We start from the raw sequence: 50,539 nt of genomic DNA on the forward strand, positions 1-50,539 counted from the left end.
TATCCCCGTTGGCATTCGTCTCGGTACACGACGCGACAAAGGTATGATCGCCGCCTTGAGACTTCGGATGTCCACACTTGCGAACGCCTTCCGAGGAATCACCGCCCTTGTTGGTGTTAGCATTGGAATCCCCATTCGGGAACTTGTGCGTATGTCCTTTACACGTCCAATACCCGGACGTTCTCTCACACGACTCGCCTTTTGAATTCGTCTCGGTACACGACGCGACAAAGGTATGATCACCGCCTTGAGACTTCGGATGCCCACACTTGCGAACACCTTCCGAGGAATCACCGGCGGGGGTGTCGGTCTCCTTTGGCGGAGACTTCGGAGACGCATCCGAGGCGGTATGTGCCTCATGCGCCGTTTTCGCCGCCGCATTACATGTATAATACGAGTGACCCGCCGCACACGTCTTGGGATGCGACACCGTCGAACCGCAACCCGTCCACGCATTCGCTGGACACAAGACCTTTCTAAAACCTTTCGGTGTGTTCGGATACTGATGACGATGCTTGGATGCTTGGCAGACGTAGTAAGACCCCGGATCACACGCATTGCCATGCACATCTAACGGACAGTCAATACGCCGATGATCGTGTCTCGAACTCGACCCCTTCTCTATCGTGTGAACACCACACGCCGCTAACACCATCTCCTTAGAAGCACCCGTCTGCTTCGGCGTCTTCCCATCATTCTTGTCAGTATTGCTCTCGGATGTCGAAGACGCGTCGGCTTGCGCCTGCTTGGGATCGCTCGGGTATTGATGAACATGCGAGGGATCGGCACACAGGATCATCCGCCCCCCACTGACCGTGCAGGTCTCCCCCTTGTCATTGCGAGGACAGCGCGCCAGACCATGCTCCGACCCCTCAGCGCAGAAATAAAACTGTTCGCTACAAAACTCACAAGACACCCGCAGATGAATCCCTTCTGAACCCACAGCATGACCACATGGCAACGGCGTCGGATTTGAAGCAGAGGAGTCCTTTTCAACGGTGTTTGAGGTGTCTGCCCTTGTTTTGATGTGAGCCGACGCGTTATTGCAGTCCGCACTCGTTTGTCCATTGCAGGAGTAGTACCAGCCGACGCAGTTGCCTGTCCAGAAATTGAAGATGTGCCGAGAGGTGGATTCATCGCATTCTTTCCGATGGGACTCATCCTCCGGGACCCCGTCCCGAGTTGTTTCAAAGAGCGTCCCGCAGCCACCCCGACAGGGCTTTTGATGGACATATGACCCAGGACAGAGATTCGCATAATCTGGCGGGCAGGAATAGTAGGAATACTGCGACGACCCGTTATGCGGAGGCTCTTGACAAAAGATCTTGTGTGAGGTCGTCGCTAATACTTGCGTCTCAAACGGCGTCGAACACGGACCCGCACACAAATACAAATTATTGACAGGCACGGTATCCGGTATGGGATCGGCTTGCACCTGCTCTTCTGGAGACACCTGCTCATTATACGCATCAACAGCATCTTCATAGGTGCCTTGTGCCAACACCAGATCCGCCCAAATCTCATTCGTCGTCCCGCGTTGGGTCTCGATGTTGGTTAACTGCTCTTGCATCGCAGAGGTTAGCAGATTCGACTTCGTGATTGCCTCGACGATCTTCGTGAACTCGACGATCAGCTCCGCAGGACTCGTTGCGGGGGTCAGAGAAACCTCAATAGCGACAAGATTCGCATGCAGCGTCACAAAACTCTCTATCTGCTCATTCAGATGCTCACTGGCTTCATCATGGTCTTCCTTTTTTTCGTTACCAATTTCTTTGCGTCATCCTTCGCCGTCTCAAGTTCCTGGAAGGTTTGGGCATCTGCGATAGAGACTGCAGATAAAAGCAGACCGATCAGCAACACCGATAGAATGCGGCGGGGTATTCTGTTGTTTCTCATCGGTTACTATCCTCCTCTCTGGAAATACGGAGGGCTTCTGAGACACTATACCCTTCATCATGCACCAACTCCCAAACGCGTTTATGGTTGACTTTGACACCTTTAAAATCAAAGTACCGCTGATGCATCGCGTTTATTTCCTTACGTTGTTCAGGGGTAAAGAGACCGACCCAGGGATCCGCAGCGTTGTGAATATTCTCCATGATTGCCGCAGCGATCCGTAACTCACGGGTATGAGACCACCCTTCTTTTGGATCGTAGTGTTCCACGTAGAAGTTAAAGTGATCCATGAACACTTTTTTCGTGGCTTCAAAGTCCCATAAGTTTACCGGCACATTTTCAAACGGGGGTGGGTTCTGCGTCTGGTCTGGGTACTTCTCACGCAACGCCTGATACGCGTCCGAAAAGTCCGGGGTAGGAGGCGGGGAGACCTGCTGCGGATCGGTCTCCCCCGGCAGTGGCGATGGCTCGGAAACTTCCACAGGCGTGTGTGCCTCATGAGGTTCTGCATGCCAGACATCCCCGTGCCAATGTCCGCTCTGAGCAGTCTCGCCGGGCGGGGGCGGTTTCGGGGCGTTCACACGCTCTTGGGTGCGTTGGAAGTCAAGGGTGGCTTGGCGTTTGACGGTGTTCAAATACAATAGACCACTGGCGGCGAAAACCACTGCCAGCACGAGTGCCATGAAAACACGATTCTTGGATAACAGTCGATTAAACATGCGTTTATCTCCTTTTTGGGTTCCGTTGAAGGACGTTGCGAATGTGCAGCCTCAAAACAACTTCAGCAGTAGCCATCCAGCAAGAATGCCGAATCCGAAAAACAGAACAACTACCGCGTAAAACCCCCAGCTCTTTTTTGTATCATCGGGTAGTGATGTCGGATCATCGGGTAACATCGGATCTTCTAACATCGGATCATCAGGTAACATCAGGGTCTCCTTTTCAGTTTATCTCCTTACGGTGTTGAGAAAAATATCGGTGGCAAGGTGTAAGATAACCGTCTCGCCCTCTTTTTCGAGTCTGACAGATTTCGGTTGAACCTCAATGAGCATTAAACCGCCCATCGAATCACCGAGAAACACCTTTCGGTATTCGTCCGTCGCGGTGTCTTGTATCCATGCGGTTGCGGCGACAGGCTCCGCAGGATACACCTGCGTGGCGAGGAGTTTCAAGTGCGCACCTCTGTTCTGCTTCGGGTTCAAGTCCGTGCCGAGAGGGGCGAATAGGTTATTACGGATGATGATTTGGTAAAACTCGCTGTCAAGCGTCTCTGAAAATGCATCACGCTCAACAAAGATACGGCTTTCGAGAGATACTGGTGCTGCCGTGCTTTGTGGCGCGGGAAAACGTTTTCTGGCTTGGGGTTGTGCCTGTAAACAATAGAGACCGAAAAAACAACAGAGGACTAACATAACATACACCCTAAACCGCCAACTTTTGAAACACATAAATGGACTCCTTAGCTGTTAGCCGCGTCCTGACAGAACATCGGTGGACACGCGGGTGAGGGTTCAGGAGCACAGAAGACAGAGGTCCCTGAACAGGACGGACTCGGTATGTGCGTTCGCAACGTGCTGTATCCGAGTGTCAGCACAACGCAGAACAGGAGGAGTGCCAGTCTCCAGTATTTCGTAGCGTCTCGCATGGGGTATGACTCCTTATAGCAAGTGTAATGACGATACCCCGAGACGTAGCGCAGTATACCACGTTTCGGGGATATCGTCAAAAGGTAAAAGTTGCATGCCGGAAAAACGAAGAACCAATTTTTAAAGCGATTCAGAGACGGTTAGGTTTTACGCCAGAATGCTTGACACAAATCTCTGGAAACTGGTAATATAGTTTGTAGTTAAAAGCAGGACAAGGCACAACCTAACAGGTTATACTACAAAGTGGCGTTTAGGTTATACTATGAAAACACAACAACCGAATGTCCTCATTATTACAACCGATCAGCAGCGGACAGATAGCCTCAGCTGCTATGGATCAACGTTCACGGATACACCGCATCTGGACAGGTTCGCATCCGAGGGGGTCTGTTTTGAACGCGCCTATTGTGCGAATCCGGTGTGTACACCTGCCCGCGCCTCACTCTTTTCAGGACGGTATGTGAGTCGTCACGGTGCGTGGAACGTCGGTATGAATGTCCCTGAAGACGAACCGATGCTGTCGCACCGACTCGCTGAAGTCGGGTATCGCACGCATTATATCGGCAAAGCACACTTCCAACCCTTCGGTGCATCGGCTGCACAATCTATCGAAACGTTCCGCGATACGACGCGCTATCCGGCGTTCCAAGGGCCTTACTACGGGTTTGAAACGGTGGAACTGGCACTCGGACATGCGACGTATGGCGTTGCAGGGCATTACGGCGAATGGGTTCGGTCACAAGTTCCCGAAGAGACCTTTGACAGTTATAGCAAAGCGACACGTTTGAGTGAAACAGGCTTTGGTGGCGAGGCGTACGATTGGGATATACCCCTGAAATACCACAATAGCGTCTGGACGGCCGATCGAACAATAGATTTTCTGTCGAATCAGGATACATCTCAACCCTTCTTGTTGGCAGTCGGTTTTCAAGATCCGCATCACCCGCATTGTGTTCCGACCGAGTTTGAAGATCGCGTTGATCCCGTACAGGTCCCGCTGCCTGACTTCGTTGCGGGGGAGTTAGTGGACAAACCGCCGCATTTCTTGGAAGCACGTTGCGGAGAACTCGAACAATCGGAAATTCGTGGAACGTTTGCTATTGCGGGACAGGGAGGCGGTGCGGATTATCGCAAAGTCTCTGAAGACGACGCACGGCTCGGCAGGGCATATTATTACAATATGGTGAAAATTATTGATCAGCAGATGGGACGTATTCTGGAGTGTCTGGATACGTGTGGATTGGCAGAAAATACATTGGTGGTTTTCACAACCGACCACGGCGAACTTCTTGGGGATCATGGTCTCTGGATGAAAGGACCGTTCCATTACGAGCAGCTTATCCGTGTGCCAACATTGCTGCGATTTCCGCAAGCAATACCCGCCCGACAACGCGCACAGGCACTTTTCAGCCACGTTGATATTGTGCCGACAGTCCTCTCTGCAGTCGGCTTGTCGATCCCATCGGATACCGATGGTGTGGACGCTATGCCGATGCTTACGGGAGAAGCGGAATCTGTCCGCGATTCGGTGTTGGTTGAGTGTGTGGATGATCCACGTGGCTTGCGTCTCAAAACGATCGTGACGGATACTCGGAAACTGACGTGGTATTGTGGGCATCCTTACGGTGAGTTATACGATTTGGAAAGCGATCCGGGTGAGCGGGTCAATCAGTGGGATAACGTCGCATACACTGTTGACAAGATGTCTCTGATGAGCCGTATTCTTGAGACGATGGAGCCTTTAGAGAGAAGGGTTGATCGGTTGTCGTATGCGTGAAACTGAGTGACACTGTTTTAAACTTGCTTTTTAAGGAGAAATTGGGTATCATTTAGGTAGGTGAAATTGATTGTATCCCGTCTCGCTTCGACGCTATCACATTTCACACTAAGGAAGTGAGACAAAACATTGGGGGCATCTGCATGGAGCCTACGCTATCCATTGTGATTCCGATTTTCAACGAAGTTGCGAGCCTAAAGGAATTACTGCAACAAGTCGCCGCTGTTGAAGTCGGTATGAAAAAAGAATTGATTCTTGTCGACGACTTTTCAACAGATGGTACACGGACGATTTTAAAGGAAATTGAAGCCGTTCGGGAAGATCCGGACGAGTTACGCAAATACATCACAACACCCCAGATACCTCTACAAGTAAACGCCTCTCCTAATAGCGAGTCTCTTGCGTCTGAGAATTTCCCCGAAAACACATCTGAAATCTCTGCGAGTGTCTTCTATCACGATGTGAATAAGGGCAAAGGGGCAACACTCCGGACTGGATTCCAACACGTCACGGGTGAGGTTACGCTTATCCAAGATGCCGACTTGGAATATGACCCGAACGACTATCCCAAATTACTGCGCCCTATTCTGGACGGTGAAGCCGATGTCGTGTACGGTTCACGGTTCATGGGGGGTAGACAAAAAGGGTTACTCCGAAGTTATCTCGCAAATCAATTTCTCACAACCCTCGCAAACATGGTCAACGGCACGAAACTTACCGATATGGAGACCTGTTATAAGGTGATTCGGACGGCGATTCTCAAGGAGATTTCGCTTAGTTCGGATCGGTTCGGTTTTGAACCTGAAATTACGGCGAAACTCGCGAAACGGAAATGCAGAATCCTTGAGGTGCCTATTGCCTACCGCGGCAGAGACTATCACGAGGGGAAAACGATTGGTTGGAAGGACGGTGTTGCCGCTATCTTCCATATCTTCCGCTTCCGCTTCTTTCCATAGAGAACGAAACATACATCTGAAAAAATATGCAAAGCTTGCAGGATTTGCTTAAAGAGGTAGATGCTATTCTGGATTCGGCAGGGACGCTAGAACCGACAGATGCTATTGCAACGCTTCCTGCATCTCCAACAGATCGGCTCCTGGCGGGACTGCAGACGCATTTCGGCTATACATCTTTCCGTAAAGGGCAACGCGAGATTATTAAAGCGATTTTGGATGGCGAGAATGTGTTCGCTGTGTTTCCGACGGGACACGGCAAGTCGTTGTGTTATCAACTCCCTGCCCTGATACTTGACGGTATAACCGTTGTGATTTCGCCACTCATCTCATTGATGAAAGACCAAGTTGATGGGTTGCGTGAACAAGGTATCGAGGCGGTTTCGCTAATAAACAGCGCGCTGACGTGGGAAGAATACCAGAGCGAGCTGTCGCGTCTGCAGCGCAACGAAATTAAACTGCTCTACATCTCACCGGAGCGTCTCCGAAGTCGGCGATTTTTAGACATTCTCAATGCGTTCCCTATCTCCTTGTTCGTCATTGACGAAGCGCACTGTATTTCGCAGTGGGGACGCGATTTCCGCCCTGCGTACCTGTCGCTGCGCGATACCATTGATGTCCTCCAGCCGCGTGTCATCGCACTTTTCACAGCAACAGCCCCACCGGAGATCCAAGGGGATATTCTCAGTGTCCTCAATATACCCACGCCTCGTATCCTTACGCAAGGGATTGATCGTCCCAATTTGAAGTTGTGTGTTCAACCCAATGAAGATGCGGCTGAAAAGTACCAACATCTCGAAAAATTTCTGACCAACCAGAACGGGCATTCACTGACAGCGAGTCTTGGAAACCTGCGCACTTCCCCGAAAAAAGGGATTATCTATGCTGGACGGCGACGAGAGACTGAAGAAATCGCCGATTTTCTCCAAAGACGCGGGTTCCGAGCGGATTTCTACCATGCCGGACTCGAGCCGCAGGAACGGAGTCATGTGCAAGAGGCGTTTTTTGACGATAGCGAAAACGGATTAGACATTGTTGTCGCTACGAACGCCTTCGGTATGGGGATTGATAAGCCCGATATCCGATACATTATACACTGGACCCTCACTGGCACGCTTGAAGAATACTGTCAAGAGGTTGGTAGGGCAGGCAGAGATGGAAAGGATTCGTTTTGTGTGTTGTTTTTCTGCCATGATGACCGCGGGTTGCATGAGTGGTTTATCAAAGAGAACGCACCCGATAAACCCTTCTTGATTAAGCTCTTAAGAATTATTGAAAGTTTCAGGGGCATCGATAGATACCGTGCTATTGCTAACGAGGAACTGGAATGGATGAGTGGTGCTAAAGCCACAAAGATCCTCGTCTCACTCAGTTATCTCGAAAAACTGGGATTCTTGAAGCGGTGGTATAACGTTCCGTCTCAGCTCTCTGTGAGGTTCCATACATCTTGGATTGAAGGGATGGAACCGGCAGATACCGAGCTACGGTATCTATTCCGCGTCTTGAGGGAAAGCAGGTCCAGAACCATTTTAGAAATATCTGAAGCAGCTGAACTCAGTCCGAAGGCGGTCATGGAACAACTCGCTGAATTGCAAAGCGACGGTTATATTCAATACTGGGGACAGGAGGATTTGCTACTCATTGAGCTCCTCCAAGATAGCGAACTCCTCGGCACACTGACAGATGAGCAGATTGAAGTCGGAGATTATGTCCGTAGAAAACAGAGCCAGATTGATCAGGTCATCGTTTATGCGTTAGAGGCGACTTGTCGAACGCGTGTGATTCGGAACTACTTTGGTGAGGATGTTGCGGAAGATTATCGGTGCGGAACGTGTGATTTGTGTGAGAATAGCGAACCGCGAACCGCGAACCGCGAATAGCGGACAGCCGTTAAGGAAGGTTGCTGAGTGCTTCTGTATAGACCTGTTGGAGCGGGACATTGTTTTCTTCCGCGAGTCGTTTACAATCCTCGTATTCGGGGACGGTCTTAATCAAAGTACCGTTGAGATACCCGCATTTCGCTTGAACCGACCCCCACTGCGTTTCGACTCTTATAAATTCACGCCGTAGTTTAATCCGATCAGCAGAAGAGAATCTGACGCCAAAAGTCGTGGTTTCTGTGAGGAGAAGTTCAACGAGTTTGTCGCGCCGTGCGGTTGGACAGAGGACAGTAATCTGTGTTGCGGGTCTGCCCTTCTTCATGAAGGTGGGTGTGAGAAAGACATCAAGGGCACCGTTTGCAAAGAGTTGTGTCGTGACATAACCTGTAATTTCGGGGGACATATCATCTACATTGGTTTCGATGATGTCAACGCTATCGGTTTCGGTGGGGTGGTGTGTCGTTTGTGATTCGCTGTCGGACGTTTTTTCGCCGAGGCAGAGGCGAAGGAGATTTGGACGTTGTTCAAGGTCGCGCGTCCCAGCACCGTATCCGACGCGGTCCAACCGCATCTGTGGCATGACACCGAATTCCTGCGAGAGTGTTGTGATAAGGGCTGCACCCGTCGGCGTAACCAATTCCTTCGGAATATCGGTTTGTTGTATCGGGATGCCTTGTAAGAGTTCCATTGTGCCCGGGACAGGGACAGGCATGAGACCGTGTGCGCATCGGACGAAACCTCTGCCGAGAGATAACGGCGATGCGTAAACGGCATCTACTTCGAGATGTGCTAAACCGATAACTGACCCAACGATATCCACAATTGAATCGATCCCACTGACTTCGTGGAGGTGAACGTTTGCTTTAGTGGTATTGTGAACCTTTGCCTCCGCTTCAGCGAGCCTATCAAAGACACGTTTTGCTGTGTCTCGGACCTCCGCATCTAAATCGCTGTCGTCCAGCAATTTGAAGATATCAGAGAGGTGGCGGCTCGGTCCATGGTCGTGGTGGTGATGGTGTCCATGGGTGTGTTCATGTGCGTGAGGCGTATGGGTATGGTCAGCGTGTGCCGGGTGCACTTGGACGATTGCTCGAGTGCCGGTGATACCGTGTTTCACAGCTTTTTCAAAGTGCAAGCTGAACTCAGCGTCAAGTTTAAGGGTTGCCAGTGCGGTTGTGAGTGCGTCGGGCGGCACCCCGGCATCAACAAGGGCACCAAGTGTCATGTCGCCGCTAATGCCGGAGAAGCAGTCAAAATAGGCGATTTTCACGTGGGTACCCCCTTCCACTATTTTTAGGCATCCTGAAGCAACTGTTGCAGCAAAGTTTTGGAGTCGTGGCGTTTGAGTTTTCCAATCGCTTCGGCTTCTATCTGTCGGACGCGTTCCCTACTGATTCGGAGTTTGTTTCCGATGTCTGCGAGTGTGTACTCCGTGCCGTCCATTAAACCGTATCGCAGAATAATCACTTGCGTCTCACGTGGATTTAGTTTCCGATTCAGGACTTCAGTGATGACCTCCACTTTGGCGTAGTCGAGTAGGTAGTTTTCCGGTGTAATCTGTGACTGATCCGGAATGAGTTCAGAGAAGGACCCATCAGGAGAGTCTTCGTTAATCGGTGCGTCAAGCGGAACGGGATCTCTGGTGGCGTTGAAGATTTCCAAGACCTTTTTCTCTGTAAGTTCAACGGCGTTAGCGATTTCCCGTGTGGTCGGTTCCCGCCCGAGTTCTGCTGTGAGATCGGATTGCGCCTGCTTGATGGCACGACGTGCTTCACCGATATAGCAAGGGACCCGAATCATTTGTCCCTGTTGGTCAAGTGCACGTTTGATGGACTGCATAATCCACCAAGTTGCGTAGGTGCTAAACCGGAAGCGGAGCGTGTGGTCGAATTTATCGACCGCTCGCATCAATCCGAGACTCCCTTCCTGCATCAAGTCGAGGAAGGTTAGAGATGTTTTGCTAAAGTGGTGTTGTTTGGCGATGCTCGCAACGAGTCGGAGGTTTGCTTCTACAATTTTGAGTTTCGTGCCGTGTGTGACCTGATCCGCTGCTTCCAATTGGCTCAACAACCACTCGACCTGTCCAAATTCACGCTGTACATCCTCAAGAATGAACAGAAGGGTGCGTGGGTTCCAAGCCGCTGTGCGCTCTGGTGCCATAGGAGCAGGCAGTGTCTCTAAGAGCGTTGTAATCTCGTGGCAGATAACATCCAATTCTTGAAACATCTCTGTCTCTTGTTCAGTGTCGATCGGAATTGCGTCCATAAAACGGAGGTCCCGCGCCAAGGGTGCTTCTGCGGACAGTGGCGTTTTGCTTTGTTCTGATGATTCTACTGTCTCTCCGTTAAAAGTGCGAATGCTGTTGCGAATCGTTTTACGAGCGTACGTTCGGAATTTGGAACCGCGTTTTGTGTTGCTGTTATCAATAGCTTTCAAGAGTCCAAGGCTGCCTACCTGTATCAATTCGGGCGGCGATGTCGCGTCAACATATTTTTTAAGGAGATGTAGGTTGCCTTCAAAGATTTTCCATCGTATCTGCTTGAGCAAGTTCGCTTTCGCTTCTAATTTTTCCAATAAGACCCCGAATGCTTGAATTTCGGCGCGGAGCTGGTCTATGATTAATCCGTGTTCTGGTTGTGCGGGTTCAAGTTTGTGTTTACCATCGGAGGCGAGGTTCTCCGTAGCGTCCAATGACGCGAGTATCCACTCTGGAAATTGGTTTAGCACAGTGGTGAACATGTGCAGACCCTCTTGGTATTTTTCAAAGAGGGCGGTCTCTTGTTTAGGATTAAGCAGAGGGGTCTTGGCTATCTTTTGTAGATAGGCAAAGGTTTCGTCCCTTGGTGATTCTGGGCTTTCGTCCTTCTCTTCTTCGTCCTCAAAGAATTCTGCTTCGACCGGGTATACCGGGTAATAGTTTTTCATGGTCTCACCTCGCTGTGGTCTCGACTTGGTGATCGAGGTATTTGGTCAATATAGTGGAAATTATCAAAAAAAGTTTAACTTTTTGTTCTGTATATGCTATGCTATTAAGCATAACCTATTCGTGTATTTTCATTAATAGAAATATTGGCTTGCAAGCAGCCCTAAAATGCCCTATAACGATTGGAGGCGGTTAATGGCTCAACTTACGCAAAATGAGATAGTTAAAAGATGTCAAGCCGGTGAATCACTTTCTGGCGAAAATCTTGCAAACCTTGACTTAACGAACCAACCGCTCGCGGGTATTGATTTGTCGGAAGCGAATCTGAGCGGTGCCGATCTACAAAACGCGGATTTAACAGATGCGAATTTAAACGATGCCAACCTCACGGGTGCGAATCTTTCTGGGGCAACTTTACAACGTACCTATCTTGTCGGTTCTGATTTAACGGATGCCAGTTTTGAGGAAGCTAACCTACGGGGTGCATTCCTTAGCGGCAGCCTGTTGTGTGGCACGAACTTCCGACGTGCGGATTTGCGGCGTGCTACCCTCGGTTGTCCAAGATGCGAAATGCCGGGACCCTTCGGTTCGCTCACCAGTTTTGAGAACGCTAATCTCGGAGAGGCGATTTTCGGTGAAATCAAGTTGAAAGGCATTATTTTGCTCGGTGCTAATTTCAAAGATGCCTATCTCTATGAGGTGGACCTCTCCGAAGCCGTTTATCGCGAAACCGATCTTGAAGGGGCTATCACGAAAAAAGGTAGAAATTAGTTTTTTACTGAGAGACGCTGAATCGGATTCCGCGCGTTTTTCTAATATATGTGACGTTGACAGAGGGTAAGAGGTTTATCTAAATTTCATTTTTTTTGTTTGGGATTAAATCTACTGAAACTGCATATCGCAGAGTTTTCGATACAGTCCACCCTTTGTTAATAATGTTTCATGTGTCCCCGTTTCCAGAATCTCGCCATCCTTAATAACGAGAATTTTATCGGATCGGACAACGGTTGAGAGCCGATGCGCGATGATGAAGCTCGTTCTACCCTCCATCAGGTTTGCTAAGGACTCCTGAATGAGTGCCTCCGACTGTGTGTCCAAAGAAGAGGTCGCCTCATCTAAGACGAGGATGGGTGCGTCTTTCAGGATCGCACGTGCGATAGATAAACGCTGCTGTTCACCACCGGAAAGTTTCATACCCGCCTCCCCTGTTAGGGTTGCGTAACCTTCTGGAGTTCTTGTGATAAAATCGTGTGCATTTGCGCGCTTCGCTGCTGCAATAATCGCTTCATCCGTAGCACCCGGACATCCGTAGCCGATATTTTCCAAGATAGTGCCATCGAAGAGGAAGGTATCCTGTGGAACGAGTGCGATATTTTGTCGCAACGCTGCCAGATTTACTTCATTAATTGGGATACCGTCAATCAGAATCCTTCCAGAGTTCGCCTCATAGAAACGTAAGAGAAGATTGAGAAGCGTTGTTTTTCCACTGCCGCTGGGTCCGACAAGCGCGACAACTTCCCCGGGTTTCGCCTCGAAGGTTACATTTTTAATGACGGATCTCGCTGTTGAAGGCTGCATATACGAGAAGGAGACATTCTCGAATGTAACGGCACCGCGGACGTTTGGCAGTTTGATACCGTTCTCCATTTTTTTCGTAGCAGGGCTCTGTGTAGCACTTCTGTCCTGCGTCTCGGGTCCGAAGTCGAGGAGATAAAAAATCCGTTCTGCAGAGGCGAGGCACTGCTGTAAAGCAGCGTTGACGCTGCCAATCGTCTTTATTGGCTTAAACATGAGACCTACCATAGCGATGTATCCGATGAACCATCCGATAGAGAGTTGTCCGATAATTACCTGCCAGCAGCCCAACCCGAAAACAGTAGCGATGCCGACTGCGCTTAACCATTCAATAATGGGTGGGAGGAGAGCTGCGAAGCGGGCGCGCCGCATCGCTGAACGGTATTGGCTTTGGGTGATAGACTGAAAACGTTCGGTTTCTGCTTGTTCCGCGGTGAAGCTTTTAATAATCTTAATGCCGAAGAGAGTTTCTTTGAGCTGCGAATAGATGTCTGCACTCTGTTGCTGTATCTCTGTACTGGCAGTTCGGATTCTTGCGCCGATAGCAGCGATGAGATAGGCGAGAAGTGGAAGGACGAGCAAGACAAATAGGGTGAGTTTGAAACTTTTGATTAACATGACAGAGAGGAAGAGCGGGACAAGAACAGTCGCGCGTATGATATTTGCCATCGCCGCAACGAGCGTCTGCCAGACCCGTACATCGTCGGTGATACGCGTCATGAGATCGCCAGAGCGTTCTTCTCGTAGAACGCCTAAGGGAGCAGATACGGTTCGCTGGTAAAGCGCGTTTCGTAACCGAAAAGCGAGTTTATGCCCGACCCGCGCCATCACGTAATCGTTACTGTAAACGAAAAAACCTTTGATGAAAACAAGCACAAGCACACCACCGAGCAACCAGAGGAAGACTTTAAGCGCATCACCGGCGTTTGCCAACGATATTTCAAAACCGTCGAAAGCGAGCATCCCTTCACGTTGGAATTGGAAATAGCGGATAGATATCGGTTCGTCAAATGCGTTGCCATCAACGACTTTAAGGGCATTGACGGTATCAGCAAAGATTTGGATAGCCCCTAAGTCGCAGACAGCAACGACCAAGGCGCACGCCATTGCTAAGAGAATGGAACCGGTGTAGGGGGTATGATACCGCGCGAAGCGGGCAAAGGTCTGGTTTTTGGTAGAAGATTTTTTGTCCATAGTCTCTGCGAATGCCATCTGTGCATTCGCTTTTCGGCATGCACGTCATTTGCGTTGATAGGCACCGAATTGGATGACACAAGCGTGCTTCGCAGCATCGCCCACCTTTGAAGCGGGACAACGGATGCTGAATTCTCGTTTTTGAAAGTCAACAGCTTCAATCATTCCGATGGCATCAGTGTTGCCGGATGTCTTACTGACGAGTCCAACCAAGCGGCGTTCAAAGTAAGCGTGGACTTCTGCTGTAACACGGGTCAGACTTAGATAGTTTTTGATGTGGTTGATGATGGCTTTGGAAAGGGATCCTGCTGTAATGAGACATAAGGCGCGGTTGCCCCATTCGGCGTAGTGAACCTGCGTTTCAGCGAGTCGAGAAAGGATTTCTAATTCTTTCTCATTTGCAGGCCGTCCGATGAAAAAGGGAGTCCGTTCCCCGCGGATTTGTTCAAAAGGTATCTGTTGCACGCGACTCTGAGAAAAATAGGCATCAAATCGGGCTTTTCGGTAACGGCTGCGGGTGTTACTACTTTTGGATCGGACGCTACGGTGTGGAGAGAGATAGTGAACGTTGATCCACGCTTGCTGATTATAGCACGCCGTTATCTGCTCCAATTCGGTAGCACGACCGATGCCGACCAAATGATGCGGTCTAACGAGTTCGATTTTATGCTGCTTGAGAGAGACAGCGGGTGGGTCGTGAATATAACCCGTCGTGTCAACAACAATAAAATCGGCTTCGGTTTCACGCGCCCTGTCTACCATCAAACGTGTGCCTGTTAAGGTTTCAAGATAGCATGGACGCGGGGACAGATCGCCGACGAAGTAGAGTTGATCGGCAGTACCGTCAAATTGGACGGGGACTATCTCCGGCGTAAAAAATTTCATTCCGATTGTTGTGGGAGGTCCTATTTGGGATTGCCCGACATCAGCATCCACGAGGGCGGTCTTTAAGCCTTGTGTGAGGGCAGAATCAACCAAAAAATGGCAGAAAGTTGATTTTCCGGTATCGGTTGCACCTATTACAAGTACAATCTGTTGTGGGACGATAATACGGGTCGCAAGTTTTTGCCAGTCTTGGTTAACTTGATATGTGCCGTCCATTTTTCTACTTCGGGTTCTTCGCCATGATTTGACCGAGAGCGCCAGCGAAGGTAGGCGTTTAGTCGCCGAGACTCATCTGATAGCGGAATGTGACACCGGGCAGACTGAACATCTCATCTAAAATGGGTGTCTGTTGAACACCGAGGAGTTGTTCAAGCAGCGATGTCTTTTTCTCCTTTCGCACGACCTTCGGTTTGCCGTCGATGTTTGCTAATTCTCCGGCGAGTTCGATTGCCTCCGGGAGGTTACCGAGCCGATCTAAGAGTTTGAGGTCGAGTGCCTGCTGTCCAGAAAAAATTCTTCCATCTGCGAGTTCAGCAATTTCAGAACGGCTCAAGAGGCTTTTCCGTGCCTCAAAGATTGTATCCACAAATTGATTGTAGACGTTATCGACAGTGGCTTGGAGAACCGCTTGCTCTTCCTCCGTCAGCGTGCGGAAAGGTGAGCCTGTATCTTTAAATTCGCCGCTTTTAATGACTTGATGCTCTAATCCGATTTTGTCGTATAAGTCTTTCATCCGTGTGAACTGCATGATGACACCGATGCTACCGGTCAATGTGCCGGGATTCGCCATAATTGTGTCGGCGGCGCATGCGACGTAGTAGCCACCCGACGCGGCGGTTCCACCCATTGAAGCCACGATCGGTTTTTCTATCTTCTGTAATTCGCTATAGATTTCTTGGACTGGGGCGACACTACCACCGGGTGTGTCAATACGAATCACAATCGCCTTGATACTCGAATCGTCGCGGTAGGTGTGAATGAGTTTAATCGTCGCATCTGATTTTGTGATAATGCCTGTAATGTCTATCACTGCGACCTTTTGTCCAATAGATGTCCCACCGCTCATTGATCGCAAGATCAAAATCAAGAAAAATAGGGCAACGATGATGCCGAGAACAATAAAAACACGTCTCTTTTTCATTTTTTTTATAGTTTTCAGTTGTCAGCCATTAGCAGTCAGTAGCTCGCTACATTTTTAGGAGTTCTCTTGCAAGCGGTCAAGTGCTGCGCGAAGCTCTGCGACTTCCATCTCTGCCGCCTCAGCGCGTGCGTCCGCCTGTCTACGTGCAATGGCTTCCTGCTCAGCGCGTGCTGCCTCCTGTTCAGCGCGTGCTGTCTCCTGCTCAGCGCGTGCGTCCGCTGCCGCTTCAGGGGTCAATAGCCAGTCGCCTTTCTCTGGGTCATAAAGCCGTAAATCACTGAGGCGCAGGTGAAAGTCTAAACCAAGCACTGCGGAATGCAAACTGCCATCTGTCGCCGCTGCAATCGGTTGATAAACCCCGTCCACTAAGGTAAACCCCATCAGGGGGGTCGGTAGATATAAACCCTCTATATCACACAAGAAATAGTCAGCAATCCCTAAGTGCGCGTAAAGCTGCATCTTCCCGCCTAAGTCGTTCTGATATGTGCTTTCACTCGCCAACTCCATCACGAAATCGGGAGGTTTACCCTCCTGCCAGACGAGGTAGGTCCGCCGCGCCTTCTGACCGATGCCGAAAGAGACGAGAACATCAGGGGCTACAGATTTCCGAGGGTCCCCCTGCACATAATACATCAATAGGTCTCCCGAGACGTATACCTCTGGTCTGTGCGTAAAAAAGTGTTCAAGTGTTCGTAGTATCTGTGTCAGGACGCGTCTATGCTCATCGCTAACTGCCATAGGTTTCCCATCCGTATCAGGATAAAGTTGGCTGTCTTGAGTGGGTGCAGAACCGAGTCGCTCCCCATTGTGTATCGTCATGGTATCCTCCCTAATATATACTATGGTAGATCTTAGAATTAATTGGACACTCTGCACTGTCTTGGAAACCGCACCTACCGGGCCTGGGACGAAAGTGTGTATTTATTTTTAGGATCCACCATATATAGGACTTACACACATTCGCAAATTACCCCTTTAAATCAACGGTATGAATACCGTATGGCATTCCCCGCCCCCCGCAAGCAAGGGGAAATTTATCGGTTTTAGGACAATTGCGTAAGTCCTGTAATGATTACTTTGCGATGAGTACCCAAAAGGTTTTCAGGAGCCACCCTATATCGGAGGTGATGCTCTGTGTCGTAAGGTAGTGGATATCCAAGTCAAGTTTCTTCGGCATTAGTTCGGTGATGTAGTAGTGTTCTGCGTTCGGTTGCCCTTTGAGTTTTTCCGCCTCATCACGGTTTGCGAGTTGCGACGGTCCCGTCATTCCAGGTTTTACCTGCAACACTTGCCGCTGCGTCTCTGTGTAGTATTTGACGTAAACAGGAGCCTCCGGACGGGGGCCGATGAGGCTCATCTCGCCTTTTATCACGTTGATTAGGTTGGGAAGTTCATCGAGTTTTGTCCATCTCAAGAAGCTGCCGATGCGTGTAACGCGCGTATCTTTGTAAGTTGTCAAACTTCCGCCAATGCTGTCAGCATTAGCCACCATCGTTCTAAATTTGTACATTTCAAAGAGGGTTCCGCCTCTGCCGACCCGCGTTGCTTTGTAAAAAATAGTGCCCTTTGATTGCAGTTTTGCGAGGATAGCTCCGATGAGAAGAAGTGGCGACAAAAGCAGGAGTCCAGTCGTGGCAAGTAGGAGGTCAAACGTCCGTTTTGTCCAATCGCGTTTGAGTTCTATTTCCAATTGGCTGTCAGGAACTATCGACTGTCGGTTAACTGCCGCAGGCTGACGGCTAACTGCTGATGGCTGACGGCTATTAAAACGCTTGGTATGGGGCATGTACCGACCCTACCTTGCCGGATTAGCGACGGTTTGCGCTGGCGGTTTTCCTTTCCGTCGGGAACTGGATAATCTCAGAAGTGCTATCGGTATCGTCTTCTGTGAGGAATGCGCGGTTCGGCTGATATGTTGGCACGAGTTCTTGGAATTTGGAGACAATTCCTTCGGCATCTAATGCGTCTGCGAGCTGCGAGAGTTCCCCAATCTGAGAGAGGAGTTGTTTTTCCGCAATCTGTTCGAGTTGTGCGACGAAAATGCGTTGGTGCTTTGTTGCGGTAACGCCTTCTTGAGGGGTCAAGAGTTCCTCGTACAATTTTTCGCCGGGTTCTAACCCCGTGAATGCGATTTTGATGTCCCGATCCACCTCAAGCCCAGAAAGGCGGATAAGGTCTTCCGCAAGGTCGAGAATCTTAATAGGTTCTCCCATATCTAACATCAGAATTTCACCCCCATTTCCCATAGCACCCGCTTGAATGAGGAGCTGCACGGCTTCTGGGATCGTCATGAAGTAGCGTGTCGCCTCGCGGTGTGTAACCGTGACGGGTCCACCTTTGGCAATCTGACGTTTGAAGTTGGGGAGTACGCTGGCACGGCTTCCGATAACGTTTCCGAAACGGACGGCGATGAACCGGGTGCCGTTCTGTTTTGCTTTACACTGAATCAACTTTTCCGTCACGCGTTTCGAGGCACCGTAGACGCTCGTGGGGTTTACGGCTTTGTCAGATGAGACGAGAATGAACGCTTCAACTTCGTGTTTAATTGCGGCGTCTATTAAGTTTTGCGTGCCGAGGATGTTATTTTTCACGGCTTCGTCAGGGTGATTCTCCATGAATTTGACGTGCTTGTGGGCGGCGGCATGGAAAATGATATGCGGACGGTATTTGCGCGTAATTTGTGCGACTTTTGCGTTGTCGCGAATATCGCCGATAATCACCGCACGGTTGAGTTTCGGCTCGAACTCTTGGAGTTCTATGTCGGTATGGTAGAGACTGTTTTCACCACGTCCAAAAAGGATAAGGAGTTCAGGATTGAGTTGTGCGACCTGACGGCACAGTTCGGACCCGATGGATCCGCCTGCGCCTGTTACCATGACGCGTTTGCCAGAGAGATATTTCGAGACTTCGGCGATGTCCATTTGTGAGGTAGACCGGTTCAGGAGATCCTCATATCGGACCTCTCGAATTTGGCTGACACTTGCGCGTCCGTCAAGAATGGCATGGATATTGGGGACAATTTTGAATTGACAGCCGCGGTATTCGCATTGTCGAATAATATCACGAATTTTTCCGCCGGGCGCGGACGGGATCGCGATGACAACTTCGCCAATCTCACGTTTGCGAGCGATATAGGTGAGGTCTCGGGTTGTGCCGAGCACTTCAAGCCCTGCGACGCTTCGACCGACCTTTTGTGGCGCATCGTCAATAAATCCAATGGGTACATAGCCTTTCTGCGGGTGGTTTCTGAGTGCCCGCAGCACGCCAATGCCAGTCTCACCTGCGCCGACAATAAGCACCTTCGTTGGCGGTTTTCGGGCAGGGAGGTGCGCGATTGTGCCCTCTTTGTTCTTGGTTGACGCTTGCGGTTGGGTGTTCGGGTCAGCTGTCGAACGGTTCTCCTGAAGGATTTGGGCGGAGAATTTGGTGAATCCGATAAGCGCGAAGTTATAGAGTCCGTCGATTAAAAAGAGGACCCACGCAATTTTCGTTAGTATGGAAAGCCCAATGAGTAGAACAGTTGCGAGTGTAATTGCAGTCGTTAAGGTGCGAAATTCCTTGACAGACGCGTGTTGCCACATCGGTTTATAGAGATTAAAGCCTAACAACAGACCGATGCGGATTATCGTAACGACGGCAGCGATACCGAGAAAATGCTGATAGGGTGATATGTCTGCGCTCTGCAACAGCGTGGAGAACGGTATAGGCTGTTTTAAGAGGTCAAAACCGAATTGCTTGCTGGTCAGGTAAGCGAATAGAAATGCGAGGTTTACGAGAACTGTGTCAATGAGAATTGTAGAACTCCATTTTATTTTCGATTTATCCATATTCCCTCCTCAATAGGTTGTCAGTCTTTTAGGCGATTGACCTAATTGCTGATGGCGGATTGCTATTTTCGCTGAATCTGTGTGTAGACCTGCTTTAGACGTTCCCCGATAGCGTCCCAACTATAGTCGGTTTCGACGCGGGTTCTGGCGGTTTGCGCAATGTTTTCTCGTAAGTGTTGGTTATCCAGCAGATGAATGACCTGCTCGGCAAAAGCGGTCGGTGTATCTGCGACGAGTAGTTCCTTACCGACATCTGCCTGTAAGCCCATTGCGCCGACAGCAGTTGTGACGACAGGGACTCCCATCGCCATGGCTTCCAAGTTTTTGGTTTGTATCCCCGATCCGGCGCGTAAAGGCGCGACAAAAACGGACGCTTCTTCAAAATAGGGACGGACATCTGGCACGTAACCCGTAACGACGACCCCGTCTTGTGTCTCCAACCGCCGCACCTGTTCCGATGGATGGTTCCCAACAATATAAAAGCGCGCTTTGGGGTACCGTTCCCGAACGTGCGGAAAAATTTCGTTGCAAAAATAGGTTGCAGCGTCGGCGTTTGGAAAATAGTTCATTGTTCCTGTAAAGAGCAGTCGCGGCGACCCAGAAGATTGCACATCGGTTTTTAGAGATGGTCGGAAATACCCGAGATCGACTCCCATCGGAACGATCGCTAAATTGAGGCTATTATCCTGCTTCAGCAAGTAGTCGCGGTCGAAATGTGCGACGACAGTGCCGCAGTCAAAAGCCTTCATAATATCAATTTCATAACGCCTGACCCGTTTTTCCTCCAATTTTACCAGAAACCGTTTTGGAATACAATCTAAATTTGCGCGTCGATTGAGATTGAGTGCTAAGGAGTCACACAAGTCTAACACTTTCGCGGTACCTTGTATCTCCGTTACATATTGTCCCATTCGGAAGAGTTGCGCGTGAATCAGTTCAAAGTGTTCTTCTGCCAGGAGTTGGTTGACCTTCCGTTGCATTTGCGGGGCGTACCAGTAGTGGAGTTGGAGTGGTCGCCGTGATAAACAGTGAAGCCCTGTATTCATATATGCGAAAGAACGATGGAAACGCACCCACTCTACACGTTCACAAAAAGGTTGCAGATGTTTTGCCGATTCAATATCGCTTTCGGATTCAGCAAAGTAAACGAGCGTTATCGCATGTTGTTTCGACAGCTGCTTGATAAAGTGGTATGACCGAATCCGGTCGCCTCGGTGTGGTGGATACGGGCACCGAAGGCTTAAAAATAGAATTTTCATTTTTTTAACGATTAAATCTGAGCTGTGCTCCATTACATTTCGCACAGGTTTTCGGTTAAGTCGAGAGCCTGTTTTAGGTGTGGAAAGGTTGCTGACTTACCAGAAACCATTGTGAAACATAGTGGAACAATGCCCGGAAGCAAATAGTTAAAAAGGTTCCTCTGGCATTTCCGCTTCATCAATTAACATGACTGGGATGCCGTCCCGAATCGGATAGCGTCGTTTACACTCATCGAGACATACGAGTTTTTGTTCTTCTTCGATGTATTCTATCTCACCTTTACATGCCGGACACGCCAAGATGTCAAGTAACGTTTTAGAGAGCGTATGTGGGTTTTCAGCCTTCAAATTTTTCAACGGTTGCTCCTGGGCGGCGTTTCCGTTGTCAACGCCGATCTAAAATTGATAAAAAATCTTGCTTTAGGTGATGAACGGTCTTTTAACAATTGGAAAACTGCAAGGACAACGGACGCAGCAGCTCAGATTTAATCGTTAAAAAAATGTTAGCCGCCGTGGCATCGCTTGTATTTCTTTCCGCTCCCACACGGACAAGGCGCGTTTCTGCCGACCTTTGGCACATTCCCCATTGCTTGTTGTGAAGCGAATCCTGCATCCTCACTGGCTGCAGCGGCAGGACTGCGTTGTGACCGCCTGCGTTGCGGTCTACGGGAACCGCTTGTCCGCCGACTTGGTGCCCGACGCGGTGCTTCGGTGTTGACGCGGGATTTAAAGATGAATTCGCTGACCTCTTCCTCAATATGTTGATACATGCTTTCAAAGACAGTGAGTGCCTCGTTTTTGAAGACGACAATCGGGTCTTTGCCACCGTAACCCGCACCGAACCGGATACCCTCTTCGATGTAATCGATGTTGTAGAGGTGATCCTTCCAGTGGTCGTCGATTCTATCGAGCAGGAGTAAGCGTTCGAGGACGCGCATCATCTCGGATCCCATTTCTGCTTCGCGTTCTTCATAGGCGGCGCGCAGTGCTTCGAGTGCTTGTTCTTGCGCCTCCTCTGGACTTGCCTGCGCTAAAGACGTTTTCCATGTCGGTGTAATCGGGAAGGTATTCGTCAGCCACTGCTCGAACCTGTCCGGATTCTCAAGGGTGTTTCCTTTTTCCGGTATATTGTCGTCGATTGCGTCAGCGACGACTCTCTCAATCATCCCCCAAATTGTAGTCTTAAGGCTTCCTTGGACTTTTGTGTCCCCAGTCGTTTTAAGGTCGGCAAGTGCTGCGAGACCGCTGTCTTCAAATGCGGTCTCGTCCTCAGGCAATTCTACCGAATCTGTGCCGGAAGCGAGAACGGTATCGCGCAAGGTGTAGATGGTATCGCGTTGTGAATCCATGACATCATCAAATTTGAGGAGATTTTTACGGATTTCAAAGTGCATCTGCTCAACGCGGGTTTGTGCTTTCTCAATGGATTTGGTGACCCATGGGTGTTCGAGGGGTACATCTTCGTCCATTCCGACGCGAGTCATTAACCCTTGTAAACGTTCGGATCCGAATTTCCGCATCAATTCATCTTCAAGCGAGAGATAGAATCGCGAGGATCCGGGGTCGCCTTGTCTACCCGAGCGTCCACGGAGCTGGTTGTCGATACGGCGGGATTCGTGCCGTTCCGTTCCGACGATGTGGAGTCCACCGGCGGCTAAGACTTTTTCTCGATTTTCGTTGCAAACCGCTTCGGCTTCTACGAGTGCGGTCTGGTATTCTTCGGATTCCGGTGTGAAGGCGTCTATTTTAACTTTCTGTTTGCGGAGCATTTCGGTCGCTAAGCCTTCGGGGTTCCCGCCGAGGAGAATGTCCACACCCCTACCCGCCATATTGGTAGCGATTGTCACGGCACCCGGGACACCGGCTTGTGCGATAATATCTGCCTCGTGTGCGTGCTCTTTAGCGTTCAAGACCTGATGTCGGATATTCCGATGTTTGGTTCTGAGCATTTTGCTCAATTTCTCGGAATTTTCGATTGAGACTGTACCGACGAGGATAGGTCTCCCTTTTTCGTGTTGTTCGACGATGTCGCTTAGGACGGCTTTATATTTCGCTTCTTCGGTTTTATAGATTTGATCGGAGTTGTCCATCCGGATCATCGGTTCGTTTGTCGGGATGACGGCGACTTCTAATCCATAGATGTGTGCGAACTCGTTCGCCTCTGTCGCGGCGGTTCCCGTCATACCTGCGAGTTTATCGTACATACGGAAGTAGTTTTGGTAGGTAATCTTGGCACCGGTTTGGTTTTCCTGAAGGATTCTGACGCGTTCTTTGGCTTCAATCGCTTGGTGTAGCCCTTCACTGAGCCGTCTACCAACTTGCTTCCGTCCCGTGAATTCATCAACGAGGAGGACTTCTCCGTTTTCGACGAGATAATCGACATCGCGTTTGTAGAGGTGCTGTGCGGTGAGTGCCTGATTCACGTGATGTACCATAGCGATATTGGTATGTTCATAGAGGTTGTCTACGCCGAGGCGGCGTTCCACTTCTTCAACGCCTTCGTCGGTAAGGGTGGCGCTACCGCGTGATTTCCCCTGTTGGTCGATTTGGAAGTGTTCATCTTTACGAAGGTGAATGACGACGTTGTTGATTTGCTTATAGAGATCGGCGGGTTTACCAGAGGGTTCAGAGATGATGAGTGGTGTCCGTGCTTCGTCGATGAGGATACTATCTACTTCGTCAAGGATGGCATAGACATGCCCGCGTTGCACCTTGGCATCAAAAGAGAGTGCTTTGTTATCCCAGAGGTAATCGAATCCGAATTCGCTGTGAACGCCGTAGGTAATATCTGCTTTGTATCCAAGCCGTTTCTGCTCGTGCGGCATCTGGCTGAGTGTCAGTCCGACGGAGAGTCCGAGGAAGTTATAAATCTTCCCCATCCATTCTGCGTCGCGTCGCGCGAGGTAATCGTTAACGGTTGCGAGATGCACACCTTTTCCGGTCAAGGCGTTCAGATAGACGGCGAGGGTTGAGGTAAGGGTCTTACCTTCCCCTGTTCGCATCTCTGCGATATTTCCTTGATGGAGCGCAGTGCCGCCCATAATTTGGACATCGTAGTGCCGCTGCTTCAGAGCCCGAATTGCCCCTTCTCGGACGACAGCGAATGCGTCTGGTAAAAGTTCATCAAGCGATTCACCCGCATCTAACCGTTGACGAAACGCTGGTGTTTTGGATTGAAGTTGTGCGTCCGTCAGTTTTTGCATTGCGGGTTCGCGTTGGTTGACGGCTTCAACGATGGAGCGAAACTTTCTGACATCTCGGTCTTCTTTGCTACCAAAGACTTTGGTTATCACTTTTTGGAACATTTTTTTACTATTGCTCCTGGGATATATCTCTAAGTCACGATCGACTTGGTGTTTGTGCCTCGTTCGTCTCTGTTAATTCGGAGTCGGGTGGTACTAACAAATTCTGTCCATCTAATTTTTTACGGAGTATCGTATAAATCACCGTATTTCCGGCAGAAGCGATTGAAAATAGGTGTGCGACAACGAGTGCGGCACCCATGAGTATTGTGATTGTCAAAAAAATGGCGGTCACTGTTGTGGTGAAAGCCGCTGCTCCCTGTGCGCCACTGCCAATCTCGAAGACACCGAGCGTGTTGATATAGGGAAGTGCCGTTACCTTTTCGATAGCACCACTGAGCCATCCGTTTGCATGGCTCATAAAAGCCTTCATCTCTTCGGCGTGCAGGAAGCGGACCGGGAACAGCACGATCGAAAACCCGTAGAGACAGAAAAACGCCCAGATGGGGACGAAGATGAGTTTGATAAGAAACAAGAGTGTTTCATAACACACAATGTGCCACGGTTTGTTCCAAACGATAGCGAATTGCTGATAGATTGTTTCAAATGCATCGGCACCCGTCGTAGCGACAACGGCTGGTACAAAGAGCAGACTTACGCCGAAGACTACCGTTATCAATGCTATCAGCACACCGAGAAAAAAGCCGATCGGCATGAACAGGGAGGTGAGCATGAGGAACGGTTTACCGATTATCGGCAGCTTACCGAGCCCTGCAATGCTAAAGGGTATCAGCGCGAGAAATATTAGGATGAGGAGTAAGCTAACGAACGCCCCCAAAACGGATTTCCAGTGCGTTTTGAGGAACGTTACAGCGTCTCCTACGGAAAAGAAAAAGTCTCCACGAAGTTGTTCAACGGTTATTTTTGAAACTACCGTGCTTGCGAGAAAAAAGATGCACGCGAAACTTATCGTGCCTATCCACATCGCGATTTCAGTTATCTGTGTGAGTTCTGCATCACCGAAAGGGGGTACGGGTAGAAGTCCATACTGGTTCCAAAAATCTTGTGCAGCGGTACCGCCGACGGTGAGGAGACTCAGATATACCAAGATTTCATAAATCAGATAGGCGAGTACGAGTCCAATGAGATGAACGGAAATCTTTCGTCCACTGAATCCGTAGCGGATAACTTGGAAAATATCCCTGAAATCGAAATAGCACTTTTCCATGAAAGGGTTCTTCTGTTTTTCTACTCACTTTAGTATATAATGATACTACAATTTACGGGATTCTGTCAAATGTTATTTTGGCGGTCAGCGGTCAGCAGTCAGCGGTCAGAATTTGGTTATCGGTTGTGGGTTGGCGGAACTATGACGTTGGCAGTAATGGGGAGTGTGAGTGTCCGTTGGTTGGGGAATGCTACGGTGAGGAGCGATGCGAAGCGTCCTATGTCTTTCAAGGGACCGAGTTGAAGGGCAATCATGGAGCGGTCGGGTGTCGTTTCCCACGTTAGTTTCGGATGGTTTGATGGCAGGAGACGAATGTCGGTTGTATTGAGTAGGGCATTGACGGTGAGTGTGATGGTCTTTTGATGCGTTGTTTCGGGCAGTATGTCCCCAAACTCGCAGACATCAGGGGTAAGTGTGGCGAACCGTTTCGCGGCGGCGGTGATTGTCAAGGGGACAACAGGTGTTTTGGAACTGTCTGTGAAGATGGTCGCCGTTGCCAAGGTCTCTTCAGCAGGTAAGATTTCTGGGGTGATGGTTATGTGAAACATCGCTTCTCTATCTGGTGGGATGGTCGCTGGCCCTGTGATTTCGGCGTAACTGCATCCTGTCCGTACGTCTTGGATGTGGAGTGTATTTTTGCTTGTGTTTCGTGCTGTTATGAATTGTGTTACGGGTCCTTCCCACTCTGGGAGGGTACCGAAGTTGATATGGTGCTGTGCAAGGACGAGTTCAGGAGAGGGGTTCTGTGGGTTGTTGATGAGGACGGCAATCAGTCCAGAGATTAGGAGCAGAGGGATGATGATAGTTGTGAGGATTGTGCGTTTGGACATGGTTTGATTTTGGCAATGTTGATTTCCTACACCACACTAATCTTCCTTACTGATTTAGTTCCTCAATATTTACTTCAGTCTTAATCCATGATTCCCACTCATAAAGTTTAGCATACCTTGAAATAGCTTCTTTGGCAACCTTAATCCGCCCGTCCATGAGCTCTCTATTCACATCAGCATAATACCTAACGACTATTTGGATAGTTTCTCCGTCTTTTAAGCCTCTATAATACAACATGAATCTATCGGATGAAAGATCGTCGTACTGGAAAAGGGTATTTAACATAACCGAGAGCCATTCCAAACGGGTTGGTGTGTATATCTGCAATCCTTGTGCTTTCTCTGACATTTTCATACTCCTTGGCTATTAACTGGATAAAAATTTAACAAGTACTGGCACAATAATGGCAATGACGGCAACTGCGATCCCCATACTCCACTGCAGGCGTGTTTCTAACCGGGTTATTCTGTCATGAAGGTCCTTTTTGACCACCTGAATCTCACCTTTTAGATCTTCCTTTACCTCCTTAATCCGATCGCCCAGACGCGACTCAACTTTATCTACTTCTTCCATTCTCGCTTGCAGACGAATAGAATCCTCTTTAAGTTCATATATATTCAGGATTGTTTTGATCTGTCATAGAATTTCCTCTCAAAATTTACGTGATTTCAAATTAAACAGGGTTTTCCAGTTCCAGTCCTTTCATCCCTCTGCTACGGTGGGAGGGTGGCAGAAATCGGTATGGGATCCGATTCGTAGCAGTGCCACCCAAACTGGTTTAGATAATATATCACAAAAAAGAAAAAATTACAAATTTGCTTCTTTACAAGTTCGGGCTTTTCGCTTGACTTTGCCTGTGTTGTGTGCTATGCTATCGATGTTGATGTAATGGTATATTAGGTTTCACCTGGGTTTTGAAAATCCAAAGGTTTCTGTGGAGCGGCTGTCTGGTTTTTATCTTCCATTCAGCCCAATCTACTTGTATGAAGTTTAAGAATTTAAATCGGTAATTTTTCTGGATGCCCCAACTTGTTGGGGACGCGCCCCAGTCAAGCATTCCCGAACAAGAATGTAATATATTTTCGCAATAAGTAGTTTTGGGATTTGAAAAATTTTCGGAAAAACCGCTATGAACCCCTTGATTTTATTAGGTTTTTGCTTGTTTGAATTTCCTAAAAAAGGAGATGTTACAGATGAATCACGTAAGATTACGCACAGATCGAGCGATAGGACTACTTAAGGATGCAGTCATAGATGTTTTAAAGAACGCACGAGAGAGCGGATATGTAGACATTCCTCCTAAGAAGTGTAAACCTGATCCGGATGGTGGACAGCCATATATTGAGGCTACATATATAGGCAAAGAAATGGGAACATATGAGAGAGGCCGGGAAAAGGGACGGTCCCCCGGTCGGATACATAGGGAAATTCTTGAAAAGTTGCAAGATGAATGTCGGGTTGAGCCTTTGTTGAGTGAGTCAGGCAAAGTGAGAATAGGTTGGCGACTCACCGAGGCAGAATGGAAACGATTAACCCTTGATAAATAAAACCTAACTACTGATTAAGGAATGTTATATCCAATTTAACTAATCCCAAATCTACTTATCGCTTACATTTTTGAGTAGGTTCGCTCCGTTTTGTAGCATAACCTGTTAGGTTGTGCCTGGAAACCTTTGCCACCCCTGAAAATCCTTGAATCCCGCAAATCCTGATGCTGACAGACAAAATAGAGACACACCCGATAGAACCAGAGGCATTCAATTCTCCAACAATTTTGATTTTCTGCCGAAGCACTCTGCGCTGTCCGAGCGAGTGTTTTTGCTTGGGTGTTTCTTTAGGCTCGCGACCCCTCCGCAGAAATGTCTAAAAAAACCGACAATTGAATGGCTCTGCCGATAGAACATAAAAAACTTGACACCCGTCCAAAAGTATGATATAATTATACTATACACAAAATAAGTTTTACGCTAATCTTGAAAAACCCAAAATAGCCAAAATGTTCCACTTTTCGTCAAATTGTTTTTTTGCCCACAGCAGAAAAATCAAAGGAAAAACGCCTATAAACCCTTACGGCCACTGTGTTCTCTACCAATAGATACGTATATTATCAAATGTTAAGTGGTGTAACTTTAGTGTAACATTTTTAACCTGAATCCGACTTAAAAAAATGCATGAGGCATCCCGTTTACCTTCCTTTCAAAACGGTTGTATGTTTTTTGAAAGGATACCTCTTTTTTTGCTTTCGCGCACTATAATTCTTAAAATTGTCCAAACTTTAGTAAGTTTTGGGAGTATTATCACGACCTACCCTCAGTTATTCAAGAACTGGCAGACAAAAATTTTGAACTGCTGAAGCGAAATCCAAATCACCCTTCTCTTGGCTTAAAGAAGGTTGGCGAGTATTGGGTAGCGAGAGTTGGACTGAGTTATCGAGCAATGGCAACTGAAGATGAGGAGGGTCTATCCTGGTTTTGGATCGGAAAACACGACGAGTACGAGAGGCGGATAAAGTAAGTTTGCCGTGTGTTTTGAAATAGGCGAGGTTAGAAACCTCGCCTACCATTTTTAAGGGAAAAGGATAGGCAAGACTATTGGTTCGTTTTGAGTTGCCCCCACGTTGAAGTCAATCGTGCCTCTGGGGTGAGGCTGAGGCTGGAGATAGTGAAGGAGTCTGCCCATGCTGTGCCTTCCCATTGGTTTGCGATATTAATCCCCTCCATGACGAAGCCGAGAATCTCTATCTCGTCGAAGTTGAGGTCTTGGAATGTTGTCCGGTATTTCCCGTCTGTGAATAGAACAAAATATCCTGCGTTAAAATAGAGTTTCATTTCTGTCAGGGCATCCGTTTCCCAACGGGTGCGAGGTTCTCTGGAGAGCCGAGTTCGGAAGGGATGGCTGGTCCCTTTACCGTTGAAACGCCTTGCTCTGATTTCGTCGGGAAAGAACACGTAGAAGAACGGATCCTCTTCGGGTGTATCGAGGAAGTGCCGTCCGACGCAGAAACCGAAACGCGTCTTGTCGCCACCGAAGTCGTTTATTGTGACGATGAAGTTTCGATAGGGACCCGGGATTGCGGTGAATTGATAGAGTTCGTATTCCACCGCCCGTTCGCGTTTAACTTCTACACGTAAAAATCCATCTGTCACTTTCCAGAGGGAACCGTTTCCCACAACGCGCCACGCTTCCGGGTTTTCGGCATCAAAATCGTCGTGCCACTCCTCGGCAGATGCTGGGAGAAGACAGGTGGTAAAAATATAAATGAGTATGAGGAAGATTGCGTTTTTGTTTTGCATGGCGTGTAATTTGGTTTGATGTTTATTTGATTTTTATGCAGTCGTACCACTGCTGTGTTTTCTTTCCTTTTCGACTGAGGACACCCGGTTCACGTTCGGTTGGCGGACCAAAGTCCCCGTCGAGTTGTTTAAGAACATTCCAATCAGGCGGAAACCATGTCCTGAGTGTTTTGCAGTTAACCTCAAGGGTTTCGCCTTCCCATCCACCGATTTTGTAGTACATCGGGCAGATCCAGAGTTCGGATCCGCGTGCATACCGCCGCCAACCCGTTATGGAGGCTTGTGCACGGATGATGTTCCCATCGCGCCAGTGTCGTTCAACGCCGCTCCAAGGGTATCCGGTTGTTCCACCGCCAGTGCTAATCTCACTCGGACCTAAATCGTCATAGAGTGTGATGTAGGAGTAATTTGTACCCCACGGTGTATTGTCTGTACCGAAATACCACCACTGTCCACGATACCAACGGACCGCGCCTTGAATCCGTGAAGCCGAAACGGTTGCGCTCTCAATGGTTTCTACGATGTCAAACTGTCCTCTGTTGTTGTAGGGGTTGTGGACACCTTTACAGAGCGTGAGGGAATTGAGTTCGGGGCCGAACCACATTCCGTTTACGCCGGGGGTTCTGTAATAAGAACCTGAACTCGGTGGATGTGCGCGTTCGCCTGGATTTAACCGCGCTCTGGCGTGGTTGTTCCAAAGGACAACACCGAGGACGAGGACGAGGAGAAATGCATCAAAGATGAGGTCTAAATTTTTTCGCATTTTTTAACGATTATGTCTGGGCGGGAGAAAGCCGCGTATGGGCTTTCTAAAGACCCTCCGTTGTCGGCATCCGGGGAATGCCATCAGGCATTCATACCGTTGATTTTCTACAATTGGTGAAAAACCTGTTTGAGGTTATGAAAGGTTTCTTAAATATTTAAAATCTGCAAGGACAACGGACGCAGCAGCTCAGAAGCAATAGTTAAAAAGGTTCTTGTTTTAGGCTTGCCCATGTGGTTGTGAGTTTCCGTTTTGGAGAGACAGCGAGTCCGTCGATTATGAATGTGTCTACCCACGCGCTGCCTATATCGACATCTTCTGTGACGAATCCTGCGAGGACGAAGGCGATGCTATCAATATGGTCGAAGTTGGCATCTCTGAAGTCGAGACGTGGTTCGCCGTCAGCCTGTAGTTGAAACCTACCGCTTTTGAAGTGTAAGGTCATTTGTTGGAGTTCGTCTGTGTTCCAGCGTTTGCCGGGTCCGACGAATATGCTGCCGTTTCTGGAGACTCGCATATCATTGGTGAAGAAGAGGTAGTAGCCGTATTCGTCTACGTCTGTAGCAATATTCAGGAAATGCTTTGCGAGGGCGATACCGAATCTGACATCTGTCGCGCCTACGGTTTCGAGGGTAATTGTAAAGTCGTTGTAGGGACCGGGATAGGCGATGAATTGATACAATTCAAATACGGTGCTCCACTCCGCTTGTGCGTGGATTTCTGTCTTCAAAAGACCGTCTTCAACTTTCCAGATGGCGTTGTCCCCTATATGTTGCCAGTCGTCTTTTGCCTCTTGTTCAAAAAGGTCTTCCCAGATAACAGCAGACACTTCTGTTTGCAAAATGAGAAACATAAAGATGATGAGGATTGCGCTCAAAGCGCGGGCATTTTTTTTCATGTTGTGGATGTTTATGCGTCTATTTCAGCAGTATACAGTCATACCAATCCGCCGTTTCTTTCGACGTGCCTCTTTCGCGGCGGCTGAGTCTATTAAGTTCGGGTCGAAATTCCGGTGGCGTAAAGTGTCCCTCTGTGTGTGTCAGGACCTTCAAATTGTACTGCCCTCCCCCGGTTGCGCAAAGATAACTCAAAGTGCCGTGTTTGTAATACTTCGGTGTGAGATATTTCTTTCCGTCGTGTTCGTATCGGTAATAACCCGTTACGTCCGCCTTAGATTTTATAGCATCACCCTGTCGCCAGTGTTCTTCAAACCCGCTCCATGGGAATCCCGTAACAGTGTTCACTGCGTCGATGTCTCCCCAACCGATCTCAGATATAAGTGTAAGATGAACAGTGTCCGTGCCCCACGGCGTATCAGCAGTTGCGAACCGCCACTCTTGTTGCCGGTACCACCAAACCTTTCCGGGTCTTGAGGAGGGCCAGACTATGGCATCTTCTCTGGTATAAATGATGTCGAAAAATCCGGCTTTATTGAATTGGTTGGGTGTGTTCGGACAAAGCACTCGACTGTCGATTTCGGGTCCGAACCAACGGGTGTCGCCTTCGGATTCTATAAATTTACCCGGTGTCCGATAGTAGTCTCCCGCCACTTCAGGCAGGGCAGTCTCCCGACGGACGATTCTTTCGCCATCAGAATAAGTGCCGTGCAACGCCGCGTCTATTGGGAACGCGAGTGATTGGAAGACGATAACTACTACAAGAATAACTGTATTGAGGCAAACGGCACGCGGTGTGTGTGCGCTATTTTGCGAATGGAGTGCCATCTCGTTTCCCTATATAGATACGATATCCGGTGCCGGGGATGGGTATCTCGACCTGCTTGTGAATGTTTATCCGTTGATAACGGTTTGTGGCGGTTTCAAATTCCGCATCGACAGCGCGAATGTACAGTTGATAGGGTTTCTCAGTGAGGTTGTCGAATTTAAATTTCCCATCTGTATCGGTTTCCACCTCAAATCGATCCAGGGTCATTGACATATCGGACGGGTTCAATTCCCACGGATACCAAGAACGCGAGACGACAGCGTTAGGCACGGGTTCATCTGCATCTGCCCAGCGTACTTGACCCTGTAGTGTGCTTGTGGGACGATCTGCTATAATAGGAACCGCTTCGCTGTTTGGTGACGCTTCCACATTGATAGCCGTTGCTGATATACCATCTCCAACAATATAGAGCCTATATAGCCCCGAAAAAAGTCCGTCCACGGTGAAGGTGGATTCTGTTGCAGGAAAATGTCTTGATAGAAGCGGTTTATGCAACACTAACGGGTTGAGGCTCGGTTCCATCGGTGCCTCCGCAGGAAAGACCTTCACAGCATAGTGTGTTTCTGGATCAATATCCCCTGGCAAAGTAACGTGTCCCTTAACAGTCATCCCCTTTTCAAGTAGGACAATCAGTGGTTCTTTTCCGATGACGACGTTCTGGTAGATTCTGGAGAAATAACCTCTCTTGCTAATTTCCAACGAGAGATATTGTGCTTCGGTTTCTAACACCTGCATCTGAAACTTGCCCGTATCGTCCGACTGTCCTGATACAAGAAGCACACTGTGTCCGAATGGCGTTTCTCTGTGCCGCGTTGCGTAAATTCGCGCTGCTGCTATCGGGCGTTTCTGTCTATCGATGACCATGCCGTATAGGGTCTTCAATTTCGGCAGTTGGATAGAAATGTGTGGCTGTTCTTGTGGATTGATAGCGTTTATAAACGCTATGATAACACCGTTTTGGGAAATTGTCAACGTGTATTCGATGGGATAGAGGTCAGAGAATTGGAAGTTGCTTGTGGTATCAGTTTTTGCTGCGTGTTCGATGGGTGCGGCGGCGCGGAAGAAGTCTGCGGATTTGTCGTGCATCTTTAGGTTCACAATGAGTCCTTGGCTATTTTCGCCGCCAGAGATGTTTCCTCGTAAGGATAAAGTCGGTCTCAGTGCTATTTCGCCTAAATCGTAGTGATTCTTATCAGTGGACATCTCTTGTCTCAGGAGTTTCGATTGATATTGTGGATGGAGTGCCATGAGTGAGAAGGCGTAATAGGTTTCGGATTCATTGGGGATGGTCAGTGAGAAAGACCCCTCGGCATCTGTTGCTGTTGCGTGTGCGAAGTCGCGATCAGGGTAGACCTGTTCAATTTTTTCGGGAGCAGCGCGGACCAGCACATCGGAAATGGGTTGCCCGTTTTCAGCATCGACACATGTCCCGTGGAGGGTGGCACTGGGTTGTGGCGTTTGGCAAATACCAACAGCGGTATAGAGGCAGAGGAGCAGCATCAAAGAGGTGGTTAGAAAAGCCTGCCTTGTAGCATAAACTTTTAGTTTGTGCATAGTATTCCCTAAAGAGACTTCTCTGATAAACAAACAAGCCCCTTGGGGTATGGGGCTTGTCTTTTTGACGGTGCTATTTGCGATAAAATACCCCCGACGAGATTTGAACTCGTGTCGCCGCCGTGAAAGGGCGGTGTCCTTGGCCAGGCTAGACGACGGGGGCCAAAAAATGGTGAGCCGTACAGGAATCGAACCTGTGACCACCTGATTAAAAGTCAGATGCTCTACCTGCTGAGCTAACGGCTCAAACCACCAACATTTAATGATACCATACTTTCAGGTGGATGTCAAATTAAAACGCAAGAATTCGGGAAAAGTTTACGTTTTGGCAGGCTACCAAAGCGGTCGTCCTAATTGGACAATCTGGTCTCTATCGGGTCCAACAGAGATGATTGGAATTGACACGCCGAGATAGTCAGAGACGTACGCGACATAGTCTTTCGTCAGTTGCGGAATATCCGCCGCTGTACGCGCTTCAGTGAGGGGCTGTTGCCATCCAGGAAGTGTTTCGTAGACGGGTTCGCATTCCTCTAAGACGCTTAGACTGCTGGGGAAAGTCGTTATCCGTTCACCCTTATAGCGGTAAGCTACACACACTTGCAAATCAGCGAGTGTATCAAAGACATCGAGTTTTGTCATTGCGATGGCAGTGAGTCCGTTAATCTGAGCTGCATATCGGAGTGCGACCAAGTCGAGCCAACCGCAGCGTCTCGGACGTTGTGTAGTAGCACCGTATTCTTTGCCGATTTCCCGAATCTTTTCATCGAGATCAGGTGGCATCTCCGTGGGGAAAGGGCCGCCGCCGACGCGTGTGACGTAGGCTTTAGAGACACCGAGTACCTCTTTGATTGCCTTCGGACCGATGCCGAGTCCCGTGCAGACAGCACCAGCGGTGCAGTTGGATGAGGTAACGTAGGGATAGGTGCCGAAATCTATATCGAGCATGGTTCCCTGCGCGCCTTCAAAGAGTATTCGTTTTTCAGCGGCGAGTACGTCGTGCATGTAAGCGACAGTGTCGGTTACATAGGGCGCGAGGCGTTCTGCGTAGGCGTAGTAGGTTTCAAGGAGAACGTGCCGCTCGGATCCGCCTATTTGGAGTGCTTCGGCTTTGGTTTCGAGGTTGTAATCAAGTTTCTTTTGGAAATTGTCAAACTCGAGCAGGTCACCGACGCGAATGCCGGCGTGTCGGTTCATCTTATCGGAGTAAGTGGGTCCAATACCCCGTGAAGTTGTTCCGATCTTCGTAGCACTGCCCATCTGTTCCCACTGCTCGACCGCCTTATGATACGGCAGAATGAGGTGGGCGCGATCACTGATTTTCAAGTTATCGCTGCTGACTTCAACACCCTGTGCTTGTAACCGGTCAATCTCACCGAAAAGCGTCTCCAAGTTGATGACGACCCCGTTGCCGATAACATTCACAGTGTCAGGTCTAAGGATACCCGATGGGATTAGGTGAAGGATAAAAGTTTTTTCACCGAGAACGATGGTATGCCCGGCGTTATCGCCGCCTTGATAGCGAGCGACAACATCCGCATCTGCGGCAAAGACATCGGTCAGTTTTCCTTTACTTTCGTCACCCCACTGTGCGCCTAAGATGACAATGTTTGACATACAAAACCTCTTCTGAGTCCGAAACGAGCGAACAGCGTTGCCCTTTTAACGTTTGGAGAATTGGAAACGTGCGCGTGCGCCTTTCTGTCCGTATTTCTTCCGTTCGACCATTCTCGGATCGCGTGTCAAGAAACCTGCTTTTTTTAGGGAAGGCTTCAAAGATTCGTCTGCTTTGACGAGTGCGCGTGCGATGCCGTGTGAAATCGCGCCTGCTTGTCCGGTATTTCCGCCGCCCTTGACGTTGATGCGAACAGCATACTCGCCGCTCTTCTCAACGTGCTCAATTGGGCGTTTTGCCTCCTGCACGTGGTCGGATCGATCGAAGTATTCCTCGATAGGTCTCTTATTGACGAGAATGTTGCCTTCACCCCCAGGGATGATTCGGACGCGCGCGACGGATGTTTTGCGTCTGCCGGTTCCCCAGAATTGTTCAATAGCCATACTGCTCATAATCTCCATAGTTGTTGGTTATAAGTTATAAGTTGTTGGTTATAAGTTTAGTGCTGTAGCAGTGGCAACGGTTTTCAACATTACAAACCGCTCTTAACTCGACGAACGCCATACACACGTTCAGTGTTGATTCGTACCAACTACCAAGTACCAAAAACCAACAGCGAAGCGAACCAATAACCGAAAACTATTAAAACGTTAAAACTTCGGGTTGCTGGGCTTGGTGCGGGTGAGACGGTCCGGTGTAGACCTTGAGTCCCTTCATTAGCTGTCTACCGAGGGAACCCTTTGGGAGCATCCCCTTAACGGCGTTGGTGATGATAGCCTCGGGCTTTAGATCCATCTGTTCGTTAAAGGTCCGATATTTATCGCCACCCGGGTAGCCGCTGTGCCTAAAATAGGTTTTCTGTTCCCTTTTATTTCCAGTGACGGTTATCTTCTCCGCATTCACGACAGCAACGCGAAAACCTAAATCGGCGTGAGGTGTGAATCGCGGATCGTGTTTGCCTCGCAGGACCTGTGCGATTTGCGAAGCCAAACGTCCGAGTATCTGTCCCTCAGCGTCGACGACATACCATTTAATATCTTTGTCTGCTTTCGGAAAATAGGTTTTCGTTTTCAGTACCATGATTTCCTGTTCCTTCAGCGAAATTGTGCTGTTCGTTACACAATTTATCTCTTTTACAAGGCTTTTTGTAGTTTGTTGTTTATCACATACAAACTTCAAAGGGTGTGTTTGTACGATTGTGAACACAACAAGACAATATTATATCATGGGAGCTGGCTTTTGTCAAATTTTTCGCTATTGACGGTTGATAGTCATTTTTATCCGTTTTTGTCTTTGCGATGTCAACTTCTTTTGTGTTATACTGTAACGTGCACACAAGGCCTATAGCAGAAATGGATTTAGATAATGCGTATCATTCTTTACACAGGTAAAGGTGGCGTTGGTAAAACGACCATCGCTGCCGCCACGGGTATTCGACTTGCTGCACTCGGCTATAAGACGATTGTCATTTCACTCGATGTGGCGCATTCACTTCGCGATGCCTTCGATAACCACGAAAAATTAGTTTGCCAACACGAAGAGAAACAGATCCAAATCAGCGAGAATCTCTGGATACAGGAGATTAACGTTCAAGAGGCAATCGTTGAGTACTGGGATGATGTATACAACTACATCCGTTCGTTGCTGAACCGCTCGGGACTTGACAATCTCGTTGCCGAGGAGATTGCGGTGTTTCCGGGGATGGAGGAGATTTGCGCCCTCCTCTATATCAACCAGTATGTCCGCGAAAAGCGGTACGATGTGATTATCTTGGACTGTGCGCCGACAGGTGAGTCGCTTCGGTTTGTCAGCATTCCGACGACACTGGAGTGGTACATGAACCACATCTTCAAGTTGGAGCGGAGTCTTGCGAGGGTTGCGGGGCCAGTGATTGAACGGGTGAGTTCAGTTCCGATTCCGAAAGATAGCTACTTCCAGAATATCCAAGACCTCTTTGGTAAATTGGAGGGGATTGAGGATGTGCTGACAGATCCGAAGATCACGACGGTGCGGTTGGTGACGAATCCGGAGAAAATAGTGATCAAGGAGACGCAGCGCGCGTTCATGTACTTTTGTCTTTATGGACTCTGTATAGATGCTGTGATTATTAACCGCATTTTTCCTGATGGGGTTGATAGTGCCTATTTTGAAGCGTGGAAACAGACGCAGCAGCACTATATTGAAGAGGCAGTGAACTACTTCTCGGACGTACCAATCTGGAAGGTGAATCTCTTTGCCGAAGAAATTGTAGGTGAAGCCGGGCTGCACCGGTTGGCGGATGCGCTCTATGCAGAGATTGACCCAGCGGACCAGTTTTCTAACGAAAGTCCATACCAGTTCCGCAAGACAGCAGATGCGTATCAGTTGTCGATGCGCCTTCCCTTCCTGACCAAAGAGGAGATCGGATTGACGAAACACGGGGATGAGTTGATTATCACGGTGGGCAATTTCAAGCAGCACGTTGCGTTACCACGGAGCCTCTCGAACAAAAAAACAACTGGAGCGAAACTGACAGGTGATCAGTTGGTGATTAAGTTTCAGGGCGACAGCAGTCGGTAAAGATGTGTGGGAGACGTATGGGCAGCAAGGCGGACAAGGCGGTTTTTACTGTAACAGGAATAACGCTTTTAACGTTCTTAATAGCAAGCCGGGTTGGCACTATCTGGGTTCTGTATCCAAACGTCCTGATAGCAGTTGCGCTGTTCATCTATTGTATCCGTCAGATTGACGAAGATGCCTCACTGCTTTCAAATAGTTCCGTTTTTGGTCTTGCGATGACCTTGACATACCTGCCGATGGACTGGCTGTTCTCTCGGAAAGCGCGGCTGATCTTTTATCTACGTTCAGATTTTCTGGCGAGTGTAACAACACCGATTGGTATCATCCTCAACTGGGTGGTATTCGCGACATTGGCAGCCTACTGTTATCAGCGGTTCGAGATGATTTTCCGGGTCCGTTTTGTTGATGAATCCGACGATTCACAGGTAGGTTCCATAGGAATAGGTGTGTTGGCAGCGACTGCAACGGGTATCGGTGCTGCGTTTGGAAGCGTCATTATTTACGGACTTGGTGCGTCCCATTTGTGGGTATGGAATGCTGCGCAGGTAGATCAGATGCCCCAGATTGCATCGGTGCCAGCTTTTGTACCGGTCAGTTTTTTGCTTACCTTCTTGTTGTGTCCCTATTTTTTCGGTGTGGTTGGCAAGGCGAAAGACGCTTCGGGAAGTCGTGGGTATCAGCATGTGGGGGTGGCAGGAATCAGATGCGGTATTTTTATGGGGGCATTACAGTTTTTCAGTTTCCTTCTGTTCTATGTCTGGAAATAGGTGTGAGTTGACGAGTACAGAAGCGTATCGATAGGTGCTATGACATACAGAGACCCCAGAATTCTCTACTTTCTAATTCTTTATAAAAATGTGTTGGTGCGTCTCTTAACAAGAGCGTTCATAATGTCAAGGCACCCACTGCCTAAAGGCAGGGGAAACCTGTGCTTCGTAGACAACAGCGACTCTTGAGAATCGACTTACATCGTCTCCACAGCGGGATCGCAAGCAGCCCGTAAGATGTTTATCGCAGCGTTTACGTCTCTATCGTGGTGAGAGCCACATTCGGGACATGTCCACTGTCTATCAGAAAGAGAAAGATTTTTGTTGTGATACCCACAATCCGAACACGGCTTTGTCGTCGGTGTCCACTGTCCCACAGGACGATATTCACGATTATGTTTGAAACACTTGAACTTCAATATCTCAACAAACTGTCCAAAAGCAAGATCAGAGACTTTGCGTCCCCAAAGACGTTTCATACCTTCAAGGTTCAGCGTCTCGGTGGCTATCAGGTCAAACCTTCGGCACAGGTCTGTGGCAAGTTTGTAGTGCCAGTCTTTGCGCTGGTTGACAACTTGCTGATGGAGTCGTGCCAATCCTCTGACGGCACGCCACCAATTGTGAGACCCTTTGATTTTACGAGAAAGGCTTTTGTTGAGGGTTTGAAGTTGTTTCAAGGACTGTTTCAGGAATTGGGGGGATTGTATTTTCTCACCGGTGTTGAGAGTGAGAAAAGCGTCTTTCATGCCGAAGTCTGCGCCTACACTTTCACCCGTAGCGGGCAGGACTGCTTTAGAGGCATCATCGGTCACGACATAGAGCCAGTAGGTCCCAACACTGTCGCGAAGGATCTGGATATAATACACTTTACCTTTCCACTCACGATGTTGGTGGAAAGAAAACCAACGTTTATTGAACTTAAAGGATTGCGAAGTGTCATCCCATGCTTTGAAAGAGATACGGACGCGTTCTTCTTCCAAAAGATAGGCAGATTGAAACTTCGCAGAACGATAACGGTCTTTGCGTTTGAACTTTGGCATACCGACTTTTCGACCACCATGTTTTTTGAAATCAAAAAACTTTTCCCAAGCAAGATGCAAGCGGATAATCACAGCGTCAAGGGTGTCCCGCGGTATCCATGCCCAGTGTTTTTTCGTCCGTTGGAGCAAATCTGTCAAATGCGGTTGCAGGCGATAGCGTCCGGCATATTTACCATAGATGCGGTAATAGCGTTTCTCCAACTTCAAGAAGTGGTTATGCACATCAGCAAGGTCGTCAAGCATATTGCCCAAACGTTTGTTTTTCGGATGTTCGCGTATCTGGTATTTGTAGGTTCTACGATGCTGTTTCTGTTTTTTCATTGTGTTTCACGGCTTCACGGTTTTTACCCCTAATCAGTGGGTTGGCAGACACGTTACCAAGCGGTAACGCTGATTATGCCTGCCACCGTGATATAAAAATCATATCATTTTTGACATATTTTGTCAAAAGAAAAAGAGGCGGTGTTTCCTCCCCAACCTAAAGGATGGAGTCTCCACACCGAAGATTGATGAGTTCAGTAAACCAATTATTGTTGCATTGCGTGTTAATTTATGTTAGAATTCTGCGCAAACTAACAGGAATCAACGCCAAATGTGCGTGTGGCTTATGGCGTATGCTGCAAAAAATGAGGGAAAGTAACTTAGGATGCAAATTCGCTCAACAACGATTTTAGCCGTTCGCCGCAATGGCGAGGTTGCTATCGGCGGTGATGGTCAAGTAACTTTAGGCGATACAGCGATTAAACACGGGGCGCGAAAGATCCGTAAGATTCACGACAATCGGGTGCTGATTGGTTTCGCGGGTTCTGCATCAGATGCAATCACCTTGTATGAAAATTTGGAGAAGAAGCTGCAACAGTATCGCGGGAATCTTCAGAAATCAGCGGTGGAACTGGCGCGGGAGTGGCGTAGTGATCGAGTGCTGAGACAAGTAGATGCGCTGATGATTGCTATAGACGCTACCGACGGCTATTTGATTTCGGGAAACGGTGATGTGATTGCGCCAGACGACGATGTTCTTTCGATCGGTTCTGGTGCGCCTATTGCGCTTGCTGCGGCAAAGGTGCTGCTCAAACACTCAGACTTGACTGCGAGAGAGATTATTTCAGAATCACTGCAACTGACGAGTGAAATCTGTATCTATACGAACGCTCAAATTGAAATTGACACAATAAGATAGTAGTCAGCCTTCAGCAATCAGTTGTCAGTCAAGAGAACATTGTGGGGATGACCAACGTTTGTAATACATCCAACGATCTGCTGACTGCTGACTGCTGACCGCTGATAGCCATGTTCGGGAGGTTACCTTTGGAGAAATCGAATGTAAATGTAAAAGATGGAAAGAGCACTTTAGCGAATGCACTTACACCGCAACAGATTGTTGAGGAATTGGATAAGTATATTATCGGTCAGTTTGAAGCGAAACGTTCTGTTGCGATTGCGCTCCGAAACCGGGCGCGCCGTCAGATGTTAGCAGAAGATATACAAGATGAAGTCTCACCGAAGAACATTATCATGATAGGTTCAACAGGGGTCGGTAAAACTGAGATTGCACGCAGACTCGCACGGCTCGTTGATGCGCCTTTCATCAAAGTGGAAGCCTCAAAGTATACCGAAATAGGATACGTGGGTCGTGATGTTGAATCCATGATTCGGGATCTCACAGAGACGGCTATTGGGCGTGTGAAATCTGAACAGACAGAAGCGGTAGAGGAAAAGGCGCGGGAGGCTGCCGAGGAACGTCTTCTTGATTATATTTTCCCGGTGCCACGTTCATTACAGCAGCGGCCTCGTTTACAAGAAGATACACTCGAGGAATCGGAGGATGAGGAGGAAGATGAACTCCTTCAATTGCCGTTCGATCTGGGTCCTGATCCTGAAGTCGAAGCCGAAGAGGCGCGGGAGAAGGAACGTGAACGGTATCTGAAAACGCGTGAAAGATTTAGGGATTGGCTTCGCGAGGGGAGACTTGAGGATAAACCTGTAGAGATCAACGTTAAGCATCAGAATATGCCGTTTGTGGAGATCTTCTCGCCGAGTGGTGTTGAGGAGATGGACATTAATTTTAAGGACATGTTCAGCAATATCCTCCCGAACCAGACGAAGAAACGTCGCGTGCCGGTATCCGAGGCGCGCACGATTCTGATGCAGGAAGAAGCGGAAAAGTTGATTGATATGGATGCTGTCATCAGTGAAGCGATTCAGCGCGTTGAGAATTCGGGTATTGTATTTCTCGACGAGATTGACAAGATTGCGGGTCGCGAATCTCGGCATGGTCCCGACATCTCCCGTGAGGGTGTGCAGCGCGATATTCTCCCAATTATTGAGGGTAGCACAGTAACGACGAAATACGGTGCGATTCGCACAAATCATATTCTTTTTATTGCTGCGGGTGCGTTTCACGTTTCGAGTCCATCGGATCTGATTCCAGAGTTACAGGGACGTTTTCCGATTCGCGTCGAACTGAAAAGCCTAAATAAAAGCGACTTTAAATCGATTCTGACTGAACCGAAGAACGCGCTCGTGAAACAGTATGCTGCGCTGCTCCAAACGGAAGGAATAGCAGCAGAGATTACAGAAGATGCGATAGGTGAGATTGCTGCGCTGGCCTTCAAGGTGAATGAATCTGTTGAGGATATAGGCGCGCGGCGGCTTCATACGATCATGGAAAAGCTTTTTGAGAATCTGTTTTTTGATGCACCGGATCTCGAAGCAGGCAGTGTTGTTATTGATGCCGAATACGTGAAATCGGAGTTGTCAGATATTGTTGAGGATCAAGATTTGAGCAGATACATCCTTTAATAGTTGTCAGTCGTCAGTACGGATTACTGCGTAATCCTTTCAGTTATCAGTAACCCCAATTGCTGCTTAACAGTCTATGCTACAACAAGTGTCCGAGGGTCTCTGATGGTTTCCAAAAGCCGAAAACTGACGGCATACACATTTCACCTTTTTACCCTTCTATTCGTTTATGCTTTGTTCCTACCCAGCGGCTTCGCGCGAGATGGGATACAATGGCGCGTGCCTGATAGTGACGAGGTATCCCTCGGCGCAACGACCCTAAATGCTATAACCTTTTCCCCGGATGGTTCGCAAATCGCTGTTGCAAGCCCAAACGGTATTGCATTATATGACACTTATAGTGGAAATACTGTAACGTCATTCCCCATTCTGGTAGACGATGTAATCGCGCTTGCGATTTCACCTTCCAGCGAGAAGGAGGGTGGGCAAACGGTTGCGGTTGCGAGTGAGGAGGGGATTGTTCATCTCTGGAACGCGCGAACGGGTGAACATAGCGCAGATTTCATAGGACACACCGATCCGGTTGTGGCATTGGCGTTCTCGCCAGATGGTAATACGCTCGCCAGTGGGAGTTTCAGAGAGATTCGCTTGTGGAACTTAACCTCGGAGCAAACCGCCCGTCATGCTGTCCTTCAGGGGCATCGGGATATGGTTACCACATTGGCATTCTCACCAGACGGTAGAACACTTGCGAGCACCAGTTTTTACGGCACGATTTTGTTGTGGGATGTGGGAACCGGTCAACTCCGGCACAGTCTCTCAGCGCACACCGATTCAATTCAGGCACTCGCCTTTTCGCCCGACAATGAAATTTTAGCGAGCGGTAGCTATTGGCACCCGGACGCGAGAAGCACAATCCGTTTGTGGAATCCACACACCGGGCGGCTGCTTTCGACGTTTGAAGACCACATCACACCCGTTTTTGCTTTAGCGTTCTCACCAGATATTCATAGTGGAACACTTGCCAGTGCGGGTTGGGGTAACAGCGTTCGTTTATGGCATCCGCAAACCGGGCAATTACAAGCGGCTTTTGAAGGTGATGCTGCCCCGATTGTTGCTTTGAGATTTCTGCCGGATGCTGATGGCGGTATACTGGCGAGTGCGAGTCTTGATGGGACAATCCAACTGCAGTCTCTGACACGTGTGCAGATACCTGCGGATGTCAATGGAGATGGTGTTGTCAATATTTTGGATTTAACCTTTGTTGCTTCGCGTTTTGGAGAGGCTTCACCGGACCTCAACGGTGATGGTATCATAAACATTCTGGATTTGATGCTTGTTGCGAACCATTTCAACCAAGAATTGGAGTAAAAAATGCAAAAATCCCAGTTTTTCTTTTTTCTTATTGCTCTGCTGTTGACCTTAGTATTATTTTTACCCGAAGGTTTCACTGAAGATTCCACACGGTGGCATTTACCTGAAACTGCCAGCGCGCGCCTCGGTATAGGCGACGCTACTGATGTCCAGTTTTCGCCGGATGGAACACAAATTGCCGTGGCAAGTTCCATAGGCATCTGGCTTTATGATGCGCAGACCTATCAAGAAGTCGATTTACTCACCGATCATGTGCGTGGCATCCATTCGTGTGTGTATTCGCCGGATGGGACGATACTTGCGGGTGGTGGAATGGACGGAACAGTGCTCTTATGGGATATTTCCACGAAACAACTCCTCACTACGGTTAAAGGACATGAATGGTGGCGGCGGGTCATAACACTGGCGTTTTCCCCGGACGGTAGAACGCTTGCGAGTGGGGCGGATTATGAGGATGTCGTTCAGTTGTGGGATGTCCCTACCGCCCAACATCGTGGAGCCTTTGAAGGACACGCAGGTGTCACGGTTGAAGGACGCGGGGGAGGTGTCACGGCTGTAGCGTTTTCCCCGGACGGTCGAACGCTTGCGAGTAGCAGTCGGGATGGCATGATTCGGTTATGGGATGTCGCTACGGGTGAACACGACGCTATTCGCGTGGGACCTGAAGTGTTGACGCTGGCGTTTTCTCCGGACGGTAGAACCCTTGCGAGTGGAGATAGAGGTAATAGAGTTCAGTTGTGGGATATGGACACGCGCCAGTCGCGCTGGAGTTTTATTGAACCTACAGAGATTGTTTCTGCGGTTGCCTTCTCACCGGATGGAACACTTCTTGCCAGTGAGGGTGAGGATAACGCAATTCGCTTGTAGGATGCAAATACACATCGGCAGATAGCAGTCCTTACGGCACATACCCGTCCCATCCTTTCTCTGGCGTTTTCCCCGGATAGCAGAACCCTTGCGAGTGTGGGTGAAGATAATACGGCTCGGTTGTGGGATGTTAATAGGCTGTCGGCACCGAATACTATCTATACCGAATCTAAGGCGATTCTCCATGCAAACTTAGGATATATTACGGCACTTGCGTTCTCGCAAGATAGTAAGATGCTTGTGAGTGGGAGCGAGGACCGTGTCCTACGTGTATGGGATATAGGGACAGCAAAAGTGCAGGAATCCTTCATCACTGGGGATACGCGTTGGATTCGAGCAGCGACTTTTTTATCAGATGGTGTGGCTTTTGCCAGTACAGGTGGGACTGACAGAGACGTGCATCTCTGGCGTGCAAGGGGTGGGACGCTGGCACACCTCACGTTGCAACACGGGTCTGTCAGCACAACCACGAGGTTCTCTCCCAACGGTAGAACCCTTGCAACTGTGGATGGATTGAATGATGTTATTCTCTTATGGGATTTAACAACCGGGGCGCAGTTGACGACGTTTGAAGGGCATATACATTGGATTTTTGAGTTAGCGTTCTCACCGGATGGCACAACCTTAGCAAGTGGCGGCGGGGATAGCGCGGTTTTGCTGTGGGATGTCGAGTCAGGACAACGCCTTGCGACCCTTGGAAAACAGGACGTAACTCAGGGGAGTAGGGATGATGTTTATGCGTTAGCGTTCTCACCTGATGGTAGAACCTTAGCGAGTGGGGGCGCGGACGGACTGATTCAGCTATGGGATACGGATACAACACAACGGCTTTCTACCCTGACAGGACACGCAATTGCGGTTGACGCGTTAGCATTTTCGCCGGATGGTGGAACGCTTGCGAGTGGTGATTGGGACGGCACCATTTTTTTCTGGGATGCAACGACTTTCCGGACGCACGATATTCAAGAACCACCTACTGCTATCCTCAAGGGACATACAAGTGATGTCGAAGAATTGGCATTTTCGCCGGATGGTAGAATGCTTGCGAGTGGAAGTTGGGACGGCACTATTCTTCTATGGGATTTTACGCCTGTCTTGACACAAACTCCTACGGATGTCAACGGAGATGGCGTTGTCAACATCTTAGATTTGACCTTTGTTGCTTCGCGTTTTGGGGAGAATTCGCCGGACCTTAATGGTGATGGTATCGTCAACGTTTTGGATTTGGTACTCGTTGCCCAGCGCATCGGGGAATAGCCATATAGCCATTTTGAGACTTGACACACTCAGCATTTTGTGATAAAATAGCAGCGTTAAATAGGATAGAAAAGGAGAGGAAAAGATAGATGAGGTTATTACAAAAATTCGCATTTCTGCTAATGTTGTTTGTTCTTGTTTCGCCTGTGCTCGCCGAGGAACACGCGGCGGAAGAAACGGTGCTGCCTGTAAAGAATTATGCTGAATTCACACTGAAGGGTGCCTATGCTGATACGAAAGTTGTTAGTACCTTTGGTACGTCCGCAACGCAGACGCTGCGCGGACTCTTTAAAAAATTAGATGCCCTCAAAACAGATGATGACATCGCTGGGATTGTCTTCAAAATAGACGATGTAAGTATCGGCTGGGCGACACTCCAAGAGATCCGCAGCAAACTTCACGAATTCCGAGCAGCGGGAAAAGAGACGATCGGGTATCTGGAAGGCGGCGGAAATGCCGAGTATCTCCTCGCGGCTACGATGGATCGCGTCGTTTTGATACCTGCAGGCGGTCTGAATTTAACCGGCTTACGCGCCGAGATTATGTTCTATAAGGGTTTATTGGATAAGTTGGATATCCAAGCCGATATGCTGGCCATGGGAAAATACAAATCCGGTGTCGAACCCTACATGCGCGATGGGATGTCGGATGCATTCCGTGAGTCGATGACAACGCTACTTGACGATTTGTACGCGCAATTGCTAAACCATATCGCTGAGAGTCGAGAGGGTATTACAGCAGAAAGCGCGTCGGATTTGATGGACCGCGGTCCCTTTACGGCGGAAGAGGCACTACAAGAGAAATTGGTTGATGCGCTTCAATATTACGACGAGCTCCTAACGGCACTGAAAACGGCATCTGAAAACGAGGATGTTCAAGTCGTGGAACCGGATGGTGAACGCAAACGAAAAGTCCCGGATATGAACAGTTTCGCTGGACTTATGCAGCTCTTCAGCATGCTCAATCCACCGCAGCGCGCGCAACCCACCTCCGAGAATCAGATTGCACTTATCTATGCCAACGGTCCTATCTTGCCGAGTATTGAATCGCTTTTCGGTTCAATGGCAGTGATTACACCGAGTGTGTTAAAGGAGGCGTTTGAGAAAGTCCGTACCGACGATTCCGTTCGGGCGGTTGTGCTCCGTATAGACAGTCCGGGCGGTTCTGCACTCGCTTCCGACCTAATTTGGCGTGAAGTGATGTTGACACAACGCGAAAAACCGGTCGTTGTTTCGATGGGCGATGTCGCTGCATCGGGTGGCTACTATATCGCCATGGCAGCGGGGACAATTGTTGCGCATCCAAGTACGTTGACGGGTTCTATTGGTGTGTTTGGTGGTAAACTGAACATGAAAGGTCTCTATAACAAAGTCGGTCTAACGAAGGAAATCATCAGGTATGGGCGGAATTCCACCCTCTATTCAGATTACGCCGGTTTTACGCCTACCGAGCGCGAGCGTGTCGAAAAGATGATGAAGACGATCTATGAAGATTTCGTCGGTAAGGCAGCGACGGGACGGAACAAATCCTTTGCTGAAATTGATGAGATTGCGCAGGGACGCGTCTGGACGGGTCAACAGGCGAAAGCACTTGGACTCGTTGATGAACTCGGTGGACTGGACACGGCACTCTCTATTGCTAAGGAGCAGGCGGGTTTCTCTGCTGATGACGAAGTTAACCTGATGGTGTTACCAAAGCAAAAACCGTTTTTTGAGCAGCTTATGGAGCGGATGATTGAAGATATGGAGGGATCGGTTCAGGTGCCGCTACAATTGGTAGTGAGTGATCCGCTGCTGGCGATGTTAGGGACTCGGTCGGAGCATGTTCTGACTTGGCTGAGTCTGTTTGGTTTTGAAGATGGGATACAAGTCGTTACGATTTTGCCTTACGATATTTTGATTCGGTGATAGTTATGAATTTCAAGGCTGACTTTCAGGTTGATTTGACTGGTGAACAGGTTGCGTTTTTTCGGGATAATGGGTATCTGAGCATTCCGCGCATCACAACGGATGAAGAGATTGAATGGCTCAAGGGGATTTATGACGAGCTCTTCACGGAGCGGACTGGGGAAGCGGAGGGACGCTATTTTGATCTGGCGGGTCCACGTGCGCACAACGGACGGGAGACGTTGCCCCAGGTATTAGGTCCAGAGGCACAGTTTCCTGAACTCCGTGAGACGGTCTATTTCCGAAACGCGCATCGGCTTGCTGCGAAGCTGCTCGGTGTCGAAGCCGAGAAGGTCAACGGTGGTGGGCACATGATTTTGAAGCCTGCGCACTACGGTAACGAAACCCCATGGCATCAAGATGAGGCGTACTGGAATCCTGAAATTGTGCCGCATAGTTTGAGTGTCTGGCTGCCACTTGACAAAGCGACGGTTGAGAGCGGCTGTCTCCAATTCATCCCGAAATCGCACAAGGGTCAGGTACGTTGGCACCGTCATATTGACAACGATCCGCTCGTGCATGGGTTGGTAACAGATGACGTTGACACATCAGAGGCGGTGGCGTGTCCGATACCTGCTGGTGGGGCGACGTTCCATCACTGTAGAACTTTGCACTATTCCGCGCCGAACACTACAGCAGAAGTGCGACGTGCGTATATTCTCGTTCTGGGTGGACCGCCGCGGAAGCGGGATAAACCGGCGCATCGTCCGTGGCAAATGGAAGAGCAAGAGGCACTCGCACAACTGAAATCGTTAGCAAAGGAGCATTAAGATGAAGAAAATAAAGGATATGTCCTGCGCTGAATTATGTGTCCTCCTACAGAGGCTTGTTTCTGAGTCCATCCTTGCTTCGCGCGAACGGCTGCTTGTATTGCTCAGTGAACACAGTTCACCGAAAAACAGGGAGCGATTGGAGACAGAATTCCGCGAATTCTTCTGCGGATATGAAAGTCTTGCCTTATGGTTGGAGGAATACGAAGAGGATCCACTTGACGGGTTGGATATGCATACTTCAGTCGCTAAGAAGTTAAAGCGGCATCGCGAATATATCCTCACTAATCGCAAGACGACGCTGGAGGAACGGATGGTCCGCCGAATGGGAGGCTACCTCAAAAGCGATCCAATGCCAGAAAAGAAAATCGCCGAGTTGCCAGAAGCGGAATATCGGAAATTGCTGCATGCGTTGGTTAATCAGGAACTCTTTATTGTCCACGCGAAGGTTACCTTGCTGCTCAAAGAGAATCTGCCCTACCAGAAATTATCGGAGGCATTTCGGGAGTTTTTCGTTGCGTATGAACTCCTGGAACTCGCGCTGGAGGACTATCACTACGATCCCGATGAGGGATTGGAATTGCGTCCAGAGGTCGCCGAAAGGTTAGAGCAAAGCGTTGCTGAAATTGAAGCTGGGACGGCTGAAGTGATTCCGCTTGAGGAAGTTGCCAGAGTCTAAGGAGGCTTTGAAGTTATGAAAGTCATCTGTACCGGCATCAGTTGTTCGGGACGCAAGGAGTTAATGGCAGATTTCGCGACCTTCTGTGTGCAAAAAGGGCTGAATATCGGTTTCTTTAATGTCGGGGACTTTATGCGCCAAATCGGGGCGGAATCCCACGTTGATTTTACGGAAAAGGTGCTTGATTCGGATCCAGCGGTTCTATCGTTAGCACGGCGGACGGCTTTCTATGAAATCGCGCAACTCGCTGCAGATTATCAACATGCTATTATCGGATTGCATGCCTCTTTTCGGTGGCGTGGCAGTCTCCTTGAAGGATTCTCTTACAAGGATATTGAAATTATCCAACCCGACATGCTCATCAACGTTGTTGATAATATCACCGATATATCGGAACGGATGGAACAGTCTGTGCAATGGTCAGGCACTGGGAAAGCGACCCTCAATGTCTGGTTGGATGAGGAAGAGTTCCTGACTCGGCAATTGGCACAACTTATTGAGAAACCCTATTACGCTGTCGCTAAACAACACGATCTCGAAAATTTCTATGAACTCCTCTTTTCGCCGAGGAAGCCGGTCTTCTATCTCAGTTATCCAATTACGCTCTTAAGTGACACCCCAGAGGAGATTGAGAAAATCCGTGAGATGGGCGAACGGTTGAGTCGTTCGTTTATTGTCTTTGACCCGCTCTCTATTAAGGATATGGCACTCGTTACCCGCGCGAAAGTTGATGGTGCTGACCCGCTGAACCTGCCCCCAACGATGAGTGAGATGGATGATGATGTGATTGAACAGATTAAAACGCGAACGATTTCGCGGGATTACCAATTTATCCACCAGAGCGATTTTGTGGTCGTTCTCTATCCTACGGACAAATTGTCACCGGGTGTGTTGAGTGAAATGAACTACGCTTCCCGTTATAATAAACCGGTGTATGCGGTTTACAGTGAGACGCGGAGTATCTTTTTTGAGAATTTGTGTGAACGGATTTTTGATACCTTTGAGGAGCTTGAAGACTTTTTGTGCGAAACGTATCGGATAAATGAGGTGAAATGATACCTATATGGAGGAAGTTGATATGGGAAATCCAACTAAGAAGTTGAAGAAAGCGGACATTGAAGCACAGCAGCCCCTTGAGAAGCCCATTTCTGCGCGAGGTTTAGAAGGTGCTTATAGCGATGATGAACCCGAGTATACACTGGATATGCTGGTCGCAGTAAATCCTGACTATAAAGGCACTCGCGAGGCGTGTAACGCTATAGTGCCTATCCCTGCGCGGGGTTTAGAAGGTGCTTATAGCGATGATGAACCCGAGTATACACTGGATATGCTGG

48 protein-coding genes and 2 tRNA genes are annotated in these 50,539 nt (G+C 48.9%); 18 read left to right on the forward strand and 32 right to left on the reverse strand.

All coding sequences use genetic code 11. From position 1 onward, the window contains the following. The 6 genes from OXN25_21205 to OXN25_21230 all read right to left on the reverse strand — a co-directional run. Nucleotides 1-1,699 (reverse strand): hypothetical protein (locus OXN25_21205; protein MDE0427381.1); only part of this gene is annotated, 1,699 nt, incomplete at its 3' end. Nucleotides 1,700-1,719: 20 nt separating this feature from the next. Then, on the reverse strand, nt 1,720-1,896 hold the full coding sequence (locus tag OXN25_21210; GenBank protein ID MDE0427382.1) for a hypothetical protein: 177 nt from the start codon (nt 1,894-1,896) through the stop codon (nt 1,720-1,722). Then, a complete protein-coding gene (locus tag OXN25_21215) occupies nt 1,893-2,615 on the reverse strand; it encodes a hypothetical protein (protein MDE0427383.1) in 723 nt (240 codons plus the stop codon). Before OXN25_21215 ends, OXN25_21210 begins: the two co-directional genes overlap by 4 nt. 51 nt (nt 2,616-2,666) lie before the next feature. Continuing rightward, complete coding sequence (locus tag OXN25_21220) at nt 2,667-2,825, reverse strand: hypothetical protein (protein MDE0427384.1); 159 nt, start codon at nt 2,823-2,825, stop codon at nt 2,667-2,669. Between the two features lie 18 nt (nt 2,826-2,843). Next, nucleotides 2,844-3,344 carry a hypothetical protein gene (locus OXN25_21225; protein ID MDE0427385.1) on the reverse strand — a complete coding sequence of 167 codons (501 nt, stop codon included), beginning with the start codon at nt 3,342-3,344 and terminating at the stop codon, nt 2,844-2,846. An 11-nt stretch (nt 3,345-3,355) separates the two neighbouring features. Continuing rightward, entirely contained in the window at nt 3,356-3,541 is a 186-nt protein-coding gene (locus tag OXN25_21230; protein ID MDE0427386.1) for a hypothetical protein, read from the reverse strand. A 263-nt stretch (nt 3,542-3,804) separates the two neighbouring features. On the opposite strand from OXN25_21230, the gene OXN25_21235 reads away from it, so the two are divergent. The 3 genes from OXN25_21235 (at nt 3,805) to OXN25_21245 (ending at nt 8,152) form a co-directional block, all read left to right on the forward strand. Beyond that, complete coding sequence (locus tag OXN25_21235) at nt 3,805-5,319, forward strand: sulfatase-like hydrolase/transferase (protein MDE0427387.1); 1,515 nt, start codon at nt 3,805-3,807, stop codon at nt 5,317-5,319. Nucleotides 5,320-5,462: 143 nt separating this feature from the next. Continuing rightward, complete coding sequence (locus OXN25_21240) at nt 5,463-6,275, forward strand: glycosyltransferase family 2 protein (GenBank protein ID MDE0427388.1); 813 nt, start codon at nt 5,463-5,465, stop codon at nt 6,273-6,275. A gap of 26 nt (nt 6,276-6,301) precedes the next feature. Beyond that, nucleotides 6,302-8,152, forward strand: coding sequence for a RecQ family ATP-dependent DNA helicase (locus OXN25_21245; protein ID MDE0427389.1), 1,851 nt, complete (start codon nt 6,302-6,304; stop codon nt 8,150-8,152). Nucleotides 8,153-8,162: 10 nt separating this feature from the next. Here OXN25_21245 and larC read toward each other — a convergent pair whose 3' ends face one another. Continuing rightward, nucleotides 8,163-9,422, reverse strand: coding sequence for a nickel pincer cofactor biosynthesis protein LarC (gene larC, locus OXN25_21250; GenBank protein MDE0427390.1), 1,260 nt, complete (start codon nt 9,420-9,422; stop codon nt 8,163-8,165). A gap of 23 nt (nt 9,423-9,445) precedes the next feature. After that, nucleotides 9,446-11,077 carry a sigma-70 family RNA polymerase sigma factor gene (locus OXN25_21255; GenBank protein ID MDE0427391.1) on the reverse strand — a complete coding sequence of 544 codons (1,632 nt, stop codon included), beginning with the start codon at nt 11,075-11,077 and terminating at the stop codon, nt 9,446-9,448. 193 nt (nt 11,078-11,270) lie between these two features. On the opposite strand from OXN25_21255, the gene OXN25_21260 reads away from it, so the two are divergent. After that, a complete protein-coding gene (locus OXN25_21260; protein MDE0427392.1) occupies nt 11,271-11,846 on the forward strand; it encodes a pentapeptide repeat-containing protein in 576 nt (191 codons plus the stop codon). Between the two features lie 111 nt (nt 11,847-11,957). Here OXN25_21260 and OXN25_21265 read toward each other — a convergent pair whose 3' ends face one another. The 13 genes from OXN25_21265 to OXN25_21325 form a co-directional block, all read right to left on the reverse strand. Further along, nucleotides 11,958-13,844, reverse strand: a complete 1,887-nt coding sequence (locus OXN25_21265) for an ABC transporter ATP-binding protein (protein ID MDE0427393.1) — start codon at nt 13,842-13,844, stop codon at nt 11,958-11,960. 45 nt (nt 13,845-13,889) lie between these two features. Further along, nucleotides 13,890-14,945: a Clp1/GlmU family protein gene (locus tag OXN25_21270; GenBank protein ID MDE0427394.1), complete on the reverse strand. Its 1,056-nt coding sequence runs from the start codon at nt 14,943-14,945 to the stop codon at nt 13,890-13,892. Nucleotides 14,946-15,003: 58 nt separating this feature from the next. Next, nucleotides 15,004-15,870, reverse strand: a complete 867-nt coding sequence (gene sppA / locus OXN25_21275; GenBank protein ID MDE0427395.1) for a signal peptide peptidase SppA — start codon at nt 15,868-15,870, stop codon at nt 15,004-15,006. Nucleotides 15,871-15,924: 54 nt separating this feature from the next. After that, nucleotides 15,925-16,689 (reverse strand): Uma2 family endonuclease, encoded by a 765-nt coding sequence (locus OXN25_21280; GenBank protein MDE0427396.1) that lies wholly within the window; start codon nt 16,687-16,689, stop codon nt 15,925-15,927. Between the two features lie 253 nt (nt 16,690-16,942). Continuing rightward, nucleotides 16,943-17,656, reverse strand: coding sequence for a sugar transferase (locus OXN25_21285; GenBank protein MDE0427397.1), 714 nt, complete (start codon nt 17,654-17,656; stop codon nt 16,943-16,945). A gap of 22 nt (nt 17,657-17,678) precedes the next feature. Then, nucleotides 17,679-19,697, reverse strand: a complete 2,019-nt coding sequence (locus OXN25_21290) for a nucleoside-diphosphate sugar epimerase/dehydratase (protein MDE0427398.1) — start codon at nt 19,695-19,697, stop codon at nt 17,679-17,681. A 62-nt stretch (nt 19,698-19,759) separates the two neighbouring features. Next, the gene (locus OXN25_21295; GenBank protein MDE0427399.1) at nt 19,760-20,956 is read right to left on the reverse strand and encodes a TIGR03087 family PEP-CTERM/XrtA system glycosyltransferase; all 1,197 of its coding nucleotides are present in this window, start codon (nt 20,954-20,956) and stop codon (nt 19,760-19,762) included. A 147-nt stretch (nt 20,957-21,103) separates the two neighbouring features. Next, on the reverse strand, nt 21,104-21,313 hold the full coding sequence (locus tag OXN25_21300; GenBank protein MDE0427400.1) for a Trm112 family protein: 210 nt from the start codon (nt 21,311-21,313) through the stop codon (nt 21,104-21,106). A gap of 146 nt (nt 21,314-21,459) precedes the next feature. After that, nucleotides 21,460-24,261 (reverse strand): preprotein translocase subunit SecA, encoded by a 2,802-nt coding sequence (gene secA, locus OXN25_21305; GenBank protein ID MDE0427401.1) that lies wholly within the window; start codon nt 24,259-24,261, stop codon nt 21,460-21,462. A gap of 34 nt (nt 24,262-24,295) precedes the next feature. After that, nucleotides 24,296-25,426, reverse strand: coding sequence for a hypothetical protein (locus tag OXN25_21310; protein MDE0427402.1), 1,131 nt, complete (start codon nt 25,424-25,426; stop codon nt 24,296-24,298). 116 nt (nt 25,427-25,542) lie between these two features. Next, nucleotides 25,543-26,256 carry a DUF1573 domain-containing protein gene (locus OXN25_21315; GenBank protein ID MDE0427403.1) on the reverse strand — a complete coding sequence of 238 codons (714 nt, stop codon included), beginning with the start codon at nt 26,254-26,256 and terminating at the stop codon, nt 25,543-25,545. A 46-nt stretch (nt 26,257-26,302) separates the two neighbouring features. Further along, nucleotides 26,303-26,605 carry a hypothetical protein gene (locus OXN25_21320; protein MDE0427404.1) on the reverse strand — a complete coding sequence of 101 codons (303 nt, stop codon included), beginning with the start codon at nt 26,603-26,605 and terminating at the stop codon, nt 26,303-26,305. Nucleotides 26,606-26,623: 18 nt separating this feature from the next. Next, nucleotides 26,624-26,830, reverse strand: coding sequence for a hypothetical protein (locus tag OXN25_21325; protein MDE0427405.1), 207 nt, complete (start codon nt 26,828-26,830; stop codon nt 26,624-26,626). Nucleotides 26,831-27,450: 620 nt separating this feature from the next. Here OXN25_21325 and OXN25_21330 point away from each other — a divergent pair. Further along, nucleotides 27,451-27,804 (forward strand): hypothetical protein, encoded by a 354-nt coding sequence (locus OXN25_21330; protein MDE0427406.1) that lies wholly within the window; start codon nt 27,451-27,453, stop codon nt 27,802-27,804. Between the two features lie 769 nt (nt 27,805-28,573). Then, a complete protein-coding gene (locus OXN25_21335) occupies nt 28,574-28,771 on the forward strand; it encodes a hypothetical protein (protein ID MDE0427407.1) in 198 nt (65 codons plus the stop codon). Between the two features lie 74 nt (nt 28,772-28,845). On the opposite strand, the gene OXN25_21340 is transcribed toward OXN25_21335, so the two are convergent. The 10 genes from OXN25_21340 to rplM form a co-directional block, all read right to left on the reverse strand. Beyond that, nucleotides 28,846-29,550, reverse strand: coding sequence for a hypothetical protein (locus OXN25_21340; GenBank protein ID MDE0427408.1), 705 nt, complete (start codon nt 29,548-29,550; stop codon nt 28,846-28,848). Nucleotides 29,551-29,572: 22 nt separating this feature from the next. Further along, nucleotides 29,573-30,313, reverse strand: coding sequence for a hypothetical protein (locus tag OXN25_21345; GenBank protein MDE0427409.1), 741 nt, complete (start codon nt 30,311-30,313; stop codon nt 29,573-29,575). Between the two features lie 202 nt (nt 30,314-30,515). Further along, entirely contained in the window at nt 30,516-31,211 is a 696-nt protein-coding gene (locus OXN25_21350; protein MDE0427410.1) for a hypothetical protein, read from the reverse strand. Between the two features lie 19 nt (nt 31,212-31,230). Further along, nucleotides 31,231-32,037 carry a hypothetical protein gene (locus tag OXN25_21355; protein ID MDE0427411.1) on the reverse strand — a complete coding sequence of 269 codons (807 nt, stop codon included), beginning with the start codon at nt 32,035-32,037 and terminating at the stop codon, nt 31,231-31,233. After that, nucleotides 32,015-33,592, reverse strand: a complete 1,578-nt coding sequence (locus tag OXN25_21360; GenBank protein MDE0427412.1) for a carboxypeptidase-like regulatory domain-containing protein — start codon at nt 33,590-33,592, stop codon at nt 32,015-32,017. Before OXN25_21360 ends, OXN25_21355 begins: the two co-directional genes overlap by 23 nt. Before the next feature lie 88 nt (nt 33,593-33,680). Then, nucleotides 33,681-33,755 (reverse strand) — tRNA-Glu (locus tag OXN25_21365). Between the two features lie 7 nt (nt 33,756-33,762). Continuing rightward, nucleotides 33,763-33,838: transfer RNA gene (locus tag OXN25_21370), tRNA-Lys, on the reverse strand. A gap of 87 nt (nt 33,839-33,925) precedes the next feature. Beyond that, a complete protein-coding gene (locus OXN25_21375; protein ID MDE0427413.1) occupies nt 33,926-35,206 on the reverse strand; it encodes an adenylosuccinate synthase in 1,281 nt (426 codons plus the stop codon). A gap of 45 nt (nt 35,207-35,251) precedes the next feature. After that, a complete protein-coding gene (gene rpsI, locus OXN25_21380; GenBank protein ID MDE0427414.1) occupies nt 35,252-35,647 on the reverse strand; it encodes a 30S ribosomal protein S9 in 396 nt (131 codons plus the stop codon). A gap of 199 nt (nt 35,648-35,846) precedes the next feature. Beyond that, nucleotides 35,847-36,284: a 50S ribosomal protein L13 gene (rplM, locus tag OXN25_21385; GenBank protein ID MDE0427415.1), complete on the reverse strand. Its 438-nt coding sequence runs from the start codon at nt 36,282-36,284 to the stop codon at nt 35,847-35,849. A gap of 285 nt (nt 36,285-36,569) precedes the next feature. Here rplM and OXN25_21390 point away from each other — a divergent pair, with 285 nt between their 5' ends. After that, nucleotides 36,570-37,763 (forward strand): ArsA family ATPase, encoded by a 1,194-nt coding sequence (locus OXN25_21390; GenBank protein ID MDE0427416.1) that lies wholly within the window; start codon nt 36,570-36,572, stop codon nt 37,761-37,763. A 17-nt stretch (nt 37,764-37,780) separates the two neighbouring features. Next, nucleotides 37,781-38,530, forward strand: a complete 750-nt coding sequence (locus OXN25_21395; GenBank protein MDE0427417.1) for a hypothetical protein — start codon at nt 37,781-37,783, stop codon at nt 38,528-38,530. Nucleotides 38,531-38,727: 197 nt separating this feature from the next. Here OXN25_21395 and OXN25_21400 read toward each other — a convergent pair whose 3' ends face one another. Beyond that, a complete protein-coding gene (locus OXN25_21400; GenBank protein ID MDE0427418.1) occupies nt 38,728-39,891 on the reverse strand; it encodes an RNA-guided endonuclease TnpB family protein in 1,164 nt (387 codons plus the stop codon). Nucleotides 39,892-40,216: 325 nt separating this feature from the next. Between OXN25_21400 and hslV the strand changes: the two genes are divergently transcribed. From hslV to OXN25_21450, 10 genes are all read left to right on the forward strand, one after another. Continuing rightward, on the forward strand, nt 40,217-40,750 hold the full coding sequence (hslV, locus tag OXN25_21405; protein ID MDE0427419.1) for an ATP-dependent protease subunit HslV: 534 nt from the start codon (nt 40,217-40,219) through the stop codon (nt 40,748-40,750). A gap of 128 nt (nt 40,751-40,878) precedes the next feature. After that, nucleotides 40,879-42,372, forward strand: a complete 1,494-nt coding sequence (hslU, locus tag OXN25_21410) for an ATP-dependent protease ATPase subunit HslU (GenBank protein ID MDE0427420.1) — start codon at nt 40,879-40,881, stop codon at nt 42,370-42,372. A gap of 105 nt (nt 42,373-42,477) precedes the next feature. Then, nucleotides 42,478-43,683 carry a hypothetical protein gene (locus tag OXN25_21415; GenBank protein MDE0427421.1) on the forward strand — a complete coding sequence of 402 codons (1,206 nt, stop codon included), beginning with the start codon at nt 42,478-42,480 and terminating at the stop codon, nt 43,681-43,683. 3 nt (nt 43,684-43,686) lie between these two features. Then, nucleotides 43,687-44,553, forward strand: coding sequence for a WD40 repeat domain-containing protein (locus OXN25_21420; GenBank protein MDE0427422.1), 867 nt, complete (start codon nt 43,687-43,689; stop codon nt 44,551-44,553). 21 nt (nt 44,554-44,574) lie between these two features. Further along, a complete protein-coding gene (locus OXN25_21425) occupies nt 44,575-45,810 on the forward strand; it encodes a dockerin type I domain-containing protein (protein MDE0427423.1) in 1,236 nt (411 codons plus the stop codon). A gap of 89 nt (nt 45,811-45,899) precedes the next feature. Next, nucleotides 45,900-47,717 (forward strand): signal peptide peptidase SppA, encoded by a 1,818-nt coding sequence (gene sppA / locus OXN25_21430; protein ID MDE0427424.1) that lies wholly within the window; start codon nt 45,900-45,902, stop codon nt 47,715-47,717. A gap of 5 nt (nt 47,718-47,722) precedes the next feature. Next, nucleotides 47,723-48,526: a phytanoyl-CoA dioxygenase family protein gene (locus tag OXN25_21435; protein ID MDE0427425.1), complete on the forward strand. Its 804-nt coding sequence runs from the start codon at nt 47,723-47,725 to the stop codon at nt 48,524-48,526. A 1-nt stretch (nt 48,527) separates the two neighbouring features. Then, nucleotides 48,528-49,205, forward strand: a complete 678-nt coding sequence (locus tag OXN25_21440; protein MDE0427426.1) for a hypothetical protein — start codon at nt 48,528-48,530, stop codon at nt 49,203-49,205. A 15-nt stretch (nt 49,206-49,220) separates the two neighbouring features. Next, on the forward strand, nt 49,221-50,261 hold the full coding sequence (locus OXN25_21445) for a nucleoside 2-deoxyribosyltransferase (GenBank protein MDE0427427.1): 1,041 nt from the start codon (nt 49,221-49,223) through the stop codon (nt 50,259-50,261). A 22-nt stretch (nt 50,262-50,283) separates the two neighbouring features. Further along, nucleotides 50,284-50,539 (forward strand): hypothetical protein (locus OXN25_21450; protein ID MDE0427428.1); only part of this gene is annotated, 256 nt, incomplete at its 3' end.

It is taken from the genome of Candidatus Poribacteria bacterium, from assembly GCA_028820845.1.
Classification (GTDB): Bacteria; Poribacteria; WGA-4E; order WGA-4E; family WGA-3G; genus WGA-3G.

Excerpts from the sequence above, each read along its gene's own strand:
- OXN25_21210 (MDE0427382.1), bottom strand. The coding sequence starts at position 1,896 with ATGAGAAACAACAGAATACCCCGCCGCATTCTATCGGTGTTGCTGATC.
- OXN25_21215 (MDE0427383.1), bottom strand. The coding sequence starts at position 2,615 with ATGTTTAATCGACTGTTATCCAAGAATCGTGTTTTCATGGCACTCGTG.
- OXN25_21220 (MDE0427384.1), bottom strand. The coding sequence starts at position 2,825 with ATGTTACCTGATGATCCGATGTTAGAAGATCCGATGTTACCCGATGAT.
- OXN25_21225 (MDE0427385.1), bottom strand. The coding sequence starts at position 3,344 with ATGTGTTTCAAAAGTTGGCGGTTTAGGGTGTATGTTATGTTAGTCCTC.
- OXN25_21230 (MDE0427386.1), bottom strand. The coding sequence starts at position 3,541 with ATGCGAGACGCTACGAAATACTGGAGACTGGCACTCCTCCTGTTCTGC.
- OXN25_21235 (MDE0427387.1), top strand. The coding sequence starts at position 3,805 with ATGAAAACACAACAACCGAATGTCCTCATTATTACAACCGATCAGCAG.
- OXN25_21240 (MDE0427388.1), top strand. The coding sequence starts at position 5,463 with ATGGAGCCTACGCTATCCATTGTGATTCCGATTTTCAACGAAGTTGCG.
- OXN25_21245 (MDE0427389.1), top strand. The coding sequence starts at position 6,302 with ATGCAAAGCTTGCAGGATTTGCTTAAAGAGGTAGATGCTATTCTGGAT.
- OXN25_21255 (MDE0427391.1), bottom strand. The coding sequence starts at position 11,077 with ATGAAAAACTATTACCCGGTATACCCGGTCGAAGCAGAATTCTTTGAG.
- OXN25_21260 (MDE0427392.1), top strand. The coding sequence starts at position 11,271 with ATGGCTCAACTTACGCAAAATGAGATAGTTAAAAGATGTCAAGCCGGT.
- OXN25_21265 (MDE0427393.1), bottom strand. The coding sequence starts at position 13,844 with ATGGACAAAAAATCTTCTACCAAAAACCAGACCTTTGCCCGCTTCGCG.
- OXN25_21270 (MDE0427394.1), bottom strand. The coding sequence starts at position 14,945 with ATGGACGGCACATATCAAGTTAACCAAGACTGGCAAAAACTTGCGACC.
- sppA (MDE0427395.1), bottom strand. The coding sequence starts at position 15,870 with ATGAAAAAGAGACGTGTTTTTATTGTTCTCGGCATCATCGTTGCCCTA.
- OXN25_21280 (MDE0427396.1), bottom strand. The coding sequence starts at position 16,689 with ATGACGATACACAATGGGGAGCGACTCGGTTCTGCACCCACTCAAGAC.
- OXN25_21285 (MDE0427397.1), bottom strand. The coding sequence starts at position 17,656 with ATGCCCCATACCAAGCGTTTTAATAGCCGTCAGCCATCAGCAGTTAGC.
- OXN25_21290 (MDE0427398.1), bottom strand. The coding sequence starts at position 19,697 with ATGGATAAATCGAAAATAAAATGGAGTTCTACAATTCTCATTGACACA.
- OXN25_21295 (MDE0427399.1), bottom strand. The coding sequence starts at position 20,956 with ATGAAAATTCTATTTTTAAGCCTTCGGTGCCCGTATCCACCACACCGA.
- secA (MDE0427401.1), bottom strand. The coding sequence starts at position 24,261 with ATGTTCCAAAAAGTGATAACCAAAGTCTTTGGTAGCAAAGAAGACCGA.
- OXN25_21310 (MDE0427402.1), bottom strand. The coding sequence starts at position 25,426 with ATGGAAAAGTGCTATTTCGATTTCAGGGATATTTTCCAAGTTATCCGC.
- OXN25_21315 (MDE0427403.1), bottom strand. The coding sequence starts at position 26,256 with ATGTCCAAACGCACAATCCTCACAACTATCATCATCCCTCTGCTCCTA.
- OXN25_21320 (MDE0427404.1), bottom strand. The coding sequence starts at position 26,605 with ATGTCAGAGAAAGCACAAGGATTGCAGATATACACACCAACCCGTTTG.
- OXN25_21325 (MDE0427405.1), bottom strand. The coding sequence starts at position 26,830 with ATGGAAGAAGTAGATAAAGTTGAGTCGCGTCTGGGCGATCGGATTAAG.
- OXN25_21330 (MDE0427406.1), top strand. The coding sequence starts at position 27,451 with ATGAATCACGTAAGATTACGCACAGATCGAGCGATAGGACTACTTAAG.
- OXN25_21340 (MDE0427408.1), bottom strand. The coding sequence starts at position 29,550 with ATGCAAAACAAAAACGCAATCTTCCTCATACTCATTTATATTTTTACC.
- OXN25_21345 (MDE0427409.1), bottom strand. The coding sequence starts at position 30,313 with ATGCGAAAAAATTTAGACCTCATCTTTGATGCATTTCTCCTCGTCCTC.
- OXN25_21350 (MDE0427410.1), bottom strand. The coding sequence starts at position 31,211 with ATGAAAAAAAATGCCCGCGCTTTGAGCGCAATCCTCATCATCTTTATG.
- OXN25_21355 (MDE0427411.1), bottom strand. The coding sequence starts at position 32,037 with ATGGCACTCCATTCGCAAAATAGCGCACACACACCGCGTGCCGTTTGC.
- OXN25_21360 (MDE0427412.1), bottom strand. The coding sequence starts at position 33,592 with ATGCACAAACTAAAAGTTTATGCTACAAGGCAGGCTTTTCTAACCACC.
- OXN25_21375 (MDE0427413.1), bottom strand. The coding sequence starts at position 35,206 with ATGTCAAACATTGTCATCTTAGGCGCACAGTGGGGTGACGAAAGTAAA.
- rpsI (MDE0427414.1), bottom strand. The coding sequence starts at position 35,647 with ATGGCTATTGAACAATTCTGGGGAACCGGCAGACGCAAAACATCCGTC.
- rplM (MDE0427415.1), bottom strand. The coding sequence starts at position 36,284 with ATGGTACTGAAAACGAAAACCTATTTTCCGAAAGCAGACAAAGATATT.
- OXN25_21390 (MDE0427416.1), top strand. The coding sequence starts at position 36,570 with ATGCGTATCATTCTTTACACAGGTAAAGGTGGCGTTGGTAAAACGACC.
- OXN25_21395 (MDE0427417.1), top strand. The coding sequence starts at position 37,781 with ATGGGCAGCAAGGCGGACAAGGCGGTTTTTACTGTAACAGGAATAACG.
- OXN25_21400 (MDE0427418.1), bottom strand. The coding sequence starts at position 39,891 with ATGAAAAAACAGAAACAGCATCGTAGAACCTACAAATACCAGATACGC.
- hslV (MDE0427419.1), top strand. The coding sequence starts at position 40,217 with ATGCAAATTCGCTCAACAACGATTTTAGCCGTTCGCCGCAATGGCGAG.
- OXN25_21415 (MDE0427421.1), top strand. The coding sequence starts at position 42,478 with ATGGTTTCCAAAAGCCGAAAACTGACGGCATACACATTTCACCTTTTT.
- OXN25_21420 (MDE0427422.1), top strand. The coding sequence starts at position 43,687 with ATGCAAAAATCCCAGTTTTTCTTTTTTCTTATTGCTCTGCTGTTGACC.
- sppA (MDE0427424.1), top strand. The coding sequence starts at position 45,900 with ATGAGGTTATTACAAAAATTCGCATTTCTGCTAATGTTGTTTGTTCTT.
- OXN25_21435 (MDE0427425.1), top strand. The coding sequence starts at position 47,723 with ATGAATTTCAAGGCTGACTTTCAGGTTGATTTGACTGGTGAACAGGTT.
- OXN25_21440 (MDE0427426.1), top strand. The coding sequence starts at position 48,528 with ATGAAGAAAATAAAGGATATGTCCTGCGCTGAATTATGTGTCCTCCTA.
- OXN25_21445 (MDE0427427.1), top strand. The coding sequence starts at position 49,221 with ATGAAAGTCATCTGTACCGGCATCAGTTGTTCGGGACGCAAGGAGTTA.